At 66.6% G+C, this 57008-nt stretch carries 52 protein-coding genes (2 of these 52 cut by a window edge); 28 read left to right on the forward strand and 24 right to left on the reverse strand.

Going from position 1 to position 57008, the window contains the following annotated elements:
- From DWG18_RS00315 to DWG18_RS00365, 11 genes are all read left to right on the forward strand, one after another.
- Positions 1-819: the 3' portion of an OmpA family protein gene (locus tag DWG18_RS00315; protein WP_115644539.1), read on the forward strand. 456 nt of this gene lie to the left of the window's left edge; the window shows 819 of its 1275 coding nt (coding positions 457-1275); its start codon lies beyond the left edge, outside the window; it ends in the stop codon at positions 817-819.
- A 247-nt stretch (positions 820-1066) separates the two neighbouring features.
- The gene (locus tag DWG18_RS00320; protein WP_115644540.1) at positions 1067-1285 is read left to right on the forward strand and encodes a YdcH family protein; all 219 of its coding nucleotides are present in this window, start codon (positions 1067-1069) and stop codon (positions 1283-1285) included.
- A gap of 102 nt (positions 1286-1387) precedes the next feature.
- Positions 1388-2764 carry a pyridoxal-phosphate dependent enzyme gene (locus DWG18_RS00325; protein ID WP_115644541.1) on the forward strand — a complete coding sequence of 459 codons (1377 nt, stop codon included), beginning with the start codon at positions 1388-1390 and terminating at the stop codon, positions 2762-2764.
- Complete coding sequence (locus tag DWG18_RS00330; protein ID WP_115644542.1) at positions 2761-3675, forward strand: 2OG-Fe(II) oxygenase; 915 nt, start codon at positions 2761-2763, stop codon at positions 3673-3675. Before DWG18_RS00325 ends, DWG18_RS00330 begins: the two co-directional genes overlap by 4 nt.
- Before the next feature lie 71 nt (positions 3676-3746).
- Positions 3747-4934 carry a cystathionine gamma-synthase gene (locus DWG18_RS00335; protein WP_115647950.1) on the forward strand — a complete coding sequence of 396 codons (1188 nt, stop codon included), beginning with the start codon at positions 3747-3749 and terminating at the stop codon, positions 4932-4934.
- Positions 4935-4987: 53 nt separating this feature from the next.
- On the forward strand, positions 4988-5770 hold the full coding sequence (locus DWG18_RS00340; RefSeq protein WP_240318555.1) for an ABC transporter permease: 783 nt from the start codon (positions 4988-4990) through the stop codon (positions 5768-5770).
- Entirely contained in the window at positions 5760-7118 is a 1359-nt protein-coding gene (locus DWG18_RS00345; RefSeq protein ID WP_115644544.1) for an ABC transporter ATP-binding protein, read from the forward strand. Before DWG18_RS00340 ends, DWG18_RS00345 begins: the two co-directional genes overlap by 11 nt.
- The gene (locus DWG18_RS00350; RefSeq protein WP_162823623.1) at positions 7115-8977 is read left to right on the forward strand and encodes a hypothetical protein; all 1863 of its coding nucleotides are present in this window, start codon (positions 7115-7117) and stop codon (positions 8975-8977) included. The genes DWG18_RS00345 and DWG18_RS00350 overlap by 4 nt, the downstream gene beginning before the upstream one ends.
- Before the next feature lie 37 nt (positions 8978-9014).
- Positions 9015-10169: a hypothetical protein gene (locus tag DWG18_RS00355; protein ID WP_115644546.1), complete on the forward strand. Its 1155-nt coding sequence runs from the start codon at positions 9015-9017 to the stop codon at positions 10167-10169.
- A complete protein-coding gene (locus DWG18_RS00360) occupies positions 10166-11014 on the forward strand; it encodes a glycosyltransferase (RefSeq protein ID WP_115644547.1) in 849 nt (282 codons plus the stop codon). The genes DWG18_RS00355 and DWG18_RS00360 overlap by 4 nt, the downstream gene beginning before the upstream one ends.
- Before the next feature lie 16 nt (positions 11015-11030).
- Complete coding sequence (locus DWG18_RS00365) at positions 11031-11612, forward strand: hypothetical protein (RefSeq protein ID WP_162823624.1); 582 nt, start codon at positions 11031-11033, stop codon at positions 11610-11612.
- A 58-nt stretch (positions 11613-11670) separates the two neighbouring features.
- On the opposite strand, the gene DWG18_RS00370 is transcribed toward DWG18_RS00365, so the two are convergent.
- The 9 genes from DWG18_RS00370 to DWG18_RS00410 all read right to left on the reverse strand — a co-directional run bounded on the left by DWG18_RS00370 (position 11671) and on the right by DWG18_RS00410 (position 19891).
- On the reverse strand, positions 11671-13086 hold the full coding sequence (locus DWG18_RS00370) for a DUF6056 family protein (RefSeq protein ID WP_115644549.1): 1416 nt from the start codon (positions 13084-13086) through the stop codon (positions 11671-11673).
- A gap of 49 nt (positions 13087-13135) precedes the next feature.
- Positions 13136-13543, reverse strand: coding sequence for a GtrA family protein (locus DWG18_RS00375; RefSeq protein WP_162823625.1), 408 nt, complete (start codon positions 13541-13543; stop codon positions 13136-13138).
- Positions 13540-14175 (reverse strand): MaoC/PaaZ C-terminal domain-containing protein, encoded by a 636-nt coding sequence (locus DWG18_RS00380; protein WP_115644551.1) that lies wholly within the window; start codon positions 14173-14175, stop codon positions 13540-13542. Before DWG18_RS00380 ends, DWG18_RS00375 begins: the two co-directional genes overlap by 4 nt.
- On the reverse strand, positions 14175-15149 hold the full coding sequence (locus DWG18_RS00385) for a GNAT family N-acetyltransferase (protein WP_115644552.1): 975 nt from the start codon (positions 15147-15149) through the stop codon (positions 14175-14177). Before DWG18_RS00385 ends, DWG18_RS00380 begins: the two co-directional genes overlap by 1 nt.
- The gene (locus tag DWG18_RS00390; RefSeq protein WP_205289378.1) at positions 15149-15955 is read right to left on the reverse strand and encodes a WxcM-like domain-containing protein; all 807 of its coding nucleotides are present in this window, start codon (positions 15953-15955) and stop codon (positions 15149-15151) included. The genes DWG18_RS00385 and DWG18_RS00390 overlap by 1 nt, the downstream gene beginning before the upstream one ends.
- Complete coding sequence (locus DWG18_RS00395; protein ID WP_115644553.1) at positions 15952-16941, reverse strand: glycosyltransferase family 2 protein; 990 nt, start codon at positions 16939-16941, stop codon at positions 15952-15954. Before DWG18_RS00395 ends, DWG18_RS00390 begins: the two co-directional genes overlap by 4 nt.
- Complete coding sequence (locus DWG18_RS00400; protein WP_115644554.1) at positions 16926-18029, reverse strand: DegT/DnrJ/EryC1/StrS family aminotransferase; 1104 nt, start codon at positions 18027-18029, stop codon at positions 16926-16928. Before DWG18_RS00400 ends, DWG18_RS00395 begins: the two co-directional genes overlap by 16 nt.
- An 87-nt stretch (positions 18030-18116) precedes the next feature.
- Complete coding sequence (locus tag DWG18_RS00405; RefSeq protein WP_115644555.1) at positions 18117-19061, reverse strand: electron transfer flavoprotein subunit alpha/FixB family protein; 945 nt, start codon at positions 19059-19061, stop codon at positions 18117-18119.
- 80 nt (positions 19062-19141) lie between these two features.
- Positions 19142-19891, reverse strand: coding sequence for an electron transfer flavoprotein subunit beta/FixA family protein (locus tag DWG18_RS00410; RefSeq protein WP_115647952.1), 750 nt, complete (start codon positions 19889-19891; stop codon positions 19142-19144).
- A gap of 137 nt (positions 19892-20028) precedes the next feature.
- On the opposite strand from DWG18_RS00410, the gene DWG18_RS00415 reads away from it, so the two are divergent.
- The 4 genes from DWG18_RS00415 (at position 20029) to DWG18_RS00430 (ending at position 25427) form a co-directional block, all read left to right on the forward strand.
- On the forward strand, positions 20029-21441 hold the full coding sequence (locus DWG18_RS00415; protein WP_115644556.1) for a mannose-1-phosphate guanylyltransferase/mannose-6-phosphate isomerase: 1413 nt from the start codon (positions 20029-20031) through the stop codon (positions 21439-21441).
- Between the two features lie 98 nt (positions 21442-21539).
- Positions 21540-22262, forward strand: a complete 723-nt coding sequence (locus DWG18_RS00420) for a CoA transferase subunit A (RefSeq protein WP_205289419.1) — start codon at positions 21540-21542, stop codon at positions 22260-22262.
- Between the two features lie 10 nt (positions 22263-22272).
- The gene (locus tag DWG18_RS00425) at positions 22273-22911 is read left to right on the forward strand and encodes a CoA transferase subunit B (protein ID WP_115644558.1); all 639 of its coding nucleotides are present in this window, start codon (positions 22273-22275) and stop codon (positions 22909-22911) included.
- Positions 22912-23009: 98 nt separating this feature from the next.
- Positions 23010-25427 (forward strand): reprolysin-like metallopeptidase, encoded by a 2418-nt coding sequence (locus DWG18_RS00430; RefSeq protein WP_115644559.1) that lies wholly within the window; start codon positions 23010-23012, stop codon positions 25425-25427.
- Positions 25428-25443: 16 nt separating this feature from the next.
- Here the strand turns inward: DWG18_RS00430 and DWG18_RS00435 are convergent, their stop codons facing one another.
- Both DWG18_RS00435 and DWG18_RS00440 read right to left on the reverse strand, forming a co-directional pair.
- A complete protein-coding gene (locus DWG18_RS00435) occupies positions 25444-27471 on the reverse strand; it encodes a glycoside hydrolase family 99-like domain-containing protein (RefSeq protein WP_115644560.1) in 2028 nt (675 codons plus the stop codon).
- 259 nt (positions 27472-27730) lie between these two features.
- Positions 27731-29350, reverse strand: a complete 1620-nt coding sequence (locus DWG18_RS00440; RefSeq protein WP_115644561.1) for an electron transfer flavoprotein-ubiquinone oxidoreductase — start codon at positions 29348-29350, stop codon at positions 27731-27733.
- A gap of 128 nt (positions 29351-29478) precedes the next feature.
- Here DWG18_RS00440 and DWG18_RS00445 point away from each other — a divergent pair, with 128 nt between their 5' ends.
- Positions 29479-30303: a methyltransferase gene (locus DWG18_RS00445; RefSeq protein WP_162823626.1), complete on the forward strand. Its 825-nt coding sequence runs from the start codon at positions 29479-29481 to the stop codon at positions 30301-30303.
- 53 nt (positions 30304-30356) lie between these two features.
- Here the strand turns inward: DWG18_RS00445 and DWG18_RS00450 are convergent, their stop codons facing one another.
- From DWG18_RS00450 to DWG18_RS00465, 4 genes are read right to left on the reverse strand one after another with little or no spacing between them, the layout of a single operon-like run.
- A complete protein-coding gene (locus DWG18_RS00450) occupies positions 30357-30998 on the reverse strand; it encodes an ABC-type transport auxiliary lipoprotein family protein (RefSeq protein ID WP_115647953.1) in 642 nt (213 codons plus the stop codon).
- A gap of 8 nt (positions 30999-31006) precedes the next feature.
- Positions 31007-31933, reverse strand: coding sequence for an MlaD family protein (locus DWG18_RS00455; RefSeq protein ID WP_115644563.1), 927 nt, complete (start codon positions 31931-31933; stop codon positions 31007-31009).
- A gap of 14 nt (positions 31934-31947) precedes the next feature.
- Positions 31948-32757, reverse strand: a complete 810-nt coding sequence (locus DWG18_RS00460; RefSeq protein WP_115644564.1) for an ABC transporter ATP-binding protein — start codon at positions 32755-32757, stop codon at positions 31948-31950.
- The gene (locus tag DWG18_RS00465) at positions 32757-33872 is read right to left on the reverse strand and encodes an ABC transporter permease (protein ID WP_115644565.1); all 1116 of its coding nucleotides are present in this window, start codon (positions 33870-33872) and stop codon (positions 32757-32759) included. Before DWG18_RS00465 ends, DWG18_RS00460 begins: the two co-directional genes overlap by 1 nt.
- A 57-nt stretch (positions 33873-33929) precedes the next feature.
- Here DWG18_RS00465 and DWG18_RS00470 point away from each other — a divergent pair, with 57 nt between their 5' ends.
- Positions 33930-35174, forward strand: coding sequence for a threonine/serine exporter family protein (locus DWG18_RS00470; protein ID WP_115644566.1), 1245 nt, complete (start codon positions 33930-33932; stop codon positions 35172-35174).
- A 1-nt stretch (position 35175) separates the two neighbouring features.
- Here DWG18_RS00470 and DWG18_RS00475 read toward each other — a convergent pair whose 3' ends face one another.
- From DWG18_RS00475 to DWG18_RS00490, 4 genes are all read right to left on the reverse strand, one after another.
- Positions 35176-35571, reverse strand: a complete 396-nt coding sequence (locus DWG18_RS00475) for a YkvA family protein (RefSeq protein WP_115644567.1) — start codon at positions 35569-35571, stop codon at positions 35176-35178.
- An 85-nt stretch (positions 35572-35656) separates the two neighbouring features.
- Positions 35657-36046 (reverse strand): H-NS histone family protein, encoded by a 390-nt coding sequence (locus DWG18_RS00480; protein ID WP_115644568.1) that lies wholly within the window; start codon positions 36044-36046, stop codon positions 35657-35659.
- Between the two features lie 93 nt (positions 36047-36139).
- Positions 36140-37855 carry a proline--tRNA ligase gene (locus DWG18_RS00485; RefSeq protein WP_115644569.1) on the reverse strand — a complete coding sequence of 572 codons (1716 nt, stop codon included), beginning with the start codon at positions 37853-37855 and terminating at the stop codon, positions 36140-36142.
- 103 nt (positions 37856-37958) lie between these two features.
- Positions 37959-38369 (reverse strand): DUF4124 domain-containing protein, encoded by a 411-nt coding sequence (locus tag DWG18_RS00490; RefSeq protein ID WP_115644570.1) that lies wholly within the window; start codon positions 38367-38369, stop codon positions 37959-37961.
- Between the two features lie 80 nt (positions 38370-38449).
- On the opposite strand from DWG18_RS00490, the gene pssA reads away from it, so the two are divergent.
- From pssA to DWG18_RS00510, 4 genes are read left to right on the forward strand one after another with little or no spacing between them, the layout of a single operon-like run.
- The gene (gene pssA, locus DWG18_RS00495) at positions 38450-39226 is read left to right on the forward strand and encodes a CDP-diacylglycerol--serine O-phosphatidyltransferase (protein WP_115644571.1); all 777 of its coding nucleotides are present in this window, start codon (positions 38450-38452) and stop codon (positions 39224-39226) included.
- Positions 39223-39486 carry a hypothetical protein gene (locus tag DWG18_RS00500; protein ID WP_115644572.1) on the forward strand — a complete coding sequence of 88 codons (264 nt, stop codon included), beginning with the start codon at positions 39223-39225 and terminating at the stop codon, positions 39484-39486. Before pssA ends, DWG18_RS00500 begins: the two co-directional genes overlap by 4 nt.
- Positions 39483-39968 (forward strand): ribosomal protein S18-alanine N-acetyltransferase, encoded by a 486-nt coding sequence (rimI, locus tag DWG18_RS00505; RefSeq protein WP_115644573.1) that lies wholly within the window; start codon positions 39483-39485, stop codon positions 39966-39968. Before DWG18_RS00500 ends, rimI begins: the two co-directional genes overlap by 4 nt.
- Positions 39969-39998: 30 nt before the next feature.
- Entirely contained in the window at positions 39999-40466 is a 468-nt protein-coding gene (locus tag DWG18_RS00510; protein ID WP_115644574.1) for a hypothetical protein, read from the forward strand.
- A gap of 10 nt (positions 40467-40476) precedes the next feature.
- Here DWG18_RS00510 and DWG18_RS00515 read toward each other — a convergent pair whose 3' ends face one another.
- The 4 genes from DWG18_RS00515 to DWG18_RS00530 all read right to left on the reverse strand — a co-directional run bounded on the left by DWG18_RS00515 (position 40477) and on the right by DWG18_RS00530 (position 45836).
- Positions 40477-43329, reverse strand: a complete 2853-nt coding sequence (locus tag DWG18_RS00515; protein ID WP_115644575.1) for a valine--tRNA ligase — start codon at positions 43327-43329, stop codon at positions 40477-40479.
- Between the two features lie 111 nt (positions 43330-43440).
- Positions 43441-43857 (reverse strand): hypothetical protein, encoded by a 417-nt coding sequence (locus DWG18_RS00520; protein WP_115644576.1) that lies wholly within the window; start codon positions 43855-43857, stop codon positions 43441-43443.
- A gap of 49 nt (positions 43858-43906) precedes the next feature.
- Positions 43907-44332 (reverse strand): DNA polymerase III subunit chi, encoded by a 426-nt coding sequence (locus DWG18_RS00525; RefSeq protein WP_115644577.1) that lies wholly within the window; start codon positions 44330-44332, stop codon positions 43907-43909.
- Between the two features lie 19 nt (positions 44333-44351).
- On the reverse strand, positions 44352-45836 hold the full coding sequence (locus DWG18_RS00530) for a leucyl aminopeptidase (RefSeq protein WP_115644578.1): 1485 nt from the start codon (positions 45834-45836) through the stop codon (positions 44352-44354).
- 153 nt (positions 45837-45989) lie between these two features.
- Here DWG18_RS00530 and lptF point away from each other — a divergent pair, with 153 nt between their 5' ends.
- The gene (lptF, locus tag DWG18_RS00535; protein WP_115644579.1) at positions 45990-47081 is read left to right on the forward strand and encodes an LPS export ABC transporter permease LptF; all 1092 of its coding nucleotides are present in this window, start codon (positions 45990-45992) and stop codon (positions 47079-47081) included.
- On the forward strand, positions 47021-48181 hold the full coding sequence (gene lptG / locus DWG18_RS00540) for an LPS export ABC transporter permease LptG (RefSeq protein ID WP_205289379.1): 1161 nt from the start codon (positions 47021-47023) through the stop codon (positions 48179-48181). The genes lptF and lptG overlap by 61 nt, the downstream gene beginning before the upstream one ends.
- A 271-nt stretch (positions 48182-48452) precedes the next feature.
- On the opposite strand, the gene DWG18_RS00545 is transcribed toward lptG, so the two are convergent.
- On the reverse strand, positions 48453-48905 hold the full coding sequence (locus DWG18_RS00545; RefSeq protein ID WP_115644581.1) for an RDD family protein: 453 nt from the start codon (positions 48903-48905) through the stop codon (positions 48453-48455).
- A 30-nt stretch (positions 48906-48935) separates the two neighbouring features.
- Between DWG18_RS00545 and xerD the strand changes: the two genes are divergently transcribed.
- From xerD to DWG18_RS00575, 5 genes are all read left to right on the forward strand, one after another.
- Positions 48936-49910 (forward strand): site-specific tyrosine recombinase XerD, encoded by a 975-nt coding sequence (xerD, locus tag DWG18_RS00550; RefSeq protein ID WP_115644582.1) that lies wholly within the window; start codon positions 48936-48938, stop codon positions 49908-49910.
- A 389-nt stretch (positions 49911-50299) separates the two neighbouring features.
- Positions 50300-51157 carry a DsbC family protein gene (locus DWG18_RS00560; RefSeq protein WP_115644584.1) on the forward strand — a complete coding sequence of 286 codons (858 nt, stop codon included), beginning with the start codon at positions 50300-50302 and terminating at the stop codon, positions 51155-51157.
- 59 nt (positions 51158-51216) lie between these two features.
- The gene (gene purL / locus DWG18_RS00565; protein ID WP_115644585.1) at positions 51217-55137 is read left to right on the forward strand and encodes a phosphoribosylformylglycinamidine synthase; all 3921 of its coding nucleotides are present in this window, start codon (positions 51217-51219) and stop codon (positions 55135-55137) included.
- Between the two features lie 109 nt (positions 55138-55246).
- Complete coding sequence (gene gspE / locus DWG18_RS00570) at positions 55247-56971, forward strand: type II secretion system ATPase GspE (RefSeq protein ID WP_115644586.1); 1725 nt, start codon at positions 55247-55249, stop codon at positions 56969-56971.
- A gap of 7 nt (positions 56972-56978) precedes the next feature.
- Positions 56979-57008 carry the 5' portion of a type II secretion system F family protein gene (locus DWG18_RS00575; RefSeq protein WP_115644587.1) on the forward strand. Its footprint extends 1188 nt past the window's final position, so the window shows 30 of its 1218 coding nt (coding positions 1-30); it begins with the start codon at positions 56979-56981; its stop codon lies off the right edge, out of view.

The following is a 57008-nucleotide window of genomic DNA, read 5'->3' on the forward strand; positions in this document are numbered from 1 at the left end:
CGTCTGGCCGACGCCGCCCGCCTCGAGCGCGCTCAGGCCCAGCAGGCGGTCGACGCCCTCGCGACGGTCAAGGGCAAGCAGCGCCCGGCCGCCGAAGCCCTGGCCGAGCGCCGCGTCCGCGCCGCCGAACTGGCTGCGTTCGCGCAGGTTCTGCAGCGCGACACCGACCGCCTCGAGCACACGTATTCCGAGCTGCAGCTCGAAGCCAGCCGTCGCGACGCCGCCGCCGCCCGCGCCGAGGCCGACCGTCTGCGCATGGAGGCCCAGATGCAGGCCGAGGAGAGCGAGCGCCTGCGCCAGCAGGCTGCCGAGCAGGAGCAGGCCCGCGTCGACGCCGAAACCGCGCTGCAGGGCGCGGCCACGCAGCAGGCCGCCAAGCTGTCTGCCGCCCGCGAGAAGGAATTGAAGCTCGCCCGCGAAGAGGCAGAGCTCGTCGCCGACGCCAAGCTGCCGCCGATGAAGCGCGACAGCCGCGGCGAGGTGTTCACCTTGGCTGGCGACGCCTTCGCCTCGGGTCAGGCGACGCTGACCCCGGCCGCCTCCGCCAGCCTCAAGGCGATGGCGCATTACATCGACGTCTCGCGCGCCGCGGCCGTCCGCGTCGACGGTTTCACCGACAACCAGGGCGACGCGGGGGCCAACCAGACGCTGTCGCAGCGACGTGCCGCAGCGGTGCGCCAGGCACTGGTCGCGGCCGGTGCGGGAAGCGTCCGTATCGACGCCAGCGGCCATGGCGCCGGCAACCCGGTCGCCGACAACGGCAGCGCGGCGGGGCGTGCGAAGAACCGCCGCGTCGAGATCGTCGTCACCCAGAAATAGCGGCTTTTTAGCGGCTTTAACGGCGTTTTGTCAGCGCCTTCAGGCATGTGACGACCGGCTGTCGGCGCCGCCCCAGTGCTGCTTGCTGCTTCCCCGGATGCCGGAGTACGGTCGATTCGTCGGGGCGATTCGGCCCCGTCGCCAGGCCGGGTCGCGCACCCACGGCAGAGCACGCAGGAACGCGACACGGCCATCACCGTGTCCGGCGGTCGGCAGGCCGCCGGGCGCATGTGCCGAGGAGGTTTGCATGTTCGAAGACCGGTCCGCGAGCGAGCTCGACAAGCTGATGACTGGCAGTTCCGAGTTCAAGCAGCTCTATCAACGACATCAGGATCTCGACCGACGCGTCATGAATGCCGAACTGGGCATCAGTCCCGTCAATGATCTCGAGCTCACGCGGATGAAGCGCGAAAAGCTTCACGCCAAGGACCGCCTGGTCCGCATGGCCGACACGCTGCTTCACTGACGGATCGCCGCCGCGCCGTCGCCGACCGCGGGTTGGCGACGGCGTCAGGGCGCGCGTCGGCGCCCGCTAGAATGGCGCGATTCCCGGCAGCACGGATCCGCCATGCCCCTGCATCAATCTGTCCTCGAGCTGATCGGCGCCACGCCGGTCATCAAAGCCCAGCGCCTCGACACCGGCGTCTGCGAGCTCTACCTGAAACTCGAGAGCCAGAATCCCGGCGGATCGATCAAGGACCGCATCGGCCTCGCGATGATCGAAGCCGCCGAGAAGCGCGGTGACATCAAGCCCGGCGACACCCTCGTCGAAGGCACCGCCGGCAACACCGGCATCGGCCTCGCGCTCGTCGCGCAGCAGAAGGGCTACAAGCTCATTCTCGTCGTCCCCGACAAGATGAGCCGCGAGAAGATCTTCAATCTCAAGGCGATGGGTGCACAGGTCGTGCTCACGCGCAGTGACGTCGCCAAGGGCCATCCCGACTACTACCAGGACATGGCCGCGCGCATCGCCGCGGAAACTCCGGGCGCGTACTTCATCAACCAGTTCGGCAACCCCGACAATCCGGCCGCGCACGAGTTCGGCACCGGCCCGGAAATCCTCGCGCAGATGGCGGAAGTCGGTGGTGTCGATGCGATCGTGTTCGGTTGCGGCAGCTCGGGCACGATGACCGGCCTGTCGCGCTGCTTCGCCGAGAAATCGCCGCATACCGAACTCGTGCTCGCCGATCCGGTGGGTTCGATCCTCGAGGAATACATCAATCGCGGCACGCTGTCGGAGAAGTCCGGCACGTGGATGGTCGAAGGCATCGGCGAGGATTTCCTCCCGCCGATTTCCGACTTCAGCCGCGTCAAGAAGGCGTACGCGATCGCTGACCGCGAAAGCTTCCTCACCGCGCGCGAACTGCTGGAAAAAGAGGGGATTCTCGGCGGTTCGTCGACCGGCACGCTGCTCGCCGCGGCGCTGCGGTACTGCCGCGAACAAACCATGCCGAAGAAGGTGCTGGTGTTCGTGTGCGACACGGGCAACAAGTATCTGTCGAAGATGTACAACGACTACTGGATGCTCGACAACGGTTTCATCCAGCGCGAGCAGCACGGCGATCTGCGCGACCTCATCCTGCGCCCGTACTCGCAGCGCGACACGGTTGTCGTCGGTCCCAAGGATCTGCTGGTCACGGCCTACCAGCGCATGAAGCTCTACGACGTCTCGCAGCTTCCGGTGATGGACGGCGATCAGCTCGTCGGCATGGTCGATGAGTCCGACGTGCTGTTGCACGTCTACGGCGACGAGCAGCGCTTCCGTGATCCGGTGTCCACCGCGATGGTCAGCAAGCTCGACAAGATCGACGTGCATTCGCCGATCGAAGCCCTGCTGCCCGTGTTCGATCGAGGGCACGTCGCGATCATCGCCGACGGGGAGCGTTTCCTAGGCCTGATCACCCGCATCGACCTGTTGAATTACCTGCGCCGCCGCGTGCAATGACATCGTTCGCGCTGCCGTCGATCGCGCTCCCGGGTGACCGGCTGCCCGACGTCTGGCTGCGCTTCGCCGACGGTGAGCGGGTCAAGTTGCACAAGGCATTCGGCGGACGACCCCTGTGGATCGCCGTCGTCGGAGCGGATGCGCAAGCGCCCGATTCCCCGCCCGCCGACGGTACGACCGGGCTGCTCATCGCGCCCCGCCTGCCGCGCGAACGTGCGGGCTGGCGCAGTGCGACGGCCGACGCCGAGTGGTGCGGGATGTTTTCGTCGACGCCGTTTCGTGTCGACGCCAACCTGCGCATCGTCGATGACACGGCACGACCATTCGCGGGCGCGCCGCTCACACCGTCGACCACCGTCGCCTGCGCGCCCGTGCTGCAGATTCCGGCCGTACTCGAGCCGGAACTGTGTCGCGCCTTGATCCGACACTTCGACGACGTCTGCGAGGGGGGCGAACGCTCGCACGTGCTCGTGCTCGAAGACGGACAGGAGACGCCACGGCTCGCACCGGACATCAAAGCGCGACGCGAGAGCCCGATCCGCGATCCGGCGCTCGAAGCTGCGGTGCACCAGCGTCTGCTCCGCCGCGTGATGCCCGAACTTGCGCGCGTCTTCCAGTTCCAGACCAGTCGCCGCGATCCGTTCAAGCTGCTTGCCTACGCGGGTGGCGATGGCTATTTCCGTCCGCACCGCGACAACGACACGCCGGATGTCGCGCACCGACGCTTCGCCCTCTCGGTGAATCTCGACGAAGGCGCGTACGACGGCGGCACGTTCCGCTTTCCTGAATTCGGCCCGCATCTGTACGGCCCACCCACGGGCGACGTGCTGGTCTTCTCCTGTTCGCTGCTGCACGAGGTGACGCCGATCACCCGCGGCACGCGCCACGCCCTCGCAACCTTCGTCTCGTGAAGAGCGGGTGAAACCTGTCGCACGGCCGGGTGATCCAGCGGCCGGTGGTAAACTTCGCGGCTGCCGACTGCATCAGCGATCGCATGCACAACGACTCTTCGCGTAGCCCCGGACTCGGGACGCTCGCCATCCATGCCGGGCAGTCGCCCGATCCCAGCACCGGCGCCGTGATGACGCCGATCTACGCGACGTCGACCTACGTACAGTCGAGCCCCGGCGAACACCAGGGCTTCGAGTACTCGCGCAGTCACAACCCCACGCGGTTCGCGTACGAGCGGTGCGTCGCTGCGCTCGAAGGCGGCACGCGCGGCTTTGCGTTCGCGTCCGGCCTTGCCGCGACGTCGACCATCCTCGAGCTGCTCGACGCCGGCAGCCACGTCATCGCGATGGACGACGTGTACGGCGGAACCTTCCGCCTGTTCGAACGTGTGCGTCGTCGCAGCGCGGGCCTGGACTTCAGCTGGATCGATCTCACCGATTCCGCCGCGTTCGAAGCGGCGATCCGGCCGGAAACGCGCATGGTCTGGATCGAGACGCCGACCAATCCGCTGCTCAAGCTCGTCGATATCGAGAAGATCGCCGCGATCGCCCGCAAGCGCGGCCTGATCGTCGTCGTCGACAACACCTTCTGCTCGCCCATGTTGCAGCGCCCGCTGTCGCTCGGCGCGCACATCGTCATGCACTCGGCGACGAAGTACCTCAACGGCCACTCCGACATCGTCGGCGGCATGGCGGTGGTCGGTGATGACGCTGAACTCGCCGACAAGATGGCGTTCCTGCAGAACGCCGTCGGTGGCGTGCAGGGCCCGTTCGACAGCTTCCTCGCGCTGCGTGGCCTCAAGACGTTGCACCTGCGCATGAAGGCGCACTGCGAGAACGCGATGGCGCTGGCGGAGTGGCTGCAGTCGCATCCGGCGATCGAGCGTGTGGTCTATCCAGGGCTTGCGTCGCATCCGCAGCACGAGCTGGCGAAGCGCCAGATGGATGGCTTCGGCGGCATGGTGACGATCTTCGTAAAGGGCGGGTTGGATGCGGCGAAGCGCTTCTGTGAGCGCACCGAACTGTTCGCACTGGCCGAATCACTTGGCGGCGTGGAAAGCTTGGTCAATCATCCGGCGATCATGACGCATGCGTCGGTGCCGCCGGAGCGGCGCGCGCAGTTGGGGCTGTTCGACAACTTGGTGCGGTTGAGTGTGGGGGTCGAGGACATCGCCGATCTGCGAGCGGATATCGATCGGGCGCTTGGGCTGGACCGCTGACTACCATGGGGGACTCCGCAATCTCCCCGGTCGCTCGGATGGCGGGGCCGTTCGTGGCGCTGACCCGTTACCGCTCGCTCACACTGGAGCTGGCCAAGCGCGACATCCAGGGCCGGTACCGTGGCTCAAGCTTTGGCATGGGCTGGTCGTTGATCAGCCCGTTCCTGTTGCTCTGCATCTACACGTTCGCCTTCGGAACTGTGATGGGCGGGCGCTGGCCGGAAGCCCGCGAAGGTCATGCGAGCTTTGCGATCATCCTGTTCGCGGCGATCATCGTGCACGGGTTCTTCGCCGAGTGCCTCAATAAGGCCCCTGTCCTAGTCGTATCGAATCCGAACTTCGTCAAGCGCGTTGTCTTTCCGCTCGACATCCTCCCGTGGCCCATGGTGATGTCCGCGCTGTTCCACACCGCGGCGAACCTCGTCGTGTTTGTCGTATTGCGGCTGATCATGAATGGCGACTTCTCCTGGACGATCGTCTTCCTCCCTTTCGTCATGCTCCCGCTCGTCGTGCTGTCGCTGGGCATGTCGTGGATCCTCGCGTCGCTCGGCGTATACGTGCGCGACATCGCGCAGGTCACGGGCCTCGCGTCGATGGCGTTCCTCTTCATCTCATCCGCGATGATGCCGGTCGACAGCGTCGATCCGCGTTACCGCTGGGTTTTCCTCGCCAACCCGCTGACCTTCATCATCGACCAGGCGCGCGACGTGATGTTGTGGAACAGGATGCCCAACTGGGCCGGGCTCGCCCTCTATCTCGGCATCGCGACGCTGCTGATGTACGCGGGCCGCGCATGGTTCAAGGCGACGCAGAAGGGATTCGCGGATGTCCTCTGATTGGGTCATCCGGGCCGAAGGGCTCGGCAAGTCGTTCCCTGTCTACCGGAAGGCGCACCACCGGCTGATGCAGATGCTGGCACCGGGCCCCGAGAACCGGTGGTACGAGGAATTCGATGCGCTGCGCGGTGTCGACCTCGAGATCCACCGGGGCGAAACTGTTGGCATCGTGGGCCGCAACGGCTCGGGCAAGTCGACGCTCCTGCAGATGATCTGCGGAACGCTCACGCCGAGCCGTGGCGATGTCCAGGTACGAGGTCGCATCGCCGCGCTGTTGGAGCTCGGTGCGGGGTTCAATCCCGAGTTCACTGGACGCGAGAACGTGTTCCTCAACGGCACGGTGCTCGGGCTCACGAACGCGGAGATCGAAGCGCGGTTCGACGACATCGCGGCCTTTGCCGACATCGGCCCCTTCATGGAGCAGCCGGTCAAGACCTACTCGAGCGGCATGTACGTTCGCCTCGCGTTCGCCGTGGCGATCAACGTGACGCCGGAGGTTCTAGTGGTCGACGAGGCGCTGTCGGTCGGCGATGAGGCGTTCCAGCGCAAGTGTTTCGCCAAGATCAATGAGATTCGCGACAACGGCGCGACGATCCTATTCGTCTCGCATTCCGCGGGCACGGTCATCGACCTGTGCGACCGCGCCATCCTGCTCGACGCCGGCGAACTGCTCACACAGGGGGCGCCCAAGCACGTCGTGTCGCTATACCAGAAGCTGGTATACGCACCCGCGGATCGTACCGATGCGATCCGCTCGGAGATCCGCCGTGGCCTGGCTCTGGCGGACGCTGGTAGCCCTGCCGCCGCCGCCGCCGCCGATGCCGCAGCACCGCAGGATGCATTGCCGCTGGCCGCCGCCGACCCCACCTCGTTTTGGGAAGAAGGGTTGGTCCCGGCCAGTACGATCCTCTACGAGACCAAGGGCGCGCGAATCGGCGACCCGCGGCTCGAGACGCCGGACGGCCGCCGGGTCAATGTCGTGTCGACCGGAGGCGAGTACGTCTACCGGTATCGCGTCGTCGCCGAGCGCTCTCTGGTGGGTGTGCGTTGCGGCATGATGATCAAGACGAAGACCGGTATCGACGTGGCCGGTACTGCCACCGCCGCCGAGGGCGACTGCATTCCAGTGGTCGAGGCCGGTTCGACGATCGAGGTCGCATTCCGTTTCCGGTGCGCGCTGGCCTCCGGCACGTATTTCTTGAACGCGGGTGTGCTGGCGCGCGAAGCCGAAGGCGAGGACTACGTCGACCGCCAGATCGACGTCGCCATGTTCCGCGTACTTCCCTCCCGGCTCGTGCTGACCGGGTTGGTCGACCTCGACTTTGAGGCGTCCGCAGCCGTCGCATGAGCACAGCCGCTTCCCGTACTGCGATTCTCGTCGCGGGCATGCACCGGAGCGGCACGTCGGCCACGGCCGGTGCACTGCGCCATTTCGGGGTGGCCCTCGGCTCGCGGATGCTGGCGCCGGGCCCGGATAATCCGACGGGCTACTGGGAGCACGAGGACGCCGTCGACATCCACGACCGGCTGCTGGACGCACTCGAGCGGCGATGGGACGACGTGCGTGCCCTGCCGCCGGGCTGGCGCTCGACGGACGCGGCGGCCGCTGCGGAAGCGGAGATACGCGCGCTGGTCAAGCGCGACTTCGCGGCCCAACCGATATGGGCCATCAAGGATCCGCGCATCTGCCGCTTCCTGCCCATCTGGACCGACGTGTTGCGCGAAACCGACATCCGCGCGACCGCCATGATCGTCGCGCGGCATCCCCTCGAGGTGGCGGCGTCGCTGGAGAAGCGCAATGGCTGGCCGCCGCGGGCCGCCGTCCTGCTGTGGCTGCGGTATGTACTGGACGCGGTGCGTGACACCCGAGGTCTCGACCGCGCGGTGATCCGGTATGCCGATCTCATCGAAGACCCGGTTCGCACGATCGGCGAGGCGATGGCCCGCCTCGGTCTCGACGCCACCGTAGAGCCGCAAGGCCTGCGCGATTTCGTCGACCCCGGAGCACGCCATCACGTAGCGCCGGCGCAGGCCGATGGGGACGGCGTGTTTCTGAAGCTCGCGACGGATGTCTACGACACCGTCGAACAGATCGCCGCCGGCCGTGCGCAGTGGGACGACCTCGATGCCCGCTCGGCCGCGTTCGATGCTCTCTGGGCCGAGCGCGCCGACGAACTGGATGCCTTCGCGGCGATGGTGCAGCGCCTAGAGACCGCCGTCAGCCACCGCAAGCAGAGCGAGCGCGACCTCCACGCACAGGTCGAAGCGCACACCGAGACGAATGGCGGGCTGCTGATGCAGCTCGACACGCTCTCCGCCGGGCGCGAGGAGCTCGCATCGAAGCTCGCCGCTCAGCTGCGATGGTCTGAGGACGCCGTTGCCCGGCACGACGCCTTGCAACTCGAGCGCGATGAGCTGCGCTCGCAGCTAACGGCGCAGATCCGCTGGTCGGAAGACGCGGCGGAGCGGCTCGAATCGTTGCAGGCCGAGCGCGATGAGCTCCGTTCGCAGCTGAAGGCACAGATCCGGTGGTCGGACGACGCTGCAGCGCGCCTTGAATCGTTGCAGGCCGAGCGCGATGAACTGCGCTCGCAGCTGACGGCGCAGGTCAGGTGGTCCGAGAACGCCGCGGCACGACTGGAGGCGATGCAGGCCGAGCGGGACGGGTTGTCCTCGCGGTTGACGGCGCAGATCAACTGGTCTGAGGCCGCCGCGGTGCGTCTGGAAGCGACGCAGGCCGAACGCGACGAGATCAACTCGAAGCTGATCGCCCAGATCCGGTGGTCCGAGGAGGCCGTGGCGCGCCACCAAGCGCTCCAGGCCGAGCATGCGGAACTGGAGTCGCAGCTGACCGCGCAGTTGCGGTGGGCCGACGAGGCCGTCGACCTGCAGCGGGAGCTGGCGAGCGAGCGCGATCGGCTGCGCACGGACGTGGAACGTCACGTGCAGGCGGGCATCGAGGCGGAGGCGGTGCGCGCCGAATTGGAGGGGGCACTGATCCGGGCGCGCACCGACATCGAGCAGCTCCGGACGCACGCCGGTGCGCTCGCCGCGCGCCTCGAAGCCAGCGAGGCGGTACTCGCCGAAACACTGCATCAAGCCAATGGCCTCCAGGTGACGCTCGATGCGATCTACCGCTCGCATTCGTGGCGCGTCACGCGCCCGCTCCGGGCCCTTGCGGCGGCACTACGGCCACGCGCCCGATGACCCGAGACACAGCAACGATTTCCCGCGAGGTTTTTCGATGATCTACTTCACTTCGATCTGCTCCAACTACCTGCCCAAGGCCATGGCCCTGGCGGAATCCGTGAAGCGCAACTGTCGCGACGCGACGTTCGTGCTGTGCCTCGTCGAGCGCGAGGTGCCCCAAGTGGCGCTGGACTACCCGCACTTCGACGAGGTGGTGCTGGCGAAGGACGCAGGCTGGTCGAACTTCGACAGCTTCATCTTCCGCCACTCGATCGTCGAAGCGTCCACCGCGGTCAAGCCCCGTTTCATGATCCATCTGACGGAGCGCTATCCCCAGGCGGACAAATTCGTCTACCTGGATCCGGACGTGCTGGCCTACGGCGACTTCACCGAGCTCGAAGCCGCCCTCGATGCCCATTCGATCGTGCTGTGCCCGCACTTGCTGCGGCCGGGCAACATCGACATGGAGATCAGTTCGCTCGCCCACGGCACCTACAACCTCGGATTCCTCGCGGTGCGCCGCGACGAAAATTCCAAGCGCTTCCTCGAGTGGTGGGCCGACCGCCTGTTTCTGTTCTGCTACGACGACAAGAGCCGCGGTATCTTCACCGACCAGAAGTGGATCGACCTAGCGCCGTGCTTCTTCGATACGCACGTACTGAAACACCATGGATACGACTTCGCGACGTGGTCGTTGCTCGGCAGTGACCTGCGTGTCGTCGACGGCGCGTACGTCGTCAACGGCGATCCGCTACGTTTCATCCACTTCTCGGGACTCGACTCTGGAACGATCGACAAGGCGATTGGCTGGTGGCTGACTGACGACAATCGCGAGGCCTTCGTCCAGTTGTACGCCGAGTACCGCGCGCTGCTCGATGCCCACGGCCAACAGTCGCTCGGCAGGTTGCGGTGGTCGTACAACACGTACTACAGTGGCGCGGATATATCGCGCGAGGCCCGTGTGGCATATCGCGACCAGTCGCTGTGGGCCCTCGTCCCGGATCCCTTCGCGGCGTCTGATGCGGACATCCTCGCCACCGCGCAGCCGACCGCACAGGTTTCGTGCGAGTCGCAGGCGAGTGTGCCGGCCACGGCAGAGGAGCCGCCGCCGTGGCTCATCGAGCGATTTTTTTCGTCAGTACGCCGAAATGGTGTGGCGACTACGCTCGCACGCGGCGCGCGCAAGTTGAGTAGCGGACGTTTGCAGTGAAAGTTTCTGTCGTTATCCCCTGCTTCAACGCCGGAGATCAGCTGATCGAGGCAGTGGAGTCAGTGCTCGCTCAGACGTACTCCGATATCGAGATCGTCATAGTCGATGACGGATCGACAGACGCGCGCACTCAGAGTCTGCTGCGGGAGCACGCATGGCCGCGCGTGCGCGTCATCTTGCAGGCCAACGCGGGTCCGGCCGCGGCGCGCAACGCGGCGATTCGGGCAGCCACGGGTGAATTCATACTACCGCTCGACGCAGACGACCGCATCGCCCCGACTTACGTCGAGAAGGCGGTGGCCGCCATGTCGGCTATGCCCGAAGTAGGCATCGTTTACTGCAAAGCAATGAAGTTCGGGGCCGAAAGCGGCCCATGGGCTTTGCCGTCCTACACGTTGCGCGAGCTGGTCATCGACAACGTGATTTTCGTTACGAGCATGTTCCGCAGGGCGGACTGGGAAGCCGTCGGCGGATTTCGGGAAAGTCTCCGACATGGCGTTGAGGACTACGAATTCTGGATCCGGATCGTCCATCTGGGACGGCACGTCGTGCAGCTCGACGAGTACCTGTTCTTTTACAGGATTCAGCCGGTTTCGCGCACGACGGGTTTTTCGAGTGACAGGTCTGCAGTTGTCTCTACATACGCAGAGATTTTCCGGTCGAACGTCGATTTCTTTGCCCGCAACGCGGAGTTCCTATTCGAGCATCGCTTCGGTCTTTACGATGAGTTGGCGCTATATCGCTCCCGGTACGGCCCGATCGATGCGTTTTTCACACAACACCCCTCGCTGAGGAAGTTCGCCGGCTGCCTTCGGCGCCTCCTCATTCGGCTTACTGCGCGCTAGCCACGCGACCAGAACCTTGGAGCTCGATATGCACAACAAGTCATTGCTCGTCCTTGCGGTGGTGCTGCTTGCAGCTTGCGATCGCGGAACCGCGCCAGTTTCGTCCAAGGGCGTTAATGCGGCCGTGACCACCTCCCCGACCGCGGAGCAGATGCCAGTCAAGTACGAGACCGTGCCGCTCGCAGTGGATCCCGCCAAGATCGAGCCGCAGGATGTGGCTATGCTCGCGTCAGCGACGTGGACGGCGAAGCAGTGCGCGTTGACGACGCCTGAAGGCGTAGACGAGCTGGCGGCTGTTTCCGGCGCACCGACGCATTTCGCGGGCTTCTTTATCGATCCGAGTGATAAGCCAGCCGGTGACTTCGACATCGTTCTCAAGGGTGCGGCTACCAACTATCGCATTCCGGTGCGTACGGGTTGGGAGCGCGCGGACGTCGGCGAGTACTTCAAGGTGCCCGCGTTGGCCGCCGCGGGTTTCGAAGCGGATGTCGCCCTGACAGGTGCGGTACCCGCCGGTCGCTACAAGGTTGACTTCGTGGTCGAGCGCAACGGCGCGAAGTTCTTCTGCGAGAGCGGCAAGACGCTGGTGATCAACTAGCCCGTGCCGTTACGGTGCTTTTGGGCGAACGGGCGCTGTTGGCGCCCGTTCGAGTCTGTTACTCGCGCCGCATCTGAATGACGGCGCCGATACCGTAATAGCCGGCGGCGCACTGATTGATCCAGTACTTGGGGTCCGGCCCCACGTCGCCCCCCGCGTAGATTGGCGGGTTCGCGTCCTCGCGTGTGAAGGGTCGGACGTATGCCGGCCTGCGCGTCCCGCGGAGCAATTGTAGGCCCGCATGACGTTCGAGTTGCTCGGCGTGCCATTTGGGAGCGAAGTCCACCGCGGTCTTGAACACGGTGCGGTACGTCGAGCTGGTCAGCAGAGTAAGACCGGCTAATCCCAACGTGACGCAGCCAATCAAGAGCGAACGAGCTCCGGCTCGCTGCGCGACAGCAGCGCCTCCGCGACCAGCCAGGATCAAAGCCGCGATCGCAGCGAACGTGAAGGCCTGATTGAGGACGCGACCCGGTGCGGCTTCGCCGACGAGAAAGGGATAGGCGACTAAATGCACGGGGATCGCGAGCGCGAGTACCATGACCCAAGGCACCCAGTGGGAGTTGGGTGTAGGACGAGACGACTGCGAAAGCAGCATTCCGGCGCCAGCGCTCGCCAACAGCGCGGCGCAGGTCTCAGTCGGCTCCACGACGAAGCGCGCCGCGAAAAGCTGCAACGACTCCCAGCCGGTTGACAGCGCTGCCTGCAGGTCGTGTCGAGCTAGCACGCTGGCGGAATCGCGCGCGAAATTGCCGGGCGCTAGCACGGCCGCGGCGAACGCCGCGGCGAAGACGGCGTAGCGGATGAGGTGAGGTCGCAGTGGGCCGCCGGTGCGCAGAGCGGCGAAGGCCGGCACCGCGAGGCATGCGGCGACCATGACAGCGACGAATTCATTAAAGCCGACTACGGCGACGACCAACGCCCAAATCGGCACCTCGCCCCGAACGGACAGCGGCCGAGTACCCGCGGCGGCGACCCGAGCCAACAGGACCAGGAACAGCGAAGCGCCCAGAAAGTACACCGTCGCGCCTGTCAACCACAGGTACTGTTCCAGCTTGGATGGCATCAGCAGCATCACGGTCCCGAATGCGGCGACCGCCCAAGGGAAGTTTGGCCGCATTTCGCGATCGACCAACCTGCTAGCGCTAACGCATGCCCATAGGAAAACCAATGCGCACGCCAGCAAACCCGCTGGATACAGGAACTCGGCCGGTACTACATGACTCGCCGCCGCCGCCGCGGTCATTGCGACGATCGACGAATAGCGCCCGGTCCACTGCATATAGAGCGTCGCGATGTCGGGGAACGGGTTGCCATGCGCCGCCGCAACACGGCCAAAGGTGCAGAAGTCGTCGGTCTGCATGAAGGCGAAGAGCGTCATCGCGAGCGCCGTGAATGCGATAGCAGCTGCTGGCAGCGTTGCGGTGAAGATGGGGAGTGCGCGGTGGATCCGGGATGTCATGGCGTCCGACATGCGATTTGTTGTTCAGTTCCACCGTGTGAAACACAGGTGGCATATAGCGTCACGAGGATCGTGAGGGGGCGCCGAGCAATAGCCTCGTCATCACGAATCCGAGGGGTACGACCGCAAGTGTGGCGACAATGGGGGCGACTTCCGCTGGGAGTCCCAGCAACGAGATGCACATCCAGACGATGCCGAGGCCGACGAAAAAATTCACGAGATAGACACCCGGGAACATCGCCAGCTTTCGCCAGGACCACGTGGTGCGGAAAACGAACCATGTGTTGAAAGCGAACCCCGTAAGAATCGTCGCCACGTAGCTAGTAGCGTAGGCAACGCGGTAGTCGACCGCGCGAAGCAGGCACCAATAGATCACATAGGACAGAAGCGTGTTCAGCGCGCCCGCGAGGACGAAGCGAGCGACTTGTCCGGTCAGCAAAGGTGTACGTCGGCGCAGCACCGTCGTCACCTGGCGGCGGCTCGGCGCACGATGTCGGTATACGCGATACAGCAGTGCAGGCCCTCGGGGTCGAAGAGTTGCGCGACCATCAGGTAGCGTCCGCGGCCGGTATCAAGATAGCCCACAGACAGGCGCACCGTGCACACCTCGTCCGGATACACGGGGGCAAAGAAAAGCGAGCGCGTCTGGCTGATGATCGAACCCTGCCCAGGGAGCTCCGTCCCGAGCACGCGTGTCAGCCAGCCGTTGAATAGCATGCCGTGCGCAATGCGCCGACGGAACCCAGCCGCCTGAGCGAAGGCATCGTCGAAATGTAGGGGATTCATGTCACCGCTGGCGCGACCGTACGCTTCGATGTCCGCACCGGTGGTCACGAATTCGCGCGTTAGCGGCGTCTGCTCGGACCATGTGAGCAGCGGGCGCAGCGTCAGCGTGTGTGCACCACCGGCGGCGGCATCGGCAAACTTGAGAGGGAAGCCGACCGACGCCAAGCGCGACGCGGCATCGGCTGCGCTCGCGTGCACGCGCACTTCATCGATGCGGTCGGCCAAGACGGCCGCGACAAGCTGGCGCTCGCTCCCACTGTCGGCGTTCCAGTCCAGCGTTCGCAGGGCGCGCGCCTCGGGGTTGAATGCGGACATCAGGGGAGCACCCTGCGGAAGACATGTTCGCCCTTGCCAAACTGATATCCAAGCTTCTCCCAGCAGCGGATGACTGCGTTGTTCGTCAGCTGGGTGATGAGAAAGGAATGCTCGGCGCCGATCGATCGTAGGTGTTCGTCCAGTTCCGAAATAATCTTCACGTACCAGCCCTTGTGGCGTGGCGACACTGCGCTAAGCACAGGCTGAGCGAGATTGAGCTTCCACCCTGTCCAGTGCTCCTTGTGGTAACGCGCAGTGCAGAACGCCTCTGGCTGCGGATCGTCGGGAACGATCGTCGCGTCGGCAAAGGCACTCGATAGCGATGCATGCACCCAGCGCTCCATCAGGCGGTCGGCATCGGCGGGAGCGATGGCGGGATCCGCGTGGAATCGATCGAACGGATTAACCATCTCGCGAGCAGTGCGGGCAAGAGACGGGGCATCGTCCGGGGTGGCGAGTCGACACGGATGCCGCACGACCGGCGCATCGACCAGCGGACGGTGGTAGTGACAGCGTGACTCGATGAGCTCGAAGCCACTCGCCGACAACATGCGGATCGTTGGCAGGTCGATCGCGTCGACCTGTGCAAACACATAGTCGATGCCGCGCGAGCGCGCGACGTCCAGCACCCGATCTACGGCATCGACCTCGGGCGAGACGTCTGCCCGTAACTCGCGCCGCTTTGACGGACGCACTACAGCGTTCAACCGTGCGATCCCCCGCCCAAAGAACTCGGAATCCCAAGGGAGGCGTTCGGCCAGCACCCAGCATTCGGTGTCGCCGGACCCGACCACAAAGCGAAGGTCGTCATCCGGGCGCAAGGTGCTGAGCAATGCGTCGACCCGGATGCCACGGTCGTAGTCAGCGTCTAGGGTGCGGATAAAAGCGTGCGAACCCTCGATGCCAGCATCTGTCAGGCCGCGACGCAGCTGGTCGCAAGATAACCCGGCGAGGAGGGGCTCCGAACGCATCATCAGCTCGACCCTCCGGTCGCCGTCAGTTGCAGGAACTCGGGATAGTCCCGGATGTACTCGCCCGCATCGTAGTACTCCGAGGCGAAGACAAGGAGCACGGCGTCAGGGGAATACTTGTACTGGATGCCCCACGTCAGTGGCGGCAGGTGGAGGCCAAGCGAAGGATCGTCCAGGAGGAACTCCTCGCGGCGATGTCCATCGTCGGCCACGACCGCGCAACTGCCGTGCGCGCAGATCAGGAACTGGTGGCACGTGCGGTGCGCGTGTTCGCCTCGGATCTCGGCGTTCGGAACACCGAATACCAAGAAGTAACGTTTGGCGTCGAACGGAATCGAGCGTTCGAACTCGCCGACACTGAGATTTCCCCGCAGGTCGAGAATTTTCGGTAGCCGATGGAAGGTGACGCCCCGCACCTGCGTCTCGTGTTGCCCGGGCTCAGGCAGGCGACGCGCAGAGGATGCATCGCCCGCGGGGCGCGCTTCAGTGGTATAGCCAACGATCTGCGCAGGGTTGCCCGAAACGATGGCATGGGGTGGCACGTCGCGGACGACGACCGCGCCGGCTTGCAGCACGGCACCGCGACTGATCGTGACAGGTGCCGCGACCGTCGCGCCAGTTCCGATCCGTGCGTCGTCCTCGACCCGCAGCCGACCGCCATGACCGGGGTCGAGCACCGCGCCGACGCCGATGGTGACTCGGTCCCCGAGAGCACAATGGCCTACCACCACTGCACCGGGTCGGATTACTACATTCTCCCCGCGCACCACGGTCGGCTCAACGAGTGCCCCGGCCACGATGTGATTCATGCGTTGTCTCCTGCTTCAGCGCGTCCACTCCCTTCATTCTCTCCGAAGGCTTGAACGTCCAGCGCGATACTCAGCGGCCGTCGCTTCGTATTCTCGTAGGCACGCCAGGCGTAGTTGCCGACAAGCCCCAGCCCGAGAGCGTTGAGAGCCCCGAAAAACAGCACGGCTAACATTGTCCCGGCGTAACCGGGAACAGCGACCCATCCCAACAGGCGGCCGGTCAGGACGACGAGTCCCACGACCATAGAAAGCGAAAGCCCCAGCGTGCCCGCCCCAAGGAGCAGCCGGATCGGCGCATCGGTGAAGGCGAAAACACTGTCCAGGAGGTACGTGAGCTTTTTGCCGAACGTCCACGCGCTTTTGCCATGCTGACGAGCCGATCGCGCGTATGGCACGAATATCCGCCTCCCGCCGATCCAGAAGAGCAAGGCGAGCAGGCTGCTGTTGGCCTCCTCGAAGGCGACGATGCGATCGAGAAACGCGCGGTTAACGGCAAACACGTCAACCCCGCCTACCGGTACGTCGCGTTGCACGAAACGCCGGTAGACCCACCAGAAACCATTCGCCATCACACGGGACGCAAACGGATCGGCGCGGGACTCGCGTACGCCGAACGCGATATCGCCCTCACCGCGCTCAAGCCTGCGGAAGAACTCGACAACGAGTTGAGGCGGCTCTTGAAGATCGGCGGCCATGACTGCCGCATAATCGCCTGACGCATGGAGAAGGCCTTCGCGTATGGCCGCGAACGCGCCGAAATTACGGGACAGCAGGATCAGACGCCCGCGGAGCCCGCCTGTTTCCAAGTGCGCGCGTAGGCGCGCATGACTGTCGTCCGGGCTGCCATCGACGACGAAAATGGTTTCCAACGCATGGTCGAGGGAGTCCTGCAGACTGCGCACGGTCGCAATGAGTTCGGCGATCGACCCCGCGTTCCGGTACACCGGTATCACAAGTGAAAAGCGCGGCCTTAGAACTGGTTGCATGACTCGATCACCCGATCCACTTCAGCGTCTTCCAGTTCGGGGAAGCAAGGCAGCGTCAGCACGCTTCGGGCCATATGCTCGGTAACCGGAAGGCGCACCTCGGCAAAAGCACCGTCATGGCACGGCTGACGGTGATCGGGCGTCGGATAGTGGACGTCGCTCTGGATTCCGGCAGCGGCGAGGTGATCACGCAGTGCATCGCGTGTCTCGGTCTGCACGACGTACAGGTGCGCTACGTAGTCGTCGCCAGCGACAGGCGGCACCGCGATGGTAGGGTTCTTGATCCCTTCGGAGTAGCGATTGGCAATCGCTCGCCTGCGAACATTCCATTCATCCAGGCGAGGTAGCAGCTCAGCGAGCATCGCTGCCTGGATTTCGTCGAGCCGACTGTTTCGACCCCCGCGGTCCACATTGTTGTACTTGCCTTCCCACCCGTACTGGCGAAGCCGGCGGACGCGGTCGGCGACAGCCGGGTCATTCGTCGTCACGGCGCCGCCGTCGCCGAGCGCGCCTAAGTTCTTGGTGGGATAGAAGCTGAAGCTTGCTGCATCACCGATAGCGCCGGCACGTTCTCCATCGCGGACCGCCCCGTGCGCCTGCGCGCAGTCTTCCATGACGCGAACACCGCGGGCCTCGGCGATGCGTTTGATCGCCGCCATATCGGCAAGCCGACCGTAGAGATGTGTGGCGATCACGACACGAATGCGGTCGTCATCTGCAAGCACGCGTTCCAGGTCGGCGGGATCGAGCGTGCCCGTCGTCGCGTCGACGTCCACAAATACGGGCTGCGCGCCGCACGCCTGAGTGGCGGTCGTGCCATACATTGCGGCATTGGCCGCGACGGCGACACCATCGCCAGGTTCGACACCGAGGGCGCGCAATCCCAACTCGAGGGCATCCGTGCCGTTAGCGACCCCAATGCACTCCCTAGCGCCGCAGTACCTCGCGAACGCTCGCTCGAACTCGACGACGTGCGGCCCGAGCACATAGTGTCCACTCGCCACGACGCGCGCGGCCGCCGCGCTCAGTTGCTGCTGAAGTGGCGCGATGTGGCGTGCCAGCGAATTGACGGGAATCATGTCCTTCATTGTGGAGTCCTAGAGCAAGGCAAATTTCGGAAAGACATCGTTACGTAACTCCCCATGGTCGCACGCCTCCAACGGTCTGGAGCGGGGTCAGCCAACGATCGCTTGCTCAAGCTCCGGCAGTATCTGGAACAGATCGCCCACGAGCCCGATGTCCGCGATCTCGAAAATCGCCGCATCCGCATCCTTGTTGATTGCGACGATGGTGCCCGCGTCCTTGATGCCGGTCAGATGCTGGATCGCACCGGAAATGCCGACCGCGATGTAGAGCTCCGGCGCGATGATCTTGCCGGTTTGGCCCACCTGCATCTCGTTCGGAACATAGCCCGCGTCGACCGCCGCGCGCGACGCGCCGACCGCTGCGCCGAGCTTGTCGGCGAGGTCGTAGATGATCTTGAAGTTTTCGGCCGAGCCGACGCCGCGACCGCCCGAGACGACGCGCTTCGCGCTCTGCAGGTCCGGGCGGTCGCTGGAGCCGGCCGCGAGGCCGACGAAGCGCGTGTTGGTCGGCAACGTTGCGTCGACGCTGGTCGCCTCGACCGGCGCATCGCCGTCGCGCGCGGTCTCGGCGAACGACGCGGTGCGGATCGTCGCGACAACGATCACGCCCTCCGGCACCTCGACCGTCACGATCGCATTGCCGGCATAGATGGGGCGCTTGAACGTACGCGAGCCTTCGACCGCCATCGCATCCGACACCTGCGGTGCGTTCAGCAGCGCGGCGACGCACGGCATCAGGTCCTTGCCGAACGTGGTGCTCGGACCGAACACATGCGTGTAGTTCGCGGCGACCTTCGCCACCTGCGGTGCGAGCACCTGCGCGATAGCGCTGGCGTTCGCCGCGTTCGCGACGGTGAGCACGCGGGAGATGCCGTTGAGTTTCGCCGCATCGGCGGCGACCGCGGACGGGTCGTCCGCGAGCACGAGCACGTCGATGGCCTCCGGCGACAACGCCTTCGCGGCGGTGACGCACTTGGCGGTGGAGGCGTTGAGGTGGCCGCCCAGGTGCTCGGCGACGATCAGAACCTTCGACATCGGAATTTCCTCGGTATACGACGTTCCGCGGGAACCTTCGTACCGGACGGTCGCGCCGCGCGCGTCCGCCCGGCGTGGCGTTACAGCAGGCCGCGCTGCTTGAGCGTGGCGACGAGCTCGGCGGCGTCCTTGACCATGATGCCCTTCGAGCGCTTGGCCGGCGGCGCGTACGACGTCGTCTTCAGGCCGGCGCCGGTGTCGACGCGCAGATCAGCGAACGCGATTGTCTCGAGCGACTTGCTCTTGGCCTTCATGATGTCCGGCAGCTTGATGAAGCGCGGCTCGTTCAGGCGCAGGTCCGTGGTGACGACGGCCGGGAGGTCGACTTCCAGCGTTTCGAGGCCAGCGTCGACTTCGCGCGTCACCGTGGCCTTGCCATCGGCGACCTCGAGCTTCGACGCGAACGTGGCTTGCGGACGGCCCCACAGCGTGGCCAGCATCTGGCCCGTCTGGTTGGCGTCGTCGTCGATGGCCTGCTTGCCGAGGATCACGAGATCCGGCTGCTCGCGCTCGACGAGCTTGAGCAGGGCGCGCGCGGCGGCGAGGGGCTGCACGTCCTGGCCGTCGACAACGACGTGGATCGCACGGTTCGCACCCATCGCAAGGCCGTTGCGCAGATGCGGCTGGGCGTCGGCCGGAGCGATCGTGGCAACCACGACCTCGGTGGCGATGCCCTTGTCGCGCAGGCGCAGCGCTTCTTCGAGCGCGATCTCGTCGAACGGGTTCGGCGAGAGCTTCACGCCCTCGGTGACGACACCGGTGCCGTCGGGCTTGACCTGGATGCGGACGTTGTAGTCCACCACGCGCTTGTAGGCGACGAGGATCTTCATCGGGCGGATTTCCATGAACGTGCGCGGCGGGCGCGCTGAGGACCGGCGATTTTAGCTGACTGCGGCCGCTTTGGCCGTTAGGTGGGAGTGACGGCGGCCGGCGGTATTCTGTCACCACGCCGATTCAGGACGATCCGATGCTGCATCCCGTGGTGCTCAGTGGTGGTAGCGGTACCCGGCTCTGGCCGTTGTCGCGCCAGAACCAGCCCAAGCAGTTCCTCGCGCTCCTCGGCCATCGATCGCTGTATCAGGAGACGGTGTTGCGCGCGAGCCGTCTGCCCGGTGCGGCAGGGCCAGTCACCGTGTGCGCGGACGACCACCGCTTCATGGTCGGCGAGCAACTGCAGGGTGTGGGCCTGCGGAACGGCGGCATCCTGCTCGAGCCGGTCGCGCGCAACACGGCGCCGGCCATCGCGATCGCCGCGCTCCACCTGCTCGCGCGCGATGCGGACGCCCTGATGCTGGTGCTGCCCGCCGATCACCTCATCGAGGACGAGGCGGCGTTCCGCGACGCTGTCGCCCGCGCTGCCGGGTTGGCGGACGATGGTTGGCTGGTGACGTTCGGCATCCGCCCGGACTACGCGGAGACGGGCTACGGCTACATCCTCGGTGGCGCACCCCAAGGTGATGCGGGTTTCGCCGTCGCGCGATTCGTCGAGAAGCCCGATCGTGCGACGGCGGAGGGCTATGTGGCGGACGGCGGCTACTCCTGGAACTCGGGCATGTTCCTGTTCCGCGCCGGCCGCTACCTCGAGGAGCTCGAGCGGCATGCGCCTGCGATCGCCACCGCCGCCCGCTTGGCATACGACCGTTCCACGCGCGATCTCGACTTCGTCCGTATCGATCCCGATGCGTTCGCGTCGAGTCCCAATGATTCGATCGACTACGCCGTGATGGAAAAGACCGATCGCGCGGCGGTCGTGCCGGTTAGCTGCGGCTGGAGCGACATCGGTTCGTGGTCCGCATTGTGGTCGGTCGCAGAGCGTGACGCCGACGGTAATCGCCACGATGGCGACGTCATCTCCGTCGACAGTCGCGGCAACCTCGTGCGCGCGGCGGAGCGGCGCATGATCGCGACGTTGGGTGTCGAAGACCTCGTGATCGTCGACACCCCCGATGCGACACTCGTCGCGCGCAAGGACCGCGTGCAGGACGTCAAGGCGCTCGTCGATCGCATGAAGGCGGACAAGCGCACCGAGCATCTCGTGCATCGCAAGGTGTACCGGCCCTGGGGCAGCTACGACTCGCTGGCGGTGGGGGCGCGTTTCCAGGTCAAGCGCATCGTCGTGAACCCGGGCGCGGCATTGAGCCTTCAGAAGCATGCGCATCGAGCGGAGCACTGGATCGTCGTGTCCGGTGTCGCCGAAGTCACCTGCGACGACCGCGTGTTCGACCTGCACGAGAACGAGAGCACGTACATTCCGCTCGGCAGCGTGCATCGCCTGCGCAACAAGGGCACGGAGCCGGTCGAGCTGATCGAGGTGCAGTCGGGGCACTACCTCGGCGAGGACGACATCGTGCGCCTCGAGGACGTTTACGGTCGCTCCTGACCAAGCGCGCGGCCTCCCCTGTTCTTGCAGGTGGAGCCGCATCGGCCAAAAGTACGGTGCGGTGCAGCAACGGCACCGCTAGAATCCGCGGGTCCCGTATACGGAGTGTCCGCATGGCCGCGCGCAGCAAGGTCTTTCCCGATGCCAAGACGGCGCTTGCCGATCTGGTCGCCGACAACCAGACGCTGGCGGTCGGCGGATTCGGTCTGTGCGGCATCCCGGAAGCGCTGATCGCGGCATTGCGCGACTCGGGCGTGACCGGTCTGACGGCGATCTCCAACAACGCGGGCGTCGACGGCTTTGGCCTCGGGCTGCTTCTGGAGACGCGACAGATCCGCAAGATGATTTCGTCCTACGTCGGCGAGAACAAGGAATTCGAACGCCAGTTCCTCGCCGGCGAGCTCGAACTCGAATTCAATCCGCAGGGCACGTTGGCCGAGCGCCTGCGTGCGGGTGGCGCGGGCATTCCGGCGTTCTTCACGCGTACCGGTTACGGCACGGTCGTTGCCGAGGGCAAGGAAACGCGCGAGTTCGATGGTCACATGTACGTGATGGAAACCGCGCTGCGGGCCGACGTGTCGCTGGTGAAGGCGTGGAAGGCTGACAAGGCCGGCAACCTCGTGTTCCGGAAGACCGCTCGCAACTTCAATCCGGCCTGCGCGATGGCGGGCAAGGTCTGCGTCGCCGAAGTCGAGCAGCTCGTCGAGATCGGCGAGATCGATCCCGACCACGTGCATCTGCCGGGCATCTACGTCGATCGCATCGTCCTGAACGCTTCGCCCGAGAAGCGCATCGAACAGCGCACCGTGCGCGCCGCCTGAGGAGACGACCATGCCCTGGACCCGCGACGAGATGGCGCAGCGCGCCGCCCGCGAACTCACCGACGGCGCCTATGTGAACCTCGGCATCGGCCTGCCGACGCTGGTAGCGAACTACATCCCCGACGGCATGGACGTCTGGCTGCAGAGCGAGAATGGCCTGCTCGGCATCGGCCCGTTCCCGACCGAGGCCGAAGTCGACGCCGACCTCATCAACGCCGGCAAGCAGACCGTCACCGCGCAGCCGGGGGCGAGCTTCTTCGGCAGCCACGACTCGTTCGCGATGATCCGCGGCGGGCACATCGACCTCGCGATCCTCGGCGCCATGCAGGTGACGGACAAGGGCGATCTCGCCAACTGGATGGTGCCCGGCAAGATGGTTAAAGGCATGGGCGGTGCGATGGATCTGGTGGCTGGCGTCAAGCGGGTCGTCGTGCTGATGGAGCACACGGCGAAGAACGGCGAGCACAAGATCCTGGCGGAATGCACGCTGCCTTTGACGGGCGTAGGCGTCGTCAATCGCATCATCACCGAGCTGGCTGTGATGGACGTCACGCCCGACGGTTTACGGCTCGTCGAACTAGCCCCGGGCGTTTCTGCGGACGAGTTGGCGGTTAAAACGGGCGTGCCTGTCGCAGCGGTAAGCGGCTGATTCGAGTGCCTTGCCGGTGCGTGCCGGCGGCCTTACGGTAGCGATGTCAGGAGAGGCTCGGGGAGAGCCGCCTGCTCCCTTTCCGATTGGGCTCCGTCATGCGCAAGGTTCTGCCTTTCGTCGCTCTGGCCGCCGTTCTGGCCGGCTGCGTTCGCTCCGATGATTCCAAGACCGTTGCCGGGGCGACGAAACCCGCGGCGCTGGCTGCCACCGAGCGTCATGCGATCGCGACGCCGCTGTCCGCGATCCGTGCCCGGGTCGTCCATGGCGAGCGGTACGCATCGCTGCCCGATCGCGGAGAGCTTCTCGCATACACCGCGGGCGTGCCCGAAGTACGTACACGCGCGTACACGTGGAAACAGGTCCGGCTGAGCGAGGCCCATGCGCTCGATGCGATCGGCGGTGTCATGAGCGTCGAAGCGCCGGACGGCCACCTCGTCCGGCTGCGCTACGACCACCACATTGAACATCCGAACGGCGACTGGACTTGGATCGGCCGACCGGCCGGTGCGCAGCCGGGCACGGAAGCGATCATCACCTTCGGTGAGAAGGCGGTATTCGGCTCGATCCCCGACGGGAAGGGGCCGCCGCTGCGCCTGATGCACGCGAATGGCGTGTCGTGGATGGTGCAGACCGATGCCGCTGCACTGGCATCGATTCCAGGCGCTCACCCGACAGGGACGGACGCGATTCCGGTGCCGCGCGCTGCGTTGCGGCCAGCTGCTGACGCGCCGTCTCGCGGGTCAGCCGCAGCGCCGACTGCAGCCGCGGCGACTGCGACCGCGTCCACGACTGTCGATCTCGTTCTCGGCTACACGAGTGGTTTCGCCAGTCGCCTCGGCGGCCAGTCGCAGGCGACAACGCGCTTGAACAACATGGTCGACTTTGCCAACCAGGCGTACCAGAACAGCGGCATCGACGGGCAGGTCCGCCTCGTCTACACGCTCCAGGTCGACTACGCGGACAACACGAGCAACGACCAGGCCCTGTACGACCTGACAGGGTACGACTGCTCCGGTAGCTCGTGCACGAGGCGGACCATTCCAGCTGCACTACAGCCGCTGCGCAACGCTCGCGATCAGTATGGAGCGGACCTTATTTCGCTCGTCCGAGCCTTCGACAACGGTACGAACGGAAGCTGTGGTGTCGGCTGGATTATCGGTGGCGGGCAGCAGCCGATCGATAGTTCGGATGCGGCATGGGCGATGTCGATCGTAAGTGACAGCAATGGCCGCGGTGCAGGGTCGTTCCCGAGCGGCGGGTATGTCTGTCGCGATGAGACGCTGGCGCACGAAATGGGCCACAACATGGGCGCGCAGCATGATGTGGCGACCGCGAAGGGTAGCAATGGCGTTCTGGACGCCAATGATTATGGGCGTTACGCGTATTCCTTTGGTTACAAGACGGACGCGAATAACGGCAACTTCTACACCATTATGGCGTACGGCGATTCGGGGCAGACGGCTTACCGCATTTTTTCTAATCCGCGTACTACGTACTGCGGGGGGAACCCGTGTGGTACGAACCAAGCAGACAACGCTCAGACGCTGGCGCAAACGATGCCGGTAATCGCGTCCTTCCGTGCGACGGTAGTGCCGGTGCCGGTGCCGGTGCCGGTGCGAGTGCCTGTGAACGCTGTGCAATGCGGCGACGCGAACGGTGATGGTCGTGCCGACGTGTTCTGGCATAACCCGAACTTCGGCATGGAGTATTGGCTGATGAACGGGACGACGTGGAGCTATGGGGGCGTGCGCGGCGTTGCCAGCAAGTATGAAATCGCAGCAATCGGTGATTTCAATGGTGATTCGAGGGCGGACATTCTCTGGCGCGACGTGGATCGTACGGAACTCTGGGAATGGCAGGCGAAGCCGGACGGTACCTACAACGTCGTCTTCCTGCGTTCCTACCCGGCCGGGTGGGATATCGTTGGGACCGGCGACGCGAACGGTGATGGTCGTGCCGACGTGTTCTGGCATAACCCGAACTTCGGCATGGAGTATTGGCTGATGAACGGGACGACGTGGAGCTATGGGGGCGTGCGCGGCGTTGCCAGCAAGTATGAAATCGCAGCAATCGGTGATTTCAATGGTGATTCGAGGGCGGACATTCTCTGGCGCGACGTGGATCGTACGGAACTCTGGGAATGGCAGGCGAAGCCGGACGGTACCTACAACGTCGTCTTCCTGCGTTCCTACCCGGCCGGGTGGGATATCGTTGGGACCGGCGACGCGAACGGTGATGGTCGTGCCGACGTGTTCTGGCATAACCCGAACTTCGGCATGGAGTATTGGCTGATGAACGGGACGACGTGGAGCTATGGGGGCGTGCGCGGCGTTGCCAGCAAGTATGAAATCGCAGCAATCGGTGATTTCAATGGTGATTCGAGGGCGGACATTCTCTGGCGCGACGTGGATCGTACGGAACTCTGGGAATGGCAGGCGAAGCCGGACGGTACCTACAACGTCGTCTTCCTGCGTTCCTACCCGGCCGGGTGGGCGATCTGCAGCGGCTACTGAGATTGACGGTTCACCATTAGGCGTACGGGTAATTGGTTCGGTGTAAGGCGGTCCCGACTCCGAACTCAGCTACCGCGTAGCCATTTGCCTTCGCGACATGGAGGATGATCCGCTCCAGCGCGTGGGCGATAGTTCCGTCCAGCTGGCCAGTTTCAATTTCAAAGTCTGAGCTAGTGAGCGTGGCGTCCAGCAGCGGCATGATTGCTGCGAGGCGCAGCCAGTACATGCTTCCCGAGGCGAAAGTCGCGTCGTGCCCCGGCGCAGCAATGCCCAGTCGGGTGCATAGGCGTTCTACATTGGCGGCGTTCGCGCCCCAGTAGTAGGCGATCGGCACCTCGTGGCCTGCCGGCACGAGCAGGCCCAAGCGCGCGTTCGTCGAGAAGGCCTGAAAAGCGCTCACGCCACGGCCATCGGCGAGGAGACTGCGTACCATATTGTCGCGCCATGTGTCGCCGTCGCTGCGATGCGGCGATTTCTTCGTGTGCAGCTTAAGCACGATGGCCTCACCCTCGTGATGCAGGCGCCTCACGACGCGGAGAAAGGGTAGGAGGTCGCGACCGCGATTCTCGTAGATAACTATCTCCGTCGGATGCGGGTGGCGCTCGGCTACGGTTTGCACGGCCGCCGCCCGTTCTGGAGTTGTGGTGACGACAATCCGGGCATTTGGCAGCGCATGGTGGACCGCGTCCAAAAGTTCTCCGAGCACGTCGGCATACCACGCATGGACCACCACACAGGGGCGTATCGGCGTCTCGTGAGCTGAGGGCGCAAGTGCACGACGCGTCGCGTGCAGCCAAGCGTGGCCCCAAGCCGCGTCGGGCTCGAGCACGGCGCCCTCGGCCCATTCGTTCCAAGCATTGATAAAGACGGGGCGATCCTGCTGCAGTTCGATCAGGTCGCGGAGCCATCGACCATACTGTGTGGGTGTGGCGTGCAGGTAAGTGCGGCCGCAGCCAGCGCGGCGCGCCTCGTTATCCCATCCGCAGTTGACCCCACGATGCAGGTGATAGGCAGGCGGCTGGCGGCGGACAAACCCGTCGGCCATTGCTCTCCAGCTTAGCGTCTGGCCTGCATAGTCGGGATTGAGCAGCGCTTGCCGAGCGGTAGCGTCGACATCTACGCCCAGACTCGGCGGAAACTCAACGGCAGCATCAAATCCGATACTGCCTGCATCCGGTCGTTCGAACGACTGCACATACGCGAGATGGATTTCCCCGATGTTATTTTCGCGACACCACGTACGCCAGCGCTCCGCGGTCGCTTTCGGATCCGGCAACAGCATCGGCCGGTAGAGCAGCAGCATTGGCTTGCCGTCCACGCGCAGATAGCGGGGATCGCGCAGATAGTTGGCGACATGCGAAATGAACGCGATGTCGTCCTCCGGTGAGTGCTTCTGTGCGATGAGGACTTCGTCGTCGCGGCCGTCCCAGCGGCGCGTCCAATTCTCGTTCGCCCAGCAGAGGCAGTACTGGAAGTCGATGGACTTGTCATTGAGCCAATTGCTTAGCGGCTCTTCGAGCAGCGTCTTGCCGCCGAACCAGTAGAAGTAGAAGCAGAACGCGGACAGGCCGTAGGTCTTCGCGAGTTTGGCTTGGTCGCGCATGACCTGCGGATTGCGCAGGTCGTAGAAGCCGAGGTCCCCGGGGAGGCGTGGTTGCAGGTGGCCCTCGAACTGCGGGAGGGCGCGCGTGACGTTGCGCCACTCGGTAAACCCTTTGCCCCACCACTCGTCGTTCTCGGGAATGGTGTGGAACTGCGGCAGGTAGAACGCGACGAGCGTGGCGGGCAGCGGGTCGGGCAGGGGCTCTTCGCTGTATTCGAGGTAACCGATGCAGCGCTCGTCGGCGCGCACGTGCGGGCGGCGTTCGTAGCGGCTCGCGACCTGGCCCTGCGCGGGCAACGGGCGCACGGTCTGGAATTGGCGCAGGAAGCGCGAGCGCCAGAGGTCGCGTTGCGCCTCGCTCATGGGGATAGCGCGAAACACGGTGCGCAGCGCGACGAACAATGCACTACGAACACGGCGGGTGAGAGGGGGCGGCGTCATTCGGCGCGAACTCCTGGGTATGACGGGGCCGGCGGTCGAGCCTTCACGGACACGCTGACGCAACGACAGTCGATTCGGACTGGACCAGCGTCGATGGGGTGGTGTTCGCTGCCGCCAAGGAGCGAATCCGGTACCCGCGGCCGCTCGTGTGTCGATCGGTGTGCGAGCCGACGGTTGGCAACCCGGCGTCGCAAGTTCGGTTTCACCATCGTCGAGCGCCGCTAGGTATGTCGGTCAAGACAACAGTGGCATCGACCTGCTACAGCATCTGGTAATTCGGCCCCGAGCCACCTTCCGGTGTCACCCAGTTGATGATCTCGTACGGGTCCTTGATGTCGCAGGTCTTGCAGTGCACGCAGTTCGCGGCGTTGATCTGCAGGCGCTTGCCGACGTCGGCTTCTTCGACGATCTCATAGACGCCCGCCGGGCAGAAGCGCGTGCACGGATTGCCGTATTCCTCGGTGCAGCGCGTCACGCAGATCGAGCTGTCGAGCACCTTGAGGTGCACGGGCTGGTCTTCGTCGTGTTCGGTCGCGGCGAAGTACACGCCGGCGAGGCGGTCGCGCGGCGGGAGCGTGCGGTCGACGTAGTCGCGCTTCGGGCTTTCGGAGTCGGCCAGCTTTTCCATCTGGCACCAGTCCGGCTTGTTGCGCAGCGTCCACGGCGAGCGACCACCGGTCACGGTCTCCCATGCGGCGTTGAGCAGGCCGAACCACAGGCCACGCTTGAATGCGGGCTTGATGTTGCGGACGGTGTGCAGTTCCTTCATCGCGTCCGACGCACGCAGCTTTGCGTCCCAACCCTGAGGCGACAGCTGCGTCGACACGAGATGTTCGGCGGCGAGCATGCCGGAGCGGATCGCCTGGTGCGTGCCCTTGATCTTCGGCACGTTGAGCAGGCCGGCGGTGTCACCGATGAGGATTGCGCCCGGCATCTCGCAGGTCGGCAGCGACTGCCAGCCGCCCGTGACGATCGCGCGTGCGCCCGCCGACACGATTGAGCCGCCTTCGAGCAGCGGCTTCACCGAAGGATGGTTCTTCCACTGCTGGAAGGCCTCCCACGGCTGGTAGTTCGGATCCTTGTAATCGAGGCCGCTGACGTAGCCGATCGCGATGCGGCCCTTGTCCAGGTGGTACAGGAAGCTGCCGCCGTAGATGCTGTTGTCCGCCGGCCAGCCGAGCGTGTGCACGATCTTGCCGGGCGAGACCCGCTGTTCCGGGACCTGCCACAGCTCCTTGATGCCGATCGAATACGTCTGCGGGTCGTGGCCTTCGTCGAGCTTGAACTGCTTGACGAGTCGCTTGGTGAGATGACCGCGCGCGCCTTCGGCGAGCACGGTGACCTTCGCGCGGATGTCGATGCCCGGCGTGTAGCCCGGCTTGTGCGAGCCGTCCTTCGCGACGCCCATGTCGCCGATGCGCACGCCGATCACGGCACCGCTTTCGTCGTGCAGCGTCTCCGCGGCGGCGAAGCCCGGATAGATCTCGACGCCCAGCGCCTCCGCCTGCGGTGCGAGCCAAGCGCACATCGCACCCAGACTGACGATGACATTGCCGTGGTTGTTCATCCCCGGCGGCACCGGCAGCTTGCGCGCACCGGTCTTCGACAGCAGCCAGAACTCGTCGTCCTTCGCCGGCACGCACACCGGCGGCGGGTTGTCGCGCCAGTTCGGTAGCAGCGCGTCCAGCGGCCCCGTTTCGATCACCGCTCCCGACAGGATGTGTGCGCCGATCGTCGACGCCTTCTCGATCACGCAGACCGAGATCTCCGGGTTCAGCTGCTTCAGGCGGATCGCGAACGCCAGGCCCGACGGCCCCGCGCCGACGGTGACGACGTCGTACTCCATCACGTCGCGTTCGATACTCGACTCCGTCAGCATTGCTTCACTCCGGGCGCATCGGCCCGACAGGTTGGGGAGAGGGGCGCATGTTACCTTCCGGCCGGCATTCGGGCCCGCCGAGGCGTCTGGCGCGCCCGGGGCGACGCGCCGACGGAGGCCTGTCTAGAATGGCCGCTTCCTCTCCAATCTCCGAGGGTTCGGTAATGTCGGTAATTTCACGTCGCACTGTCGCCAGCCTGATCGCCTGCGTCGCACTTGCGGGCTGCACTCAGGAACCTGCGACGCCGGGTGCGCCCGCTTCGTCGTCCGCCGCGGCGCCGGCGGCTGCAGTGCCGGCCGCCTCCGAAGCAGACGAACAAGCCCGCCGCGACGTCTACCTGCATTCCACGCAGACCCTCGCGTTCATGGGTGTCACGCCCGACAAGCATGTGCTTGACGTGGAACCGCAGTCGCCGTGGCTGGTGCGCGCGCTCGGCGGCAACGCGAACTACGCCGCTGTCGTGCCGATGGCGGCCAGCGATTTCCTCGCCGCGAACAAGAATGTCACTGGATGGAGCGCCGCGAACGTGCGCTCGTTCAGCCCGGTGGACCCCGTGTTAGGTGAGCCGGCTTCCGTCGACGTTGTGATATCGGTCGACGACGTCGGCGGCTGGTTCCGCGACAAACGCATCGAAGGAATGTTCAAGGCGATGCACGCCGTGCTTAAGCCTGGCGGAACGCTGGGCGTCATCGCGCCGCGGGCCACCGCGCCGATGGCGGAAAGCGACACGTCCGGTTACCTGGCGGAAAAGCAGGTGGTCTTCTACGCCGAGCTCGCAGGTTTCCAGCTCGCGCAGTGGAGCGAAATGAACGCGAACAAGAGGGACACGCGGGACTACCCTAACGGTGCAGCCTCGCTCCCACCGACCCTTAAGGGCGGGGATAACGATCGCGCTCGATTCGAAGCTATCGGCGAGCCTGACCGCATGACGCTGAAGTTCATCAAGAAGTAGCGTTGAATCGTCGACCGCGGGCGTCGTGTGGGCGCCCGCGGGATCGAACGAAGTCACTTCATTCGACTTCCCGTGCCGATCGACGCTGCGGTTGAAAGTGTCCATCCGGCCACCTCACGATCGAGCTTCACCAGCGCGCGATCGAACGCGTCCACCACGTTCGGCACGTCCGTCGACGACGCCGGTTCCGCGACGACGAACGTGCGCGACGCCAGTACATCGGCGGCGTCTGGACGCAGCAGCTTCGCGCTGACTTCGATCGTCGCCTTCGGCAGAGCGCCACCGGCGTAATCGGCTTCGAAGCGCCGCACGTCGAGCAGCAGACGGTAGTCGCCGTTGACGCCACTTCCCGCGCGCGCCACTGCGCGCAGGCGGCCGGAGTCCTCGAACGTGCGCACCAGCGAGGCCAGCAGCATGTCCGACGGACGCTGCGCCCAGACGCCGCCCTTGTACACCTGCAGCTCCTGCGGCGTCGGGCGGACGGCGATGCGCATGCTGTCGTAGGGGCGATCAATCTGCACCGGCCCGACGGTCAGCTGCGCATCGACACGCGGCCATGCCGGGTCAGGCGCCGCATTCGCACGCGGTGCGAACTGCTGCGGCGGCTCCTTGCTGCCGCCGATGATCGAACATGCGGGCAGCGCGAGCACGGCCACGAGCACCGCGGTGCGGGCGAGGGACGTCGTCACGGACATGCGCGGCTTCATTTGGGTTCGAATTCCTTCGGACGTTCGCGGCCGAGCAGATAGCTCGTCGGGCCGCTGTCGAGACGATCGGTGACCTGGCGCAGGTCACGCACCAGCGAACGCAGTTCGGTCAGGGTCGGGCCGACCTGGCCCAGCCCGTCGTTCGCGAACGAATGGATGGCGGCGCGGTTCTCGTTGACGATGCCGTTCGCGCCGTTCGCCGCCGACTGCAGCTTGTCGAGCGTGCCGTCGAGCTTGGCGACGAGGCCCGGCAACTTGCTGGCGAGATCGCGGTCGACGTCGTTCACCACGCCATGCGCCTGCACCAGCGTCGCGTTGAGCTCGGCGCTCGAGGCCTTCGCGTTCGCGATGACGGCGCGCAGGTCTTCGCGCTCGGACGCGATCGACGTCGTCAACGCGTCGATGTTGTTGAGCGTGTTGGACACATGCTGGATGTTCTTCTCGCTCAGCACCTGGTCGAGGCGCGCGACGAGCCGGTTCGCGGTGTCCGCGATGTTCTGCAGCGCGCTTGACTCCGTAAGGATCACCGGCTTCTCGCGGTGGTCGACGCTTACGAGCAGTGGCGCGTTCGGGCTGCCACCGGTGAGCTGGATGAACGGCGGGCCGGTGATGCCGCTCTGCGACATCTTGGCGCGCGTGTCGGTCTTGATCGGCGTTTCGGACTGGATGCGCAGCGTGGCCAGCACGCGGCGCGGGTCTTCCGGTGCGAGCTTGAGGCTTTCGACGGTGCCCACCGAGATGCCGTTGTACTGCACGGAGCTGCCTTCGCTGAGGCCGGTGACCGGTTCGTTGAAGACGACGGAATATTCCTGCCAGTCCTTCTCCGACGAGTACTTCGCGGCCCACAGGGCGAACAGCAGCAACGTCGCCGTGACGACGATGGTGAAGGCACCGATGAGGACGTAGTTGGCCTTGGTTTCCATGGTGCGCGGTCCGGTCAGGCGGTTCGGGTGCGGTCACGTCCGGCCTGCGCCGCACGCGCCCGCGGGCCGTGGAAGTACTCGCGTACCCAGGGATGGTCGAGCTGCTCGATCTCCTCGATCGGCGCGGCCGCGACCACCTTGTGGTCGGCGAGCACGGCCACGCGATCGCAGATAGCGTAAAGCGTGTCCAGATCGTGTGTGATCAGGAAAACGGTCAGGCCCAGCGCCTTCTGCAGCGTGCGCAGCAACTGGTCGAACGCGGCGGCACCGATCGGGTCGAGGCCGGCCGTCGGCTCGTCGAGGAAGAGCAGGGGCGGATCCAGCGCGAGCGCGCGCGCCAGGCCCGCGCGCTTGCGCATGCCACCCGACAGCTGCGACGGCAGCTTGTCGATCGCTTCGGCGGACAGTCCCGCGAGCTTGACCTTCAGCAGCGCAATCTCGCGGCGCAGCGAATCGGGCAGGTCGCGGTGGTATTCCTTCAGCGGCACTTCGACGTTCTCGCCGACGGTGAGCGACGAGAACAGTGCGCCGTCCTGGAACAGCACACCGGTGTTGCGCTCGATCTCGCGACGCTTGGCTGGATCGTCGCTGCGCGCGTCCACGCCGAGCACCTCGATCTCGCCTTCGTCAGGGGTGCGCAGACCGAGGATGGAGCGCATCAGCACCGACTTGCCGGTACCCGAGCCGCCGACCACGCCGATGATCTCGCCGGGCATGACGTCGAGATCGACGCCGTCGTGCACCACCTGGTCGCCGAAGCGATTGACCAGGCCGCGCACGCGGATGATGGGCGAGGGCGCGTTGCGCGCGTCGTCGGTCGCCATCAGACGTCCATCACCATGAACCACAGCGCCGCGGCGGCGTCGAACACGATCACCAGCGAGATCGCCTGCACGACGGCCGACGTCGTGCGTTCGCCCACCGACTGCGCCGTGCCTTCCACCTGCAGGCCCTCTAGGCAGCCCACCAGCGAGATCACCATCGCGAAGATCGGTGCCTTCGCCAAGCCGACCCACAAATGCCGCACTTCCATCGTCTCCTGCATGCGCGCGAGGTACTGCTGCGGCGGGATGTCGAGTGCGTACGCGCCGACCGTGAGGCCACCGAGCAGGCCGGAAATCATTGCGACGAAGGTGAGCAGCGGCAGCATCGCCAGCAAGGCGAGCACGCGCGGGATGACGAGCAGGTCGATCGGATCCATGCCGAGCGTGCGGATCGCATCGACCTCCTCGCGACTCTTCATCGCGCCGATCTGCGCGGTGAACGCGCTGGCGGTGCGGCCCGCGAGGATGATCGCGGTGAGCAGGATGCCGAACTCGCGCAGGAACGACACGCTGACGAGTTCGACGACGTAGATCTCCGCGCCGAAGTCGCGCAGCACGTTGGCGCCCAGGAACGCGACGACCGCGCCGACCAGGAACGACAGCAGCGCCACCAGCGGCGTCGCGTCGAGGCCGACCTGCTCCATGTGGTGCACCAGCGCGATCGGCCGGAAACGCGAGGGCTCCTTGATCGTGCGCAGCAGCTTCACCAGCACTTCGCCGAGGAACGCGACCAGCGCCATCGCTTCCTTGGCGTTGTCGTGCACGGCGAAGCCGAGACGGCCGATCGCGGCGACGAGGCCGTATTCCTTCTTGCGCTTCGGGCGTTCGTCGGCGACGTCCTCGATCGCCGCGACCAGTGCGCGGTGTTCGTCGCGGAACTCGAAGCTGTCGAAGTCGACGCCGCAGCGCCGCGACCAGCGCAGCAGTTGCAGCACGCCCAACGAATCGAGGCGCCCGATGTCGCGTGCGTCGACCTGCTGCAGCCCGCAGGGCGCGGCGGCAAGGATCTCGCCAATGGACGTCGCGTGTTCGAGCGTCCACTGGCCGCCGAGGCGAACGGTGCCGCCGCCGGCATCGGCGTCGAGAGTGGGCGGGGCGGAAGTCGGGTCAGTCATGCTCGCGGCGGAGCATACCGGCTCGGCGGTGCGCGGAAGGCATGCGATCCTTCACCCATGACCGCGCCCATGAGCGAAGCCGCCTACGTCGCGCGAATCGACTTCATGGTCGAGCTCGCGTCGCGCCTGCACCGTTATGGCACCACGGCCGAACGCCTTGAGGGCGCGATCGTCGCGGTGGCGTCACGCCTGGGGCTGGGCTGCGAGCCGTGGTCGAACCCGACGGGGCTGATCCTCACCTTCACCGATCCGGGGCGCGCGACCGGCCTGCGCGATATCACGCGCGTGCTGCGCCTGTCGCCGGGCGACGTCGACCTGCATCGACTCGTCGAGTCCGACCGCATCGCCGAGGAAGTGCTGGAAGGCCGGCTCGATGTCGACGAGGCGCGCGTGCAGCTGCGCGCGCTGGACGCGCCTGCGCCGCCGATGATCCGGCGCGCGGAAGTGGTGGCCTTCGGGCTCGCGGCCGCGGCCGTCGCCGGCCTGCTGCGCCTGCCGTGGCTGGACATCGGCGTCGCCGGCGCGACCGGGCTGATGATCGGCCTGCTCGATCTTCTGGCCGAGCGCCATCCGCGCGTGCGCGCGGGCTTCGAGGCGCTGGCGGGCATGCTCGCTGGCGCCACGGCGGTGGTGGTCGGCAGTTTCATCGGGCCGCTCAACCAGAACACCGTGATCATCGTGTCGCTGATCGTGCTGTTGCCCGGCCTCACGCTGACCAATGCGGTCAACGAACTGACGGGCCAACAGCTCGTCTCCGGCACCGCGCGCTTCGCGGGCGCATTGACCACGGTGCTGAAACTCGCCGTCGGCGTGCTGGTGGCGGTGTACGCGCTCGACCTGATCGGGCTCGATCCGCCGGCGCGCGGCTCGCGGCCGCAACCGCCGTGGATGGAATGGGTCGCGCTGGCCGTGGCGTCGTTCGCGTTCGCCGTGCTGTTCCGCGCCAGCGTGCGCGACTACTTGCGTGTCATGGCTGCGGCGGCGACGGGCTACCTGATCTCGCGTTTCGTCGGCGAAGTCGCGGGCAGCCCGGCCGGCGTGTTCGTCGCGGCGTTGTCGATCACCGCGCTCGGCAATGCCTATGCGCGTTGGTGGCATCGTCCGGGCGCGATCATCCGCGTGCCGGGCATCATCACGCTGGTGCCCGGCAGCACGAGCATGCGGGGCCTGCTCAACCTGATGCAGACACAGGACATGGGCGCCGGCCAGGCCGCGATGGTCACGGTGATCAACGTGCTGGCGGCACTCGTCGCCGGCCTGCTGTTCGGCAATCTGCTGCTGCCGTCGCGACGCAATCTCTGACTCAGACCCGCGGCGCCTGCCAGACGTCGTAGGCCCACAGCGCGGCCAAGGCGAGCGCCACGGCCCAGATCGCGACGATCACCGCGGCCATGCCGCGACTCGTCGGCCGCGTCGCCATCGCGGCCGCGCGCGCATGCGCATCGGCGATCACCTCGGCCGGCATCCAGCGCATCACGAGCGCGATACCGAGCGGCACGATCAGCACGTCGTCGAGATAGCCGAGCACCGGGATGAAGTCGGGGATCAGGTCGATCGGGCTCAGCGCATAAGCCGCGACCGCGAGCGCGGCGATGCGCACCGCCCAGGGCGTGCGTGGATCGCGCGCGGCGAAGTACACGACGAGCGTTTGCTGCTTGAGGCGCCGGGCCCAGCCGCGCAGGGACGTCAGGATGGACATGCGACAAGCCTCGCGTCGCGCAGGTGACGGGGCTGAAAACGACGACGCCGGCACGAAGCCGGCGTCGAAGACGAGCGCATGCGGATCAGCGGATCACGAAATCTTCCAGTGCGCGGCCCTTGTCGGTGAATGCCTGCAGCCAGCGCGGCTGCTTGCCACGACCGCTCCAGGTCTCGTTCGCGTTCTCGGGGTTGCGGTACTTCGGCGCGACCTTGGTACCGGCGAACTTCGACGGCCCGCGCTTGGCGCGCGTGCGCTTGACCGGTGCGGCGGGCTGGGTCGATGCCGATGCCGACGCGCCACGCGCGCCGAACAGCTCGGCGATCGAATACCCCTCGGCACGGGCGAGCTGCTCGAGGCGCTTACGCACGTCGGCGATCGGCTTGCGCTTCTTCAGCGCCGCGCGACGCTTGTTCGCCTGGGCGATGAGCGATTCGAGCTCCTTCGCCGACATGCTGTTGAGATCCAGGGCCATGCTGCCTCCGAATACCGAAAAGAAAATGGGCCGCCCGATCGCGGACGGCCCATCGTAACCAGCCAAGCTAATCGCGTAAACGCACGGAGATAATCAGCCAGCGACGACGCGCGCGATCGCGGCGTCGCGATCGAGCTGTTCGGCCTCGCTCGCACTGCGGTGGCGGTATTCGTATGTACCGGCCTGCAGGCCGCGTTCGGACACCACGATGCGGTGCGGCACGCCGATGAGTTCCATGTCCGCGAACATCGCGCCCGGGCGCAGGCCGCGGTCGTCGAGCGCGACATCCACGCCCGCCTTCTGCAGGTCGCGATACAGCGCCTGCGCGGCGTCGTTCACCGCGTCGACATTCTTCGGATTGATCACGCAGACCACCGCCTGCCATGGCGCGATCGGGTCCGGCCAGACGATGCCGTTGGCGTCGTGGTTCTGCTCGATCGCGGCAGCCACGATCCGCGACACGCCGATGCCGTAGCAGCCCATCGCCGGCGTCAGCGCCTTGCCGGTCTCGTCGAGCACGGTGCACTTCATGGCCTCGGCATACTTGCGGCCGAGCTGGAACACGTGGCCGACCTCGATGCCGCGCGCGATGCCGAGCGTGCCCGCGCCGTCCGGCGACGCGTCGCCTTCGACGACATTTCGGATATCGGCGACCAGGTTCGGTTCCGGCAGGTCGCGGCCCCAGTTCACGCCCGCGATGTGGAAGCCATCCGCGTTCGCACCGACGACGAAGTCGGCCATCGCCGCGACGTCGCGATCGGCGACCACGAAGATGTCCTTCGCGGGCGAGATCGGGCCGAGGAAACCCGGCGACGCGTTGAGGTGTTCGCGGATCTCGTCCTCGGTGGCGAGGCGGTATTCCGTCATGCCCGGCAGCTTGGCGAGCTTGATCTCGTTGACGACGTGATCGCCGCGCACCAGTGCAAGCACGAAGCGTGGGTTGTTCTCCGGGTCGACGCCCATCGCCGCGACGGACTTCACCGTGCGCGACAGCGGAATGCCCATCAGCGCGGCGACGTCTTCGCAGGTCTTCTGCGTGGGCGTGTCGATGCGGCGCATTGATTCGTTTGCGGCACCACGCGGTGCGGGTGCGGCGGCTTCTGCGCGTTCGACGTTCGCGGCGTAGTCCGACCCCGTCGAGAACGCGAGTGCGTCCTCACCCGAATCGGCGAGCACGTGGAACTCATGCGACATCGCACCGCCGATCGCGCCGGTATCGGCGACGACCGCGCGGAATTTCAGCCCCAGCCGCGTGAAGATGCGGCCGTAGGTGTCGTACATGTTCTGGTATTCGCGGCCGAGGTCCTCGTCGTTCGTATGGAACGAGTAGGCGTCCTTCATCAGGAACTCGCGCGCGCGCATCACGCCGAAGCGCGGGCGGATCTCGTCGCGGAACTTGGTCTGGATCTGGAAGAAGTTGACCGGCAACTGCTTGTACGACGACAGCTCCTGGCGCGCGAAATCGGTGATGACTTCCTCGTGCGTCGGGCCGTAGCAGTACCAGGCGTCCTTGCGGTCCTTGATCTTGAGCAGCTGGCCGCCGAACTTCTCCCAGCGCCCCGTCTCCTCCCACAGCTCGCGCGGCTGGATCGACGGCATCAGCACTTCGATCGCGCCCGCGTTCGTCATTTCGTCGCGGACGATGCGCTCGACCTTGCGCAGCACGCGCAGGCCCAGCGGCGACCACGTGTACACGCCGGCCGCGAGCTTGCGGAGCATGCCCGCGCGCAGCATCAGCTGGTGGCTGACGACTTCGGCGTCGGCGGGCGTTTCCTTGGCGGTGTGGAGATGGAACTGCGACAGGCGCATCGGCGGCTTTTCGAACGCGGAAAAACCGCATTCTGCCACGCGTGGCGTGGCAGCCGGTTCGTCATCTCGGAGATCGGCGCGTCGCGATAGCGACGCGCGAAGGTCAGGTCTGCTTGGTGGTCGCCACGCCCGCGGACGGGCCGGTGCAGTACAGCTCGACCTGGCCTTCGGCCACCTTCAGGCGGGCGGCACGTTCCGACGCGGTGATCTCGCGGTCGGCCTTGCCGTCCTTGTCCTCGTCCACGCCGACCTTGCCGGTGCCCTGCAGCAGCGTCAGGTTGCTGCGGGCGTTCGTGCAGTCCTGGTTGACGACCGCCTTCGGCGCAGCGGGGGGCGTGGCGGCGTGCTCGCCGAATGCGCGCGGCTTCATCTTCTGCCCGGCAGGCGGGGCATCGGAATAATGGGTCACGCCCTTCGCGTCCTTCCAGGTGTACACCTGGGCAGCAACGACGGGCAGGGCCGCCACGAGGGCCAGCGGCAGGACGAGGCGGGCGAGGGTCGAGGGCCGGCGCATGTCGGCAGTCCAGTCAGAAGGGGGATCCCGTCCCGATTCGACCACCGCCGGGGCGGCGGGGCAAGCGATACACTGAACAAATGGAATCCATGTCTCCGGGTGCCAAGCCCCGCCCGCGCGCCCGCGGCATCTATCTGCTGCCGAACCTGTTCACCACGGGCGGCATGTTCGCCGGCTTCTTCGCCATCATCTCGGCCGCCCAAGGCCGCTTCCCGGACGCCTGCATCGCGGTCTTCGTGGCGGCGATCCTGGACGGGCTGGACGGCCGCGTCGCCCGCCTGACCAACACCCAGAGCGAGTTCGGCGTGCAGTACGACTCGCTGGCGGACCTGATCAGCTTCGGCCTGGCGCCGTCGCTGGTGATGTATCACTGGGCGCTGTCGACGCTGCGCCTGGACGGCGCCACCCCCGGCAAGATCGGCTGGATCGTCGCCTTCCTCTACGCCGCCTGCGCCGCGCTACGCCTCGCACGTTTCAACGCGCAGGTCGGGCAGGTCGACAAGCGCTGGTTCATCGGTTTGGCGAGTCCGGCCGCCGCCGGCCTCGTGGTGAGCTTCGTCTGGACCTGCGACAAGTTCGAGTTCAGCGGTCGCGACCTGCGGTATTACGCGCTGGGCGTGACCGTCGCTGCCGCGCTGCTGATGGTCAGCCGACTGCGCTACTTCAGCTTCAAGGGCGGCGGTCCACGCAACGATCGCGTGCCGTTCCTCGCGATCATCATCGTGGTGGCGGTGCTGGTCGCGGTCGCGATCGACCCGCCGACCGTGCTGCTCGGCGTGTTCGCGCTGTATGCGCTGTCCGGCCCGTTCTACTGGGCGTGGCGACGCCTGCGCCGTCCCGCGGAGGTCACTGCGTGAGCCTGCCCTGGAGCGCGCAGCAGATCGAATGGCTGCAGGCGATGGGGCTCGACGTGCTGCAGCGGCCAGCGGCGCCGGTCACGCGCGTCGCCGTGTCTTCGTCGTCGACCGGGGACCTGCCTGCGGCGCTCGTCCGCGCGGCGCGCGGCGCCGATCTCGCGTCGCTGATCGCGCAGCACGGGGTACCGCGTGACGGCGCGTCGCGTCGCGTGTTCTGGCGGGCATTGCGGTCGGCACGCAAGGCGGCGTCGCGCCCATGAGCGCGCAGCCGTCCATGAGCGGTCGTCCCGCAGCGCTGCGGCCGATGCGCGAGCTGGACGTCGACGCCGTGAACGCGATCGAGCATCGCGCCTACGAATTTCCTTGGACGGCCGGAATCTTCCGCGACTGCCTGCGTGCGGATTACCTCGCGTGGGTGCTCGACGTCGACGGTGTCATCGCCGGCTATTTCCTGATGAGCCTCGCTGCGGGCGAGGCGCATGTGCTCAACATCTGCGTCGCACCCGAGTTCCAGGGGCAGGGCCACGGTCGGCGCCTGCTGCGCTCGCTGGTGCAGCTCGCGCGCTCGCGCGGCGCACAGCGGCTCTTCCTCGAGGTGCGGCCGTCGAATCGCCATGCGATCGCGCTGTACGACCAGGAAGGCTTCAACGAGATCGGCCGGCGACCGCGCTATTACCCGGCGAAGGACGGCCGCGAGGACGCGATCGTAATGGCGATGGAGCTGGTTCTGCCGGAACCTTAGGATCCTCGGACCACCCTTGGAGATTGCAGGATGCGACCCACCTACCGCTGCGTGCCCGTACTGCTCGCGTTGGCCGTATCGACCGTGTCCGCGGGCGAGCCGGCTGCATCCCAGATTCCCGTGCTGTCGGCCATGCCCGCCTGCGCGCTCGAACGCGTAGGCAGCGTGTCAGGGAGCGACGGGCGCGAGCCTTCGGCGAATGCGCGCGAAGTCTCGATGGGCGGCGCCGACTACCGTCGCGCGTTTGCAGGAATGACGAATGCGGCCATCAAGCGGGGTGCGAACGCCGTCGTGCTGACCGGTCACAACGCGCAGTTCTTCACACGCGGCAACAGCGCTTCACGCCGGCCCGTCTACATCGCACTCGATGGCGTGGCGATCAAGCTGGCCGACGCCACGCATTGCGCGCTGCAGGTGCAGGACCCGGATGCGTTGCTCAAGCGCGCGGTCCAGAACCGCGGCGCCGCGACGCCGATGCAGGGCGTCGCGACGAACTAGCGGGCGACGGTCAACCCAGTTTCGCGCGCTGCGTCGCCAGCGCCTCGCGCTGCGAGGTCCAGTCGACGAGGCGCTTGCGTTCCTGTTCGACCACGGCTGGCGGCGCGTTCGCGACGAACGTATCGCTTGCGAGCTTGCCCTGCGCTTTCGCGATTTCGCCGTCGACACGCTTGAGTTCCTTGTCGAGGCGCGCGCGTTCGGCGCCCAGGTCGACGAGGCCTTCCAGCGGCACGAGCAGCTTGAGTTCACCGACCACGCCCGCGGCGGAGGCCGGTGCGGTGTTCGCGTCATCGATGTAGGTGATCGCATCGAGCTTGCAGAGGAAACGCAGCTGCGAGTCGAAGCGCGACGCGCGCTCGCGATCCGCTGCGTCGCCTTCGGCCATCAGCAACGCCACCTGCTTCGACGGCGCGACGTTGAGTTCGCTGCGGATGCGGCGGACGGTCGAGATCGCGGCCTTGAGCCATTCGACGGCGGCTTCCGCGTTCGCATCGCCCGCCGGCAGCTCCGCGGCGCGCGGATACGGTCGCAGCATGATGGTCGTCTCCGCGACACCGAGCTTCGGTGCCACTGCCTGCCACAGCTCTTCGGTGACGAACGGAATCAGCGGGTGCAGCAGCGAGAGCAGGCGCTCGAGCACGTAGAGCAGCGTGTGGCGCGTGCTGTTTGCGGCATCCGCGTCATCGCCGTTGAGTGCGGGTTTCGCGAGTTCGACGAACCAGTCGCAGAACTGGTTCCAGGCGAACTCGTACAGCGCCTGCGCGAGCAGGTCGAAGCGGTAGTCGGCGAAATGCTGCTCGGCTTCGGCGGCGACGCGCGAGAGCTGCGCGAGTATCCAGCGCTCGGCGTCGGTCTTCGGCTGCGGTAAACCCGAGGCCGCAAAGCCTTCGGTGTTCATCAGCACGAAGCGCGTGGCGTTCCAGAGCTTGTTGCAGAAGTTCTTGTACCCCTCGGCGCGACCGAGGTCGAACTTGATGTCGCGGCCGTGGGTGGCGAGCGCGCTGATGGTGAAGCGCAGCGCATCGGCGCCGAACGCGGGGATGCCGTTCGGGAATTCCTTGCGCGTGGCCTTCTCGATCTTCTCGGCCATCTTCGGCTGCATCAAACCCGACGTGCGCTTGGCGACGAGGTCGTCCAGCGAGATGCCGTCGATGAGGTCGAGCGGGTCGAGGATGTTGCCCTTCGACTTCGACATCTTCTTGCCCTGGGCGTCGCGCACGAGGCCGGTGATGTAGACGTCCTTGAACGGGACTTCGCCCGTGAAGTGGTCGGTCATCATGATCATCCGGGCGACCCAGAAGAAGATGATGTCGAAGCCGGTGACCAACACGCTCGACGGAACGTAGCGATCGAAGCCGCGCTCCTTCATGAGCTGCTCGTTCGGCCAACCCTGCGTGCTGAACGGCCACAACGCAGAGGAGAACCACGTCTCCAGTACGTCGGTGTCCTGCGTGAGCGGCATCGTGTCGTCGATGGCGTGCCTGGCGCGCACCTCGGCCTCATCGCGGCCGACGTAGACGCGGCCCTCGACGTCGTACCACGCGGGGATGCGATGGCCCCACCAGAGCTGGCGCGAGATGCACCAGTCCTGGATGTTCTCCATCCAGTGGCGGTAGGTGTTGATCCAATTCGAAGGGACGAATTTCACGGCCCCGGATTCGGCCAACGCGAGACCCTTCGCGCCAAGCGTTTCCATGCGCACGAACCACTGGTCCGTGAGGTACGGCTCGATCACCTGGCCGGTGCGATCGCCGCGCGGCACCTGCAGCTTGTGCGGCTTCGTTTCGACAAGCAGGGCCTGCGCTTCCAGGTCGGCGAGCACCGCCTTGCGGGCGTCGAACCGGTCGAGCCCGCGGTACGCCGTCGGCACTGCGACGTCATCGGCCAGCGCGCCGTCGATGATCTTCGCGTCCGGCGTAAAGATGTTGATCAGCGGCAGCGAATGGCGCTGCCCGACCGCGTAGTCGTTGAAGTCGTGCGCGGGCGTGACCTTGACCACGCCGGTACCGAACGCGCGGTCGACGTAGTCGTCGGTTATGACGGGAATGCGGCGGCCCGTCAGCGGCAGATCGACGAACTTGCCGTGCAGCGACGCGTAGCGTTCGTCGTCGGGATGCACCATCACCGCCGTGTCGCCGAGCATGGTCTCGGGGCGCGTGGTGGCAACGACGAGGTAGTCGCGCGTCTCGCGCAACGTCTCGTTGCCGTCCTCATCGCGCTCGACGTATTCGTACGTCACGCCGTCCGCGAGCGGATAGCGGATCGACCACAGCGAGCCGTCCTCTTCCTCGTTGACGACTTCTAGGTCGGAGATCGCGGTCTTCAGCACCGGATCCCAGTTCACCAGGCGCTGGCCGCGATAGATCAGGCCCTGCTCGAACAGGCGCACGAAAGCTTCGCGCACCGCGTCGGCGGCCATCGGATCCATCGTGAAGACGCTGCGCGTCCAGTCGCCGGACGTGCCGAGGCGACGCATCTGCCGTTCGATCGTGTCGCCCGACTTCTGCTTCCACTCCCACACTTTCGCGATGAAGCCCTCGCGGCCCAGCGTGTCGCGCGATTCGCCCTTGCCTTCGAGCGCGAGGTTGCGCGACACCACCATCTCGGTCGCGATGCCGGCGTGGTCGGTGCCCATCTGCCAGAGCACGTCGAAGCCGCGCATGCGGTGGTAGCGGATCAGCGCGTCCTGCAGCGTGTGCTGGAACGCGTGGCCCATGTGCAGCGTGCCGGTGACGTTCGGCGGCGGCAGCAGGATGGAATAGGGCTCGCCGGTGCCGCGCGGCTTGAACACGCCGCTCGCCTCCCACTGCTGGTAGAGGCGCGTTTCGAACTGCGTGGGGTCGTAACCGGGGGCGAGGGACATGGCGGCGAAAACTCGGCGCTCCGCGACTGCGGAGCTGTGCAGGTGGGGACGTGCGATGGGTACGTCGCGCGGACTGCGCAGGATACCGGACGGGCCCGCGCGGACGCGGCGTCAGCGGGACAGGTAGCCCTGGTGGTAGGGCGGGCCGCAGCGCTGCACGACTTCGGGATCGGTGCCGGCCGGCGCGATGTCACCGAGTCCGCCGCCGCCGAACTGGATGGGTTCGCCGACTCGGTAGCGCCGTTCGCCGTCCTCGCGACGGAGGAAATAGCCGTGCGCATCGTGGTCGACGAGGGTGCCTTTCAACCACAGGACCGTGCGGAGCGCGCCACCGCGAAGCGCACGTACTCGGACGCAGCCGCGATCGATCATGAGGACGCCGAACTCCTCGGCGGTCAGCGCAACGGCCGCCAGGCCGGGCGGCCGTGGCGGTTCGAGTGGCAGTAGCGGTGCGGCGGCGGGAATGCGCATCGCGCATCCGCCCAACAGCAGCACAGCCGCGAGCGCGGCAGCGAGACGTGACTCCATGTCGTGTCTCCAACAGATGTGTGGAACCAGTCGCCGCGCGAGCGCGCCGTCACATGTCGTGCTTCTTCAGCTCCAGACCGCGCGACTGGTACTGCTTCCAGCGCTCGCGCAGCGGGCCGCGCGCCGATTCGTCGGCGGGGACGACTTCGAGCACGCGGTCGAACGCACCGTCGACGGCGGCGTCGCGCAGGTTGATCACGAGTGGGCGCAGCGGGGCATCGACGTCGGGCGAGGCGATCAGCACTTCGGCTTCCTCCTCGTCCTCTTCGGCGCCCGCGATCTGGTGCGGGATGTAGACCTCGTCGCCCATGTCCCAGAGCAGGTCGTCGAGCGCTTCGGCCTGCTCCTGCGAGCGGGCGAGGACGAGCGTCGGCAGACCGGCGTCGAACGCCTTGCGCGCGAGCTCGCACACCAGACGCAGCGGCTCCGAGCGGAACCGCGACGTGGTGATCAGATAGAAATCGGCACGGGCCATCGGGTCGTGGCTGTCCGGATCAGGCCTGGGCGGCGCGATCCATCAGCCACTGCGACAGCAGCCCGACCGGGCGGCCGGTCGCCAGGCCGCGCTTGCCTTCGTCGTTGGCGACGCCGGCGATGTCCAGATGCGCCCAGCGCTGGCCTTCGGTGAAGCGCGCGAGGAAGCAGCCCGCGGTGATCGCACCGGCCCAGCGGCCGCCGATGTTGTAGACGTCGGCGAACGTGGATTCGAGCTGCGACTGGTATTCGTCCCACAGCGGCAGGCGCCAGGCGCGGTCGAACACGTTCTCGCCGGCCTCGATGAGTTCTGCGGAGAGATCGTCGTCCTTGGTCATCAGGCCGGTGGCGTACTTGCCCAGCGCGATGACGCAGGCGCCGGTCAGCGTCGCGACGTCGAGCAGCGCGGCCGGCTCGAAGCGCTGCGCATAGGTCAGCGCGTCGCAGAGGATCAGGCGGCCTTCGGCGTCGGTGTTGCCGACTTCGATCGTCTTGCCCGACATCGACGTCAGCACGTCCGACGGGCGATAGCTGTTGCCGTCCGGCATGTTCTCGACCGCCGGCACGACGACCGTGAGGTTGATCGGCAGCTTCAGCCCGACCGCGGACACGAACGTGCCCATGACGGTGGCTGCGCCGCACATGTCGAACTTCATCTCTTCGACGCCGCCCTGCACCTTGAGGTTGATGCCGCCGGTGTCGAAGGTGATGCCCTTGCCCACGAGGACGTACGGCTTGGCGTCGCCGCCGCCGGTGTACTTGAGGACGATGAGCTTGGGCGGGTTCGCCGAGCCGCGTGCGACGGACAGCAGCGAGCCCATGCCGAGCTGCTCCATCTGCTCGCGGTCGAGCACTTCGCACGAACATTCGGCGAAGCGCGACGCAAACTCCTGCGCCTGCTGCGCGAGGTAGGCCGGGTTGCAGATGTTCGGCGGCAGGTTGCCGAGCTCGCGCGCGAACTGCACGCCCGCCGCGATCGCGCGGCCCTGCGCGAGCGCCTGGGCGTCGTCGCTGGCGACCGTCAGGCGCGTCAGGCCCGGTTCGAGCTTGGCGCGCGACTTCTCGCCGAGCGTCGCTGTGTAGCGGTAGGCGATGTGGTCCGTCGTGCCGACTGCCTGGCGGATCGCCCAAGCGGTGTCGCGGCCCTTCACCGGAACCTGCGGCAGCGTGGTCACCGCATGCGAAATCGGGCCGACCTTCAGCGCGCGCGCCGCGTCGCCCACCGCCTTGATGTACTGCGGCACCGCGAACTTGGCCTGGTCGCCGAGGCCGACCACCAGCACGCGCGGCGCCTTCACGTCGGCCAGGTCGTGCAGCAGCGCGGTCTTGCCGGCCTTGCCGCTGACGTCGCCACGCTCGATCAGCGCCGACAGGCGCCCTCCGCAGGCGCGATCGATCGCCGACGCCGCCTCCGTCAGGGTCTTGTCAGCGAAGACGCCGACGATCACGCAGTCCGCGGAAACGGATGCGGGGGCGTCGGAGGTCAGGTCGAATTCGAGGGCCATCCAGGATTCCGGGGGGTGTGAAAGGGGATTTACGTACAATCACCGACCCTTATGGGCCGAGGACGCCGGCGATGGCCGGGTCGCGCACCCGACCGCGCCGAAGCGCCGTGCCGGGCCGTTGAACGAACGACGAGTCTAGAACAGCCCGTGCGAATGCTGAAATTCGATCGCTACCTGCTTTCCGAATGCGTACAGGCGGTCCTTGCGACCACGCTCGTGCTGTTGATGGTGGCCTTCGGCGCGGTCTTCGCCGATGTGCTGCGCGACATCGCCGAGGGCCGCTTCCCGGCGGACATGCTGCTGCCGCAGCTGGGCCTGCTGTTCCTCAACTGGCTGCCGATCATCCTGCCGCTCGCGCTGATGCTGGGCCTGATGCTGGCGCTGGGCCGCCTGTACCGCGATTCGGAGATGCCGGTGCTGGCGTCGGTCGGCATTGGCCCGCGGCGCATGCTGAAGCCGCTGTTCGGCCTGATCGGCCCGGTCGCGCTGGTGATCGCGCTGTGCTCGCTGTGGCTCGCGCCGTGGGCCGAGCGCACGTCGAAGGAAATGGTGAACGCGGCGACGCGCAACCTGCTCGTGGCCGGCCTCGAGCCCGGTCGCTTCACGCCGATCGGCAAGGGCGGCGTGGTGTTCGTCAGCCGCATGTCCACCGACGGCACGCACTTCGAGCGCGTGTTCATCTATCGCCAGAAGAACGACCGTCTCGACGTGACCACCGCGAAGACCGGGCACCTCGAAGTCGACAACGATGGCCACCGTATCCTGGTGCTCGACAACGGCTTCGAGGTCGAAGGCCCGCGCGAAGGTACCAATCGCGACTATCGCCTGATGCACTACCGCGCCAACGAAGCCGAGATGCCGTCGTCGAAGGGCCGCTACGACGCGAACGACCCGCGCATGCTGTCGACGCCGCGGCTGCTGGTCGATCCGCGCCGTGAAGCCAAGGCCGAGCTGCATTCGCGCATCGCGCCGCCGTTCCTCGCCATCGCGTTCGCGCTGCTGGCGGTGCCGCTCGCGCGCAGCTCGCCGCGCGAGGGGCGCCTGGGCCGCATTTCCGTCGGCTTCCTGATCTATCTCGTCGGCACGATGCTGTCGCTGGCGAGCGTCAACTGGATCACCAAGGGCAAGATCCCGGTCGCGCTGGGCCAGTGGTGGCTGGTGCTTCCGCTGCTCGCGCTCGGTGCATGGATGTATCTGAACGACGGCCGCGTGCGCGCGCCGCGCCTGCGCGGAGCACGTCGATGAAGCCGTTTCCGAAACTCCACGACACCTTCGTCGCGCGTGCGGTTCTCGGCACGGTGCTGCTGACGTGGATGGTGCTGCTCGGCCTCGACGTCATGCTCGCGCTGGTCAACGAGATCGGCGAAATCGGCAAGGGCGACTACGGCTTCGGCAAGGCGGTCGCGCACGTCGCTTATACCGCGCCGCGTCGCGCGTACACGCTGTTCCCGACTGCGGCGGTGATCGGCGCGCTCATGGGCCTCGGCCAGCTCGCGTCGTCGTCCGAGTTGACCGCGTTGCGCGCGGTCGGCCTGTCGCGACGCCGTCTCAGCATCAGCGTCGCCGGTGCGATCGCGTTCCTCACCCTGCTGATGGTGGCGAATGGCGAGACGCTCGGGCCGTGGGGCGATCGCATGTCGAACGTGGTCAAGCAGACCGCGACGAACCGCGACACGGTGGTCGCGCGCTATTCGGGTCTGTGGGCGCGCGAGGGCGAGGTCATCCTCAATGCGCAGGGCGGGCAGGAGCGCAGCGACGGCAGCGGCAAGACCTTCCTCGAACTGCGCGATGTACGCCTTTACGAGTTCGAGGCGGACGGTCGCCTGAAATCGATCTCGCACGCGCAGGTGGCGGAGCATCGTCCGGGCAGCTGGCTGTTGCACGACGTCACCCGCACGCTGTTCGACAACAAGTCGGTACACACCGAGACGGTGCCGGAACTGCAGTGGGCGTCGAAGCTGGACACCGCTGCGTTGACGGCGGACCTCGACAGCCCGCGTTATCTCGCCTCGGCCGAGCTACGCGAGGCGATGGAATACCGCGAGCGCAACGGCCTCGATGCCAACGAGTTCGAGGAGCACTACTGGGGCCGCTGGTTCTATCCGCTCAACGTGCTCGCGCTGTGCCTGGCCGCGGTGCCGTTCGCGTTCGGCACGCTGCGCAGCGGCGGCCTCGGACGTCGGCTGTTCATCGGCATCGTGTTCGCGCTGGGCTTCTGGCTCGCGCAGATCGTGTTCGTGCGCGCCGCCCGCGCATTCCAGCTCGACTACCGCATCGCCTACATCGCGCCGACACTGCTGATGCTCGCGCTGTCGGGCGTGCTGTTCAGACGTCGATCGGGGTGAGGGCAGGCCGCTGACGCGGCACTGCCGCGTGGCCTGCCCGAACGCCCGCCGCGCTGCGGCGGGCCGGGAGTTCGAAAAGCTCGAGGCGCGATGCGAACCCCGACCGCCGTCGCGGCCTTGCCGCGCAGGCGTTACGAATGCCCGTCGCGCTGCGATGGGCCTATCGCATGATCATCAAACCCGAATGACGTCGGTGCTCTAGCGTTGCGAAAGACGATCGATGTCGACGAGCGATCGATGCCCCGCATGCGATCGCCCCGCACGCATCCCGTCACCGCTTCTCGAATCGCACCACTCGCGTCGCACTCGCACGGTCATGCCACGTCAGACGATCGCGATCGATCCACGCCCACCAGAAGCCAAGCCCACCGGCGAGCAAAGACAGCGTCCCCACGGCATACCGCTTTACCAGCGCACCGCGCGACGGCGTACCCGCCAGACCGATCACGCGCAGCCGCCACGGGCGCATGCCCAGCGTCTGCCCGCCGTGTCCCCAGCTCACCACCGCGTACACGCCGGCGACCAGCCAGCACGCGATCCACAGCAGCCACGACAGCAGGCTGAAGGGATGGATGTTCTCGCGCGCGGCATGGCCCGCCGCGTAGTAGCCGACGGTGAACGCCGCCGACACCAGCATCCACAGGGCCACGACGGGCCAGAAGTCGTAGAACAGCGCGAGAAGGCGCCAGCCGATGTAGGGGCGCGCGGGAGCGTTCGATGCCATGGGATCAGGATAGTCGCTAAGCTGCCGCGCATGGATGCAAAAGCCGGAACGCGACGCGCGGACGCGATCGCGGCACGTCGACAGGCGGCGCGCGCGCTGCCCGAACTCGGCGCGGCGGACGCACAGCTCATCGATCGCCATCTCGACGCCGTATGGGCGGAAACCGGGCTGTTGCAGGCGTCGCGCGAAAGCTACCGGCGCGATCTGGCCGGCTTCGCGCGCTGGCGTGATCGCGACGGCGCGCTGGCATCGACGAATGCATCCGATCTCTCGCAATATCTGGCCACGCGCGCGCGCGACGGCTACTCGCCCCGCAGCAACGCGCGTCTGCTGTCGGCCTTGCGCGGCTTCTACGCCTGGTGCATCCGCCAGCGTTTGCGCGCTGACGATCCGACCGCGCTGCTCGGCGCACCGACGCTGCCGCGCCTTCTTCCCAAAGCCCTGACCGAGTCGCAGATCAGCGCATTGCTGGTCGCGCCGGACGTCGAAACACCCGAGGGTCTGCGCGACAAGGCGATGCTCGAACTGATGTACGCGACCGGACTCCGCGTGAGCGAGCTCGTCGGCCTGCCGACGCAGGCGGTGAACCTGCGACAGGGCGCCTTGCGCGTCACCGGCAAGGGCAGTCGCGAGCGCCTCGTGCCGATGGGGGAGGAGGCGCAGCATTGGCTGGAACGCTATGCGTCGACCGCGCGTCCCGCGTTGCTCGCCAAGGGACGGACGTCGCCCTTCCTGTTCGTCGATGCGAAAGGTGACGTGCTCACGCGGCAACAGTTCTGGGCGACGGTGAAACGCGTGGCGGGTGTGGCCGGCATCGATCCGGCGCGCATCTCGCCGCACGGCCTGCGCCACAGTTTTGCGACGCACCTGCTCAACCACGGCGCCGATCTGCGCGCGCTGCAGATGCTGCTCGGGCACAGCTCCCTGTCGACGACGCAGATCTACACGCTGGTCGCCAAGGAAAAGCTCAAGCACCTCCACCGGACGCACCACCCGAGAGGGTGAAAACGGACTGCTTGCGCGGCACGGCCGCGCGGGCGGTTTTCGCGCCGGTGCCACTGGCACCGGCCAGGTCGCGTGGCGTCGCCGAACGCACGCTGCGCTCGGGCGGGCCGCGGGTTCGATCGGCATCGCGCTCGACGCAAATTCCGACCGCGGCCTCGAATTGCGCGCACCGCTGCTTCTCGCCTTTCGCCGCCGGCATCCACGTCGACCGAATCCCGCCCACCGAATCGCCACTCCGGACGCGGAACTCGCCCGCTGCCGCAACCCAACCCTCGGCGGCCGCCAGCGCCGAACCTCACGGCCGCCCCTGAAGCCCCGCCAACCCCATCCACAGCCGTCCGCTGACCCCGTGCCACAATCGGCTTCCCCTGCCGTTTCCCCGGGTTCCGATGCGTCCTCTTCGTTCTTCGCTCGTCCTCGCCGCGCTTGCCGTCGCCAGCCTCGCTGCCTGCGCCAAGGTTCCTTCCGAGGCAGCGACGGCGAAGGCCACCGCGCCGCTGACGCGGACGGCCGGCTCCTCCGTCGAGGCCAAGCCGGTTGCCGGAACCCCCGAGGCCCGCGCGGTCGACGCCATCCACGCGCTGGAGCCGCGCGCCGTGGTCGAGCATGTCAGCGCCGCGCCGATCCCTGGCTTCCGTGAAGCCGTGGTCGGCGGCCAGGTCACCTACGTCAGCGACGACGGCCGCTACATGTTCATCCCGGGCCCGGGCGGCGCGCTCTACGACGCCCAGAAGAAGGACAACCTGACCGAGGCCTCGCTGTCCGGCCTGCGCCAGAAGCTGGTTCAGCAGATCCCCGCCAGCGACCGCATCGTGTTCGCACCGCCGGCGCCCAAGCACCGGGTCACCGTGTTCACCGACATCAGCTGCGGGTTCTGCCGCAAGTTCCACAGCCAGATCGCCGAGTACAACGCGCTGGGCATCGAAGTCGACTACGTGGCCTTCCCGCGCGCGGGCATCGGCAGCGACGACTACCGCCAGATGGTCTCGGTCTGGTGCGCGGCGGATCGCAAGAAGGCCCTGACCGACGCCAAGAACGACCGCCCGGTGCCGCAGCGCAGCTGCAAGAACCCGGTCGACATGGAGTACGACATCGGACAGCGTTCCGGGCTGACCGGCACCCCGATGGTGATCGCGGACGACGGCACCCAGCTCGGCGGCTACGTCCCGCCGGAGAAGCTGCGCGACATCCTCGACCAGATGGACACGAAGGCCGCGCCCGCACCGACGGCTAAGCCCGCCGGCTGAGGTCGCCCGCCCCGGGGCGGGTACAATGGCGGGCCCTGCCGTCGCACGGTCCGTCGGACATGATCGTCCTCGAGGGCGCCCCCGCCCTGTCGCCGTTCCGCCTGGAGCGGCTCCAAGCCCGCCTCCGCAGCATCCACCCCGACGTCCGCCTGCTCGGCACCCGGCACACCTACTGGGTGCTGCCGACGCCGGACGCGCAGCCTGAGGTCATCAAGCTCGGCGCGATCCTCGAAGCCGGGCCGACATTCGCCGACCGCGATCCGTCGGCCGTCTCCCGCTTCGTGACGCCGCGCCTGGGCACGCATTCGCCGTGGTCGAGCAAGGCGACGGAGCTGCTGCAGGGCGCCGGGCTGCCGGTGCACCGCGTCGAACGCGGCACGCGCATCGACCTCGCCAATTGGCCGAGCGACGCCGCCACCCAGGGCGCACTCGCGAAGGTGCTGCACGACCCGATGACGCAGTCGCTGCTCGACGCGCGCGAGGACGCGGTCGCGCTGTTCGAAGCGCCGTCGCGCGGCGACCTGGAACGTATTGATCTTGCCGACCTCGAGAACGCGAATACGCGCCTCGGCCTCGCCCTCGCCGACGACGAGATCGCCTACCTGCGCGAGCGCTACGCCGCGCTCGGCCGCGCGCCCGCCGACGTCGAACTGATGATGTTCGCGCAGGCGAACAGCGAGCACTGCCGCCACAAGATCTTCAACGCGAGCTGGACCATCGATGGCGTCGACGCGCCGAAGTCGCTGTTCGGCATGATCCGCCACACCCACGCGACGACGCCGCAGCACACGCTGAGCGCGTACAGCGACAACGCCGCGGTGGTCGAAGGCTATCGCGCGAAGCGTTTCCGCCCGTCCGGCCCGAACTTCACCTATCGCAGCGAAGGCGAAGTCGATTCGGCGTTCTGCATCAAGGTGGAGACGCACAACCATCCGACCGCGATCGCGCCATTTCCGGGCGCATCGACGGGCGCGGGCGGTGAAATCCGCGACGAAGGCGCGACCGGTCGCGGTGGCAAGCCGAAGGCGGGCCTCTGCGGCTTCTCCGTCTCGCACCTGCGCATTCCGACGCTGCCGCAGCCATGGGAAGCGCCGCGCGCGCTCAACCCGCGCATGGCGCCCGCGCTCGAGATCATGCTCGACGGCCCGATCGGTGCCGCAGCGTTCAACAACGAATTCGGTCGTCCGAACCTGCTCGGCTACTTCCGCAGCTTCGAGTTGCCGGAAGGCGCGCTCGCCCGCGCCTACGACAAGCCGATCATGCTCGCTGGCGGCCTCGGCGCCATCGACCGCATCCAGGTGCAGAAGCACGGCCTGCGCGACGGCGACGCCATCGTCGTGCTGGGCGGGCCAGCGATGCTGATCGGTCTCGGCGGCGGCGCCGCGAGTTCGGTCGCGTCCGGGGAAAGCCAGGAAGCGCTCGATTTCGCCAGCGTGCAGCGCGACAACCCGGAGATGGAGCGTCGCTGCCAGGAAGTGATCGACCGCTGCGTCGGCATGGGCGACAACAATCCCATCGCGACCGTGCACGACGTCGGCGCGGGCGGCCTGTCGAACGCGATCCCCGAGCTGCTGCACGACAGCGACCTTGGCGGCGTCATCGATCTCGATCGCGTACCCAGCGACGACCCGTCGCTGTCGCCGATGCAGCTGTGGTGCAACGAGTCGCAGGAACGCTACGTCCTCGGCCTGCCGCCGGAGCGCGTCGACGAGTTCCGCGCGATCTGCGAACGCGAGCGTTGCCCGTTCGCGGTCGTCGGTTACGCGACGACGGAGGAGCGCCTGGTCGTCGGCCACGGCGCGACGCGTGAACGTGTCGCCGCCGGTGAAACCGGTTGGGCGATCGACATCCCGATGGATGTGCTGTTCGGCAAGCCGCCGAAGATGCACCGCGACACGCAGCACCCGGCGCCGGCGAAGTGGCCCGCGCTGAAGTGGGGTGGACTCGACCTGCGCGACGCCGGCCTGCGCGTGCTCGCGCATCCGACCGTTGCGTCCAAGAACTTCCTCGTCACCATCGGCGACCGCAGCGTCGGCGGCCTGACCGCGCGCGACCAGATGGTCGGCCCGTGGCAGCTTCCGGTCGCTGATTGCGCGATCACGTTCAGCGGTTTCGACACGTATGCGGGCGAGGCGATGGCGATCGGTGAACGCACACCGCTCGCGCTGCTCGACTCGGCCGCGGCCGCGCGCATGGCGGTCGGCGAGGCGATCACGAACCTCTGCGCCGCGCCGGTCGAAGCGCTGGATCGCATCAAGCTGTCCGCGAACTGGATGGCGGCCTGCGGTCATCCAGGCGAAGACGCGCTGCTGTTCGACGCGGTCAAGGCGATCGCGATGGAGTTGTGTCCGACGCTGCAGCTCGCGATTCCGGTCGGCAAGGATTCGCTGTCGATGCAGGCGCAGTGGCATGCCGGTGGCGCTCAGCAGAAGTCGGTGTCGCCGGTGTCGCTGATCGTCACCGCGTTCGCGCCGGTGACGGACGTGCGTGACCAGTTCACCCCGCTGCTCGATCGCAGCGTCGACAGCGAGCTGTGGCTGATCGGCCTCGGCGGCGGCAAGCAGCGCCTCGGCGGTTCCGTGCTCGCGCAGTGCCACCCGGAGTCGGGCGGTGATGCGGCGTTCCCGGCGTTCGCCGCAGCCGGCGAACGTGATGGCTTCGGCGTGCCCGACGTCGACGATCCGCAGCGCATCGTCGAGTTCTTCGAGCTGATGCGCGCCGCGCGCACGGCCGGCCTGATCCGTGCGTACCACGACCGCTCCGACGGCGGCGCGTTCGCCGCGTTCGCCGAAATGGCGTTCAGCTCGCGCACCGGCCTCGACATCTCGCTCGACAACTGGGGCGAGGACCCGTTCCGCTGCCTGTTCAACGAGGAGCTCGGCGCGATCGTGCAGGTCGCCGTCGAGGATCGCGCGGAGTTCGCCGACCTCGTCGCGCAGCACGGCCTGATCGACTGCGCGCAGCGTGTGGCCAAGCCCACCACGGCGCCGCAGATCCGCGTGCGTCGCGACGGCGAAACCGTCGCCGAATGGAGCTGGCAGGAGCTGTTCGACGCCTGGTGGTCGGTGACGCATGCGATGCAGCGCCTGCGCGACAACCCGGACTGCGCCGACGAGGAGCGCGAGATCGCGCGCGACTTCGATGCGCCGGGCCTGGTGCCGAAGCTGACCTTCGACCCGGCCGACGACATCGCCGCGCCGTACGTCAATGTCGGCGCGAAGCCGAAGGTTGCGATCCTGCGCGAGCAGGGCGTCAACGGCCAGATCGAGATGGCATGGGGCTTCGACAAGGCGGGCTTCACCGCCGTCGACGTGCACATGAGCGATCTCATCGCCGGCCGCGTGAACCTCGCCGATTTCATCGGCATGGCGGCATGCGGTGGCTTCAGCTACGGCGATGTGCTTGGCGCCGGCCGCGGCTGGGCGACCAGCGCGCTCGAGCGCTCGGCAGTGCGCGAGGCGTTCGAAGCGTTCTTCGGTCGCGCGGACACGTTCGCGCTGGGCGTGTGCAACGGCTGCCAGATGATGTCGGCGCTCGCGCCGGTGATCCCGGGCGCGGAGCACTTCCCGCGTCTGCTGCGCAACCGCAGCGAGCAGTTCGAGGCGCGCCTCGGCCTGCTGCAGATCACCGAGTCGCCGTCGCTGTTCTTCAAGGGCATGGAAGGCTCGCGCATTCCGGTCGCGGTCGCGCACGGCGAAGGTCGCGTTCACTTCGACGATCCGGCGGCGCGCATGGCGATTGCCGTGTCGGCCCGTTATGTCGACGGCACGGGCGAACAGGGGTCGCAGTACCCGCTCAATCCGAACGGGTCGCACGACGCGATCGCCGGCTTCACCAGCCGCGACGGTCGCGTGACGCTACTGATGCCGCATCCGGAGCGCACGCTGCGCACCGCGAACCTCAGCTGGGCGCCGCGCGACTGGCCGGCGGATTCGCCGTGGCTACGCATGTTCCGCAACGCGCGGGCGTGCGTCGGCTGACGTATTCAGCAGAGTGATCGATGGGCAACGGAGGGCCCCGATGCGCACCCCGGTGGCGCGTCCTGCGCCGTCTGCCTGATACAGTCCGGCGGTCGTCAGGGAGGTGCGGGTGAACGCGGTCGTCGATCCCATCGAGGAACCCATCGGCGGTGATCCCGTCGAAGCGCGCATCGTCGCGCTGCTGATCGAGCGCGGCCGTCTGAAGGACGCTGACTTCGCGCGGGCCCGTCGCCTCGAGGCCGAAACCGGCGGTTCGCTGCTCGCGCTGCTCGGCCGGCTTGGCCTTGTCTCCGAACGCGACCATGCGGAAGCCGTCGCGAACGTGCTCGATCTTCCGATTGTCGCGACGAAGGATCTGCCGGACCTGCCGCCCGAGAACGTCGCGCTGTCCGCGAAGTTCATGCGGCAGTTCCATCTCTGCCCGATCCGCGAAGGCGATGCGGCGATCGACGTGCTGATGGCGGATCCGCAGGACGCCTACCAGCTCGACGCACTGCGCCTTGCGATGCCGAAGCTGTTGAACCCGCTGGTCGGGCTGCGTTCGGAAATCGACGCGCTGATCGAACGCTGGCACGGCCAGGGCCGCAGCGCGATGGGTGCGATCGTCGATACCGCGGAAGGCGAGGGCGGCGAACTCGACGATGTCGAACACCTGCGCGATCTCGCGTCCGAAGCGCCGGTCATCCGTCTCGTGAATCTGGTGATCCAGCGCGCGGTCGAACTGAAAGCGTCGGACATCCACATCGAGCCGTTCGAGAACCAGCTGAAGGTGCGTTACCGCGTCGACGGCGTGCTGCATGAAGGTGAGAGCCCGCCGACGAATCTGACCGCGGCGGTGATCTCGCGCATCAAGATCATGGCGCGTTTGAACATCGCCGAGCGCCGCCTGCCGCAGGACGGGCGCATCCAGATGCGCGTGCAGGGTCGCGAACTCGACCTGCGTGTGTCGACCGTGCCGACGTCGCATGGCGAAAGCGTGGTCATGCGACTGCTCGATCGCGAATCGGTCGTGCTGAGCTTCGAGAAGCTCGGCTTCACCAACGATTTCCTGCCGCAGTTCCAGAAGGTGCTCGACCAGCCGCACGGCATCCTGCTCGTCACCGGCCCGACCGGTTCGGGCAAGACGACGACGCTCTACACCGCGCTGTCCAAGCTCAACACGCCCGACGTCAAGATCATCACTGTCGAGGATCCGGTCGAATACCAGATCGAAGGCATCAACCAGATCCAGGTGAAGCCGCAGATCGGCTTGGACTTCGCGAACGCGCTGCGTTCGATCGTCCGCCAGGATCCGGACATCATCATGATCGGCGAAATGCGCGACCTCGAGACCGCGCGCATCGCGATCCAGTCCGCGCTTACCGGCCACCTGGTGTTGTCGACGCTGCATACGAACAACGCGGCGGGCGGCATCACGCGACTGCTCGACATGGGTGTCGAGGACTACCTGCTCACGTCGACGATCAACGGCATCCTCGCGCAGCGCCTCGTGCGCAAGCTGGAGCCGACGCATGCCGAGCGCTACCTCGCGCTGCCGGAAGAGATCGAGAAGTTCGGCCTGCGCCGTTTGCAGCCGCAGGGCGACATCTATCTGTATCGCCCGAAGCCCTCGCCGATCGCGCCGAGCGGATATTCCGGGCGCATGACCATCACCGAATTCCTCGTCATGAACGACGAGCTGCGTCGCGCGGTCATGCGTCACGCCGGCATGGGCGAGATCGAGCAGATCGCGCGCGCCGCGGGCATGCGCACGATGTACGAGGACGGCATCGCCAAGGCGCTCGCCGGCCTCACGACCATCGAGGAAGTGCTGCGCGTGACGGAAGAGGCCTGATCGACGCATGGCGCTGTACCGCTACAAGGCGCTGAAC

Source organism: Lysobacter sp. TY2-98 (assembly GCF_003367355.1).
Classification (GTDB): domain Bacteria; phylum Pseudomonadota; class Gammaproteobacteria; order Xanthomonadales; family Xanthomonadaceae; genus Cognatilysobacter.

Coding starts and splice junctions, on each gene's coding strand:
- DWG18_RS00320 (WP_115644540.1), top strand. CDS start 1,067: ATGTTCGAAGACCGGTCCGCGAGCGAGCTCGACAAGCTGATGACTGGC.
- DWG18_RS00325 (WP_115644541.1), top strand. CDS start 1,388: ATGCCCCTGCATCAATCTGTCCTCGAGCTGATCGGCGCCACGCCGGTC.
- DWG18_RS00330 (WP_115644542.1), top strand. CDS start 2,761: ATGACATCGTTCGCGCTGCCGTCGATCGCGCTCCCGGGTGACCGGCTG.
- DWG18_RS00345 (WP_115644544.1), top strand. CDS start 5,760: ATGTCCTCTGATTGGGTCATCCGGGCCGAAGGGCTCGGCAAGTCGTTC.
- DWG18_RS00350 (WP_162823623.1), top strand. CDS start 7,115: ATGAGCACAGCCGCTTCCCGTACTGCGATTCTCGTCGCGGGCATGCAC.
- DWG18_RS00355 (WP_115644546.1), top strand. CDS start 9,015: ATGATCTACTTCACTTCGATCTGCTCCAACTACCTGCCCAAGGCCATG.
- DWG18_RS00370 (WP_115644549.1), bottom strand. CDS start 13,086: ATGTCGGACGCCATGACATCCCGGATCCACCGCGCACTCCCCATCTTC.
- DWG18_RS00380 (WP_115644551.1), bottom strand. CDS start 14,175: ATGTCCGCATTCAACCCCGAGGCGCGCGCCCTGCGAACGCTGGACTGG.
- DWG18_RS00385 (WP_115644552.1), bottom strand. CDS start 15,149: ATGATGCGTTCGGAGCCCCTCCTCGCCGGGTTATCTTGCGACCAGCTG.
- DWG18_RS00390 (WP_205289378.1), bottom strand. CDS start 15,955: ATGAATCACATCGTGGCCGGGGCACTCGTTGAGCCGACCGTGGTGCGC.
- DWG18_RS00395 (WP_115644553.1), bottom strand. CDS start 16,941: ATGCAACCAGTTCTAAGGCCGCGCTTTTCACTTGTGATACCGGTGTAC.
- DWG18_RS00400 (WP_115644554.1), bottom strand. CDS start 18,029: ATGAAGGACATGATTCCCGTCAATTCGCTGGCACGCCACATCGCGCCA.
- DWG18_RS00405 (WP_115644555.1), bottom strand. CDS start 19,061: ATGTCGAAGGTTCTGATCGTCGCCGAGCACCTGGGCGGCCACCTCAAC.
- DWG18_RS00410 (WP_115647952.1), bottom strand. CDS start 19,891: ATGAAGATCCTCGTCGCCTACAAGCGCGTGGTGGACTACAACGTCCGC.
- DWG18_RS00415 (WP_115644556.1), top strand. CDS start 20,029: ATGCTGCATCCCGTGGTGCTCAGTGGTGGTAGCGGTACCCGGCTCTGG.
- DWG18_RS00425 (WP_115644558.1), top strand. CDS start 22,273: ATGCCCTGGACCCGCGACGAGATGGCGCAGCGCGCCGCCCGCGAACTC.
- DWG18_RS00430 (WP_115644559.1), top strand. CDS start 23,010: ATGCGCAAGGTTCTGCCTTTCGTCGCTCTGGCCGCCGTTCTGGCCGGC.
- DWG18_RS00435 (WP_115644560.1), bottom strand. CDS start 27,471: ATGACGCCGCCCCCTCTCACCCGCCGTGTTCGTAGTGCATTGTTCGTC.
- DWG18_RS00440 (WP_115644561.1), bottom strand. CDS start 29,350: ATGCTGACGGAGTCGAGTATCGAACGCGACGTGATGGAGTACGACGTC.
- DWG18_RS00445 (WP_162823626.1), top strand. CDS start 29,479: ATGGCCGCTTCCTCTCCAATCTCCGAGGGTTCGGTAATGTCGGTAATT.
- DWG18_RS00450 (WP_115647953.1), bottom strand. CDS start 30,998: ATGTCCGTGACGACGTCCCTCGCCCGCACCGCGGTGCTCGTGGCCGTG.
- DWG18_RS00455 (WP_115644563.1), bottom strand. CDS start 31,933: ATGGAAACCAAGGCCAACTACGTCCTCATCGGTGCCTTCACCATCGTC.
- DWG18_RS00460 (WP_115644564.1), bottom strand. CDS start 32,757: ATGGCGACCGACGACGCGCGCAACGCGCCCTCGCCCATCATCCGCGTG.
- DWG18_RS00465 (WP_115644565.1), bottom strand. CDS start 33,872: ATGACTGACCCGACTTCCGCCCCGCCCACTCTCGACGCCGATGCCGGC.
- DWG18_RS00470 (WP_115644566.1), top strand. CDS start 33,930: ATGACCGCGCCCATGAGCGAAGCCGCCTACGTCGCGCGAATCGACTTC.
- DWG18_RS00475 (WP_115644567.1), bottom strand. CDS start 35,571: ATGTCCATCCTGACGTCCCTGCGCGGCTGGGCCCGGCGCCTCAAGCAG.
- DWG18_RS00480 (WP_115644568.1), bottom strand. CDS start 36,046: ATGGCCCTGGATCTCAACAGCATGTCGGCGAAGGAGCTCGAATCGCTC.
- DWG18_RS00485 (WP_115644569.1), bottom strand. CDS start 37,855: ATGCGCCTGTCGCAGTTCCATCTCCACACCGCCAAGGAAACGCCCGCC.
- DWG18_RS00490 (WP_115644570.1), bottom strand. CDS start 38,369: ATGCGCCGGCCCTCGACCCTCGCCCGCCTCGTCCTGCCGCTGGCCCTC.
- pssA (WP_115644571.1), top strand. CDS start 38,450: ATGGAATCCATGTCTCCGGGTGCCAAGCCCCGCCCGCGCGCCCGCGGC.
- rimI (WP_115644573.1), top strand. CDS start 39,483: ATGAGCGCGCAGCCGTCCATGAGCGGTCGTCCCGCAGCGCTGCGGCCG.
- DWG18_RS00510 (WP_115644574.1), top strand. CDS start 39,999: ATGCGACCCACCTACCGCTGCGTGCCCGTACTGCTCGCGTTGGCCGTA.
- DWG18_RS00515 (WP_115644575.1), bottom strand. CDS start 43,329: ATGTCCCTCGCCCCCGGTTACGACCCCACGCAGTTCGAAACGCGCCTC.
- DWG18_RS00520 (WP_115644576.1), bottom strand. CDS start 43,857: ATGGAGTCACGTCTCGCTGCCGCGCTCGCGGCTGTGCTGCTGTTGGGC.
- DWG18_RS00525 (WP_115644577.1), bottom strand. CDS start 44,332: ATGGCCCGTGCCGATTTCTATCTGATCACCACGTCGCGGTTCCGCTCG.
- DWG18_RS00530 (WP_115644578.1), bottom strand. CDS start 45,836: ATGGCCCTCGAATTCGACCTGACCTCCGACGCCCCCGCATCCGTTTCC.
- lptF (WP_115644579.1), top strand. CDS start 45,990: ATGCTGAAATTCGATCGCTACCTGCTTTCCGAATGCGTACAGGCGGTC.
- lptG (WP_205289379.1), top strand. CDS start 47,021: ATGGATGTATCTGAACGACGGCCGCGTGCGCGCGCCGCGCCTGCGCGG.
- DWG18_RS00545 (WP_115644581.1), bottom strand. CDS start 48,905: ATGGCATCGAACGCTCCCGCGCGCCCCTACATCGGCTGGCGCCTTCTC.
- xerD (WP_115644582.1), top strand. CDS start 48,936: ATGGATGCAAAAGCCGGAACGCGACGCGCGGACGCGATCGCGGCACGT.
- DWG18_RS00560 (WP_115644584.1), top strand. CDS start 50,300: ATGCGTCCTCTTCGTTCTTCGCTCGTCCTCGCCGCGCTTGCCGTCGCC.
- purL (WP_115644585.1), top strand. CDS start 51,217: ATGATCGTCCTCGAGGGCGCCCCCGCCCTGTCGCCGTTCCGCCTGGAG.